Source organism: Streptomyces sp. NPDC001663 (assembly GCF_042893105.1).
Lineage (GTDB): Bacteria > Actinomycetota > Actinomycetes > Streptomycetales > Streptomycetaceae > Streptomyces.
In genome coordinates this window covers 111,602-169,272 of record NZ_JBIAUR010000017.1, presented here as the reverse complement: position 1 = coordinate 169,272, position 57,671 = coordinate 111,602, and the positions used below count along the sequence as shown (strand labels likewise).

Here is a 57,671-nt window from a genome sequence, read left to right as displayed (position 1 = left end):
CCCGCAGCGCCGCCACGTCCTCGTCCGTCAGCGCGCCGCGCGAGCGCAGATACGCCTCCAGCCGGTCGACCGGATCGGCCGCCCGCCACTGCTCGACCTCGTCGTCCTCCCGGTAGCGGGTGGCGTCGTCGGCGTTGGTGTGTGCGTCCATGCGGTAGGTGTGCGCCTCGACCAGGACGGGACCGTGTCCGGCGCGGGCGTGCTCGACGGCCGCGGTCAGCACCGCCAGCACCGCGACCAGGTCATTGCCGTCGACCTGCTCGGAGCGCACGCCGTAGCCGATGCCCTTGTACGCCAGCGCGGGCGCCGCGGTCTGCCGGGCCAGCGGCACGGAGATCGCGTACTGGTTGTTCTGCACGAAGAAGACCACCGGCGCGCGGAAGACGGCCGCGAAGTTCAGCGCCTCGTGGAAGTCGCCCTCGCTGGTCGCGCCGTCGCCGACGAGGGCCATCGCCACGCCGTCCTCGCCCTTGCGGCGCAGCGACTCGGCCATGCCGGTCGCGTGCAGCACCTGGGTGGCCAGCGGGGTGCACTGCGGGGCGGTACGGGTGGCGGCGGGGTCGTAGCCGCAGTGCCAGTCGCCGCGCAGCAGCGTCAGCACCTCGACCGGATCGATGTCCCGGGTCACCAGGGCGACGGAGTCGCGGTAGGTCGGGAACAGCCAGTCGTCCGGGCGCAGCGCGAGCACGGCGCCGACCTGGCAGGCCTCCTGGCCCCGGCTGGACGGATACACCGCGAGGCGGCCCTGCTTGGTGAGGGCGGTCGCCTGGGTGTCGAACCGGCGGCCCAGGACCATCCGCCGCCAGGCCTCGCGCAGGGCCTCGACCGGGGGCTCGGGGTACTCGATCGGCGGCTTGGCGACCGGGGTGCCGTCCTCGGCCACGAACCGCACCGGCGTCAGCGACGGCAGGAGGCCCTGGACCGTCTGGCGGAGGCTCTTCACGGACATGGAGGGCACTCGCTTTCTCTGGACACTTGACAGGAGAATGGTGGCCATCGCGGAATATGTGTTCAATAGCTCGACCGAATCGGCGATGAACTGCCGAATCCTGAGGTCCGGGAGGACAAAGTGTCCGAGGAATTCTCGCCGCCGGGGGCGGTGGCCGGACGAACTGCCGTCCCGCTCGACGACATCGACCGCCAGATCCTGAGCCGGCTCCTGCAGGACGGCCGGATCTCGGTCCGGGCACTCGCCGAGCAGGTGCACATCTCCCGGGCCAACGCCTACACGCGCATCGGCCGGCTCGTGGCCGAGGACGTCATCACCGGCTTCACCGCGCAGCTCAACGCCCAGCGGGCGGGCCTGGGCACCAGCGCCTACGTCACGATGGGCATCGAGCAGAACGCCTGGCGGGACATCTCGCGCGAGCTGCGCGAGATCCCGTACGTGGAGCATGTCGCCCTCGTCACCGGCGACTTCGACGTCCTGGTCCTCGTGCGCGCCCCGGACAACCTCGCCCTGCGCCAGGTGGTGCTGGAGAAGATCCAGGGCATCCCAGGGGTGCGCTCCACCCGCACCTGGCTCGTCTTCGACGAGGTGCGGGGGCGCGGGGCCACCTGGACGGACTGAGGACCGGCGCGGTCATACGTCGATCAGCGCGCCGGTGGCCTCGAGCCGGGCCGGTGGCGGTGCGGACGCCGGCGGTGGTGCGTGCCGTCGGGCGCGGACCACGCTGAACCGTCCGGTGATGAAGTGGGCGCCCGCGCCCGGCAGTTCTGCCAGCGCCGAGGACGGGTCGGCGGGCAGGTCGTCGAGGTTCTCCACGAGATGTACCCCGGCGTCCAGCGCCGCCGTCTCGGCCGCCGCAAGGACCAGCGGGTCGGTGGAGTGCACCGCGGCGTACAGCGCGCCGTGCCGCGCCACCGTACGGCGTAGGAGAGCGAGGCTGTGCGAGGTCGAGTCGGTGCCCACCAGGAAGGACACCGGCCCGGGCCACTCGCGCGTGTAGACCCGCTCGTCCGCGGCGCGCAGCCGCACCAGCAGCGGGCTGCGCAGGTCGGCGTACGGGTGGTCGGGGTGGGCCACGGGCCCGGAGGAGTGCAGGACCGGCCCGTACCGGGCGGCCTCCGTAAGGGCGCTGCGCACCTCGTCGGCGGTGATCGCGCCCAACACCCGTGCCGCGCGGGCGGGATGGGCCAGCAGCCGGTCCACGGCGTCGCCGAGGTCGGCCCCGAGGTCCCGCAGGGTCTTGTGCCCCTCGTCGGTGAGGAAGCCGCGCTCCGGCACCAGGATGTTCTGCGGGGTGGTGCGCACCGTGCCGTTGCACCGGCACGAGGAGAGGGCGAGGCCGCGCACCAGGCCCCGGTAGTTGTCGGTGGAGTCCACGACCACGGTGTTCAGTCCGGTCCGGTTGGTGAACACGGCGGCCTGGCGGGCGTGTTGCTCCAGCCAGTCGGCGAAACGGGCGGAGCCGGTGTAGTCGACGATGCGCACCGCCGGGTCCGTGGCCAGCCGCCGGTGCACCTGCCGCTCCGGTTCCGCCACCGCAAGCGTCACGAGGTCGGGGGAGTGACCGGCCTCCGCCAGCACCTGCCGGGCGACCCGCACCGTGATCGCCAGCGGCAGCACCGAGCGCGGGTGCGGGGCCACCACCACCGGGTTGCCGGTCACCAGGCTGGCGAACAGGCCCGGATACCCGTTCCACAGCGGGAAGTCGGGGCAGCCCACGAGCAGCGACACCCCGCGGGGCACCAGCGTGCAGGTGCCCCGCAGGGCACGCGGCTGCCCACCCCGTTCGGCGCTCTGCCAGTGCAGGTCGGCCGGGACCCGTTCCGACTCGGTGAAGGCCTGGGCCACCGCCTCCAGGGCGCGGTCCTGGGCGGGCGGCCCGGCCGCGCGGAAGGCCGCCTGGAGGGGCTGGCCGGTGGTGTGGTGCACCGCGAGGGCCAGTTCGTGGCTGCGCGTGTTGAGCCGGCGCAGGATCTCCACGGCGAGCCCGGCCCGCTGGTAGGGCCCGGCGGCCCGCCAGCCCGCCGCCGCCCGCCCGGCCGCCGCGACCAGCTCCGCGGGATCGCAGCGCGGGTAGTCGATGGCCAGAGCGAGGCCGTACGGGGACAACTCCGTGTGCACGCGGCCGAGTTCGCCGGGTTGCCCCAGCTCGAAGGGCCGCCCCAGCAGCGAGCGGAACACCTTGCCCGCGGTGCGGGTCGACCGCATGCCCGCGTCGGCCGCGTCCTGGCCGGTCGCCTCGGTGAAGGGGCGATGGCACGCACCGGCGGCGATCGCGCGAACAACGCTGTGCAGCAGCTCGCGGTGCCGTTCGTAGGGACCGGGGCGCATGGCCGTCAGCCTCTCCGACTCGCGGCGAGCGCGAGGAGGGCGTCGTTCTCCTCCGGCAGCCCGATCGTCACCCGGACGCCCTCGCCGGGGAACGGGCGGACCACGACCTTCCCGTCGGCGCAGTGCCCCGCGAAGGCGGCGCTGTCCGCACCGAGCGGCAGCCAGACGAAGTTGGACTGGGATTCGGGTACTTCGTGGCCCAGCGCCTGCAACTGCTTGGTGACACGGTCGCGTTCGCCGATGGTGAGGGCGGCCCGCCGGGCGACCTCCGCACCCTCGCCGAGGGCGATCACGGCCGCCCGCTGGGCCAGGGCGCTGACGCTGAACGGCACCTGCGTCCGGCGCACATGTGCGGCGATCCCGGGCGGCGCGACGCAGTAGCCGACCCGCAGCCCCGCCAGTCCGTACGCCTTGGAGAAGGTCCGCAGCACCGCCACGTTCGGCCGGTCGCCGAGCAGGGCGAGGCCGTCGGGGACCCGGTCGGGATTGGCGTACTCCCGGTAGGCCTCGTCGACGACGATCAGCACGTCCCGCGGCACCCGGTCCGCGAAGTCGGTCAGGGCCCGCGCGCCGACCGCCGTGGACGTCGGGTTGTTCGGGTTGCACACGAAGACCAGCCGGGTCCGGGCGGTGACCGCCGCGGCCATCGCGTCGAGGTCGAGGGCGTGGTCGCGCAGCGGCACCTTCACCGCCGTACCGCCCGCCACGGCGGTCAGGATCGGGTACGCCTCGAACGACCGCCAGCCGAAGACCACTTCGTCACCGGGCCCGACCACGGTGTGCAGCAACTGCCCGCACACCTCCGAGGAACCGGCGCCCACCGCGATCCGGTCCGGCTCGACCCCGTGATGCGCCGCCAGGGCCTCGACCAGCGAGGCAGCGTGCAGATCGGGGTACCGCGAGACGCCGCCGGCGGCCTCCGCGAGGGCCGCGGCCACCCCAGGCAGCAGGCCGTACGGCGATTCGTTGCTGGCCAGCACGACGGCTCCGGGCAGTTTGCGGCCCGGGACGTAGGCGGGCAGCTGGGACAGGAACGCACGGACACGCACCATGCTGGTCTCGCTTCTGCAGCGCTGGGGCCCGAGGCCTGGCCGTCGGGCACTTGACAGGCAAATCGTGAAGAGCGGACGACAACCGCTCAACTGTTTGGGAAATTCGGCTACGAATCGCCGAAATCGAGGCGCCTTATCGGCAAACCGTCTCTCGGCGGCCCCTGCGGGACCTTTGGTGCGAGACGGACGGCACGCGCCCTGCCGGGCACCGCATCCCCTCCTTGATCACGGGACGGACACAGCGGCCCCTCGAGGCCCCCGTCCCGGGCGAGCCGCCAGCAGACTGCTCGCCGCCCGCGCCACGCGATGTCCGCGGCCCGCCCCGTTCCGATCGAGGGAGACCATGCACAGCACCCAGACCCGCCTGCGCGGCACAGTCATGACGGCCTGCGCGGCGGCTCTCGCGCTGCTCGCGGCCGGCTGCTCGCAGGCGTCCGCGGGCACGCAGACCGGAGGCTGCCGCGACGACGGCCACTGGACGGGACGGCAACAGGCGGCGTGGCTGCGGACCGCGGTGACCATCACCGCCGACGGGACCCAACCGTCGTACAAGGACGCGTCGGTCGTCGTCCGCCCACCCCGCACGGGCGATGTCCGGGTGCTGTGCCAACCCCTCGCCGTACAGGTCGAGTTCTGGACCCTCACGGCCACGACATCGGGGACGGAGATGTCGTCCGTCATGCGCTACCGGTTGTCCACGGACGGCAGCAGGACGCGAACCGTCGGCTTCCCCGCTGGCCTTCCCGGCGGACAGTACGGCACCTGCACCCGGGTCCTTGTGGCGGCGTACGTGGGCGTGCCTTTGACCAACCGTCAACTACCGCGGATGACACGGAACTTGGGCGCCGCCGACGACACCGACGTGCGGTTCGCGACGGAACGGATCGGCGTGCACCGGCTGCTCCCGACGGGGGATTCCGCGCAGTGCGACGCGGATCGGCCGACCCCGAGCCCCGCCCGCACGGGGGCGACGGACTGGGACATTTACCATCCGTGACCCGGTCACGGCCGGGTGGTCGGCCGCAACCATGGTCACGTGCGCGGCGTGTGATCCGGTGGGACGGCTTTCGCCCGTCCCCCGAAGGCAGGGCGAGGGGGGTCGATGACGCAGGAGCAGACGGAGGACGCGACAGCGCGGACGAGACCGGGCACGAGGCAGGGCAGGACAGCGAAAGCCCACGTGGTGCGCTGGGTGTTCCGCCTCGTCATGGCGGTTCTGATCGTGATGCTCGCCGTACGCACCTACGAGGAGACGGCCGTCGCGTACGCACGGTCGCACGGGACGCTGCGCACGGCCGAGGCCACCGTCACCAAGCTGACGTCCCACACGACGAGAGGGCGGGACGGCGGAGGCCAGGACGGCGGCAACGGCGACATCGTCATCACCACCACGTACACCATCGAACTGCGCGTCGGCGATCGGACGAAGACCCTGACCGACGTCCCGGACCAGTCCGCGTACCGCCTCCGGGAGGGACAGCGGGTCGAGGCGAGCCTGTGGCGCGGGCGGGTCGTGGAGATCGACGGACGTGACGTGTGGCTGGGCTGGCACCCCAGTTGGTGGGACGGCACGCTGTATGCGACGTATCCGTTGATCATGGGGTACGTCATCGCCCTCGCCGTGAACGCCGCCGGGTACCTGGCCGGGCTCCGCGGCCGGGTGCGGCTGGCGCAGGAGCACCGGATCGGGCCCTTGGGATGCGGGCTGGTCGCGGGGACGGCGGCGATCCTCGTACTGCTCGCGACCGCGGCTCTGGGGCACCCCCTCGTGTTCTGGCCGCTCATTCCCATCGGTGCCGGAACCGTGGCCGCGCTCGTGGCACTGCAGGGGAAGCTCCGGTGGGCCCGGATCCTCTCCGCCGCGGACACACCCGGCGGGACCGCTCTGTAATGATCATGCGAACTCGGTGGGGAATGGAGACACGCGGTGCCCGCATGGGACGAGACGACGCTGCTGGTGGGCAGATCCGAGGAAACGGCCCGGCTCGACTCGGTGATCGACCGTCTCGGGCAGGACGGCGTTCCCGCGGTCGTCGACATCGCCGCGGACGCCGGCATGGGCAAGAGCCGACTGCTGAGCGAGCTCTGCGCGCGGGCGCGGCAGCGTGGGCTCACCGTGTTGCGCGGCAGGGCCACGGAGTACGAACAGCACACTCCCTTCCAGACCTTCACGGACGCCTTCGCCGACGTCGACCACGCCTTCCTCGACTCGGATGCCGTGCCCGAAGCGGCGGCACCCGTGCTGCGCGGCGCCGACAGCGCGCAGGGCGCCGCCTCGGGCATCGCGAACCGCGATCGATTCGGCCTCTATCGGGCCGTGGCGCACGTACTGACCGGGCTCGGTGAGCGGAGCGGGCTGGTGCTGGCCCTGGACGACCTGCACTGGGCCGATCCCGCGTCCCTGGAGCTGCTGGACCACCTGATCCGGCACCCGGTGCGCGGCCGGGTGCTGCTGGTCGTGGCCCGGCGGGCACGGCAGACACCCCACTCGCTCGCCGCCGCTCTGACCCGCGGCGTCGACAGCGCGGCCGTACTGCCCATGGCGCTGCGGCCGCTGCCGGAGCAGGACGCCATCGAGGCGCTGGCCTGCGACCTGCCGCCCGGCGACGCGAGGGAGATCCATCGAGCCAGCGAGGGCAACCCGCTCTACTTCCACTGCCTGCTGCACGCCTACCGGCACGGCGCGTCCTCGCCCGGCACCGCCCTCCGGGCCCACGACGACACCGTGTCCGGTGTGCCGAGCGGACTGGGGTCGCTGCTCCTGGACGAACTGGCCGCGCTGAGTGAGGCTCAGCGCCGCACCGTCGAAGCAGTGGCTGTCCTCGGCGACCACGCCACGCCCGCGCTGCTGAGCCGGACGACCGGCCCCCTTACGGCCGAGGAACTCGACGCCTGCATCAGCGCGTTGGCGCGGCGCGATCTGCTGCGCAGGGGGTCCGACGGCCGCTGGACCCTGCGCCACCCGCTGCTGCGGGCACTGGTCTACGAGAACACCGCCGCCTCGCGCCGCGCCGAGATCCATCGCGGCGCGGCACAGGAACTGGCACGGGCGGGGGCCTCCGCGGCCGAGCGGGCCCATCACGTCGAGAGATCTCTGGCCGGCTGGGATCCGGTGGCGGCGGCCGTGCTGAGCGAGGCGGCCGCCCAGTTCGCCCACACGGCGCCCGCGACCGCCGCCCATCTGCTGGACGTCGTCCTGCGGCTCATGCCGGACACACCCGTATTCGCAAGACAGCGCGGGGAGTTGACGCTGGCGCGGGCCAGAGCCCTCGGTGTGGGCGGCAGCCTGCGGGAGAGCCGCGATCTGCTGCACACACTCATCAGCAGCTCCGGGCCGGCCGACGCCTCGCTGCGCGGGGACGCGACAGCGCTGTGCGCCATGATGGAACGTCACCTCGGCCACTCCCCGGAGGCGATCGCCCTCCTGCAGCGGGAACTGGTCCGCAGTCCCGGCCCCGAGCCCCGGCAGGCGGTCTCCCTGGGACTCGCGCTGGGCATGGCCGCCCTGAACACCGTCTCCTATCCCGACGTACGCGACGACATCGAGCGGACGCGCGCGGTGGCCCGCTCCCACGGCGACCTCATGGGAGAGATGGGAGCCCTGGCGCTGGGGTCGCTGGGCGAGGCGTACGAAGGCGAGACCCTGGCGGCCCGCCGGTTCGCCGATGCCGCCGCCGGGCTGGTGGACGGCCTGACCGACCCCGGTCTCACGGAACTGTGCGAGTCGCTGGTCTGGCTGGCCTGGGCGGAAGCCCTGCTGGAGCGCTACGCCGACGCGGAACGCCACGCCGAGCGGGGTCTGGACATCGCCCGCCGCAGCGGTCAGGTCCACGTCCTGCCCCACCTGCTGAGCAGCAGGGCCTTCGTGCACCTCAACACCTGCCGGCTGCCGTCCGCCCTGGAGTCGGCCGAGGAGGCGGAATCCGTCGCCCGAGCCATCGGCAGCAGCGATCTGCTGGCCTTCACCCTGACCTTCAAGGCGCTGATCCTTCTCCTGCGCCGCCCCCTCGGTGACACCAGCGCCCTGACCACCGCCGAGGAGGCCGTGGCCACGGCCGGCCGCAGCGGCCACTGGTGGGCGTCGCTGGCCCGATGCGTGCTCGGCCACACGGCCCTTGTCAGCGGCGACCCGTACCGGGCACAGGACTCCATCCTGCAGGCCGGCGGTCCCGAACTCCTGGGCCTGCAGCCCTCCATACGCCCCGGCCAGCTGGACACCCTCGTCGGCACCGCCCTCGCGCTCGGCGACGTCGAGCAGGCCGCGCGCTGGGCCGCACGAGCCGCCGAGGAAGCCGACCGGATGGGACTGCACGGCCAGCGCGGGGCGGCACTGCGCGCCGAGGCCGCGCTCGCCCAGCACCGCGGAGACGCCCGCGCGGCCACGGACCTCTTCGAGCGCGCCGCGCAGGCCTACGCACCCTCCGGCGCCGCGGTCTGGGAGGCGTACTCCCTGCTGCTGGCCAGTATCCAGGCGCAGGCCGCGGGCGAGGGGCAGCGGGCCGCCGCGATGTGGGAACGGGCCCGCCGTATCGCCGACACCGGCGGCGCACGCCTGCTGTCCGACCTCGCCGCGCTCGTGCGCCCCCAGCCCGAGGAACCCTCGCGGACACCCACGGAACTCGACCAACTGACCACCCGCGAAAGGGAGATCGCCGAACTCGTCGCCGAAGGACTGAGCAACCAGGCCATCGCGACCAAGCTCTACCTCAGCCGCCGTACGGTCGAGACCCACCTGTCGGCCATCTACCGCAAGACCTCCGTGTCGTCCCGCTCGGCACTGGCGGGCCTCATGACGCGTGCCGCCCTCGACCGGCCGACCTGAGGTGACTCAGTCTCAGGCCGTGGCATCCCGGTAGTCGCCGAGACAGCGGAACGCGCCCCCGCTCGCCCGGAACAGATACATCGCGTCCGCGTAGCGGTAGGTGGACGAGTCGTAGCGCAGCCGCTTGGTGATCCCCCGGTAGTCGGTCTCGCGCAACTGGCCCACGATCGCGCCCCGTTGGGCCCCCGAGGCGCCCAGGGCCGTCATGGCGCGGGCGACGAAGAGCGTCGCGTCGTAGGCCTCGGCGGCATACCAGGGCGGCGCGGTATCGAAGCGCGCTCGGTAGGCGGCGGCGAACGACTTCGCGGCCGCCACCCGCGTCGGATCGAGGAAATCGGCAGCGAACACCCACCCCTCGGCGGCATCCCCCGCCGAGCTGAGGAAACGGGGGTCGAGCGCGCGCCGGCCGGCCAGCCGCGCACCCGAGTAGCCGGCGGAGCGCAGCGCCCGGGCCAGCCGCGCGGCCCGGGCGTACCCGCCGCCGAAGACCACCGCGTCCGCCCCCGCGTCCGTGACCGACTTCGCGAGGGCACGGAAGTCTTCAGCCGAGCCGTCATCGGCGGCCAGGGTGCGCCGGATCGTGGTGCGCTGCGCACTCCGTACGGCGTCGTCGATGCCGGCGCACAGCCGCCAGCTGAAGTCGCCCTCGGCGGCGTCGTCGATCAGCACCGTCTTTCGGGCCTCGGCGGTGCGGACGAGGTAGGTGGCGACCGGCGCCGCCAGGGTGGCGTCATCGGGGCGGGTGGCCGCGTACACGCGGTACTTGGTGGGGCTCACCTCGTCGAGTCCGACCGACACGGTGACCATCGGGAGCCGCGCCTGCTGGTAGAGGCCGAGGACGGCCTTCGCGCAGGCGTCGGTGGTCGGCCCGATCACGGCGCGGACCCGGTCGTCGGCCGCCAGCCGCCGGGCGATCTGCCGTGCCCGGGCCGTGCCGCCCGCGTCGTCGTGCACCTGGAGCGCCAGGTCGAAGCCGCGGCCGGTACGGGAGTTGAGGTGGTCGACGGCGAGCCGGACGCCGTTCTCCTGGGCGCGGCCCGTCGTGCGACCGCTGCCGCTCAGGTCGGCGTGCAGGGCAACCACCAGGCGGGGGCGCCGGGTTCGGCCCGCCGGGGGCGTGGTGCTGCCGGGGCGGTTCGCCGTCCACCAGGCCGCCGTACCGCCGGCCGCCAGGACTCCGGCGGCCGAGCCCAGTATCAGCAAGCGGCGGCGCGTGGCGCCTGCCGGGCCGACGGCTGTCGTGTCACCGGGCGCTGCGTCGGCCACCGTTGCAGCGGTGATCTCGGTCGCCTCGACGGCCGGCAGCGCGAGCACCGCGGCCGAACGGCGCGCGATCAGCCGGGTCAGGGGCTCCGGCAACCAGCCCCCGCCCTCGCCCGCACCGTCCAAGGCCTGCCGTACGTCGGCCACTGCCGGCCGGGCGCCGGGCTCCTTCGCCAGGCACCCCCGCAGCAGCGGCAGCAACGCCTCCGGGACGCCGTCCAGGACCGGCTCGTCATGGACCGTGCGCACCAGCGACTCGGCCGCGGAGCCCCATCCGAACGGGCGCGCGCCCGTCACCGCGTAGGCCAGCAGACAGCCGAGCGAGAAGACGTCACTCGCCGGACCGATCTCCCGGCCCCTCCCCTGGGCCTGTTCGGGGGAGAGGAAGCCGGGGGAGCCGACCACCATCCCACTGGCGGTGAGCGCGGTGTCCTCCGGCATCCGCGCGATACCGAAGTCGATCATCCGGGGACCGTCGACCGCGAGCAGCACATTGCCGGGCTTGACGTCCCGGTGCACCAGTCCCGCCCCGTGCACCGCCTCCAGCGCCTCGGCCAGCCGCGCGCCCAAGACGCGGACACTCTCGTACGGCAGCCGGCCGCACTCCTCGACCGCCTCCGCGAGCGAGGGTCCCGGCACGAACGCGGTGGCCAGCCACGGCGATTCGGCGTCCGGGTCCGCGTCGAGCAGCGGCACCACCCAGGGGTTGGCGACCCGGCCCGCCGTCTCCACCTCACGGCGGAACCGGGCCCGGAATCCCGCGTCGTCGGCGTGCGCCGCGCGGATCACCTTCACCGCGGCGAGCGCGCCTCCGGGAGAGCGGGCCAGATACACCACACCCATGCCGCCCGCGCCCAGCCGGCGCAGCAGCCGATAGCCCGCGATCCTGGCCGGGTCGGCGCCGCGCAACGGCTCCATCAGCGCCCCAACGGGCGGACGCCGGGGGTGAATTGCCCCATCAGGTCGACACCTGGAAGGGCGCCACGCCCTGGTACGCGAACCGGCCGCCGTCCACCTTCCACAGGTAGACCCCGCTGCCGTCGACGACCAGGGCCCCGGTCGTCTTGTTGAACGCCAGGTTCCGGGAGATCCCCTTGTACGTGGCCGAGCGCAGCGCCGTCGTCAGGTTCTGCCGGGTACGACGCCCGGCGGTCAGCGAACGCAGAGTGCGTACGGCGAGCTGCGCCACGTCGTACGTCTCGACGGCGTACCGCTCCGGCTCCGCGTCGAAACGCTTGCGGTAGGCGGCCCTGAACGTCTTCGCCTCGGGCGCCACCGTGGCGTCCATGACCGGGGCGACGATCACCCAGCCGTCGGCCGCGTCCCCGGCGGCGGACAGGAACCGGGCGTCGAGCACCCCCTGAGCGGCGGTCCTGGCCCCCGGGAAGTCACGGCCGCTCAGTTCCCGGGCCAGCAGCGCGGCCCGGTTGTGGTAGCCGGCGAACACCACCGAGTCCGCGCCCCCGTCGAGCAGCGCGTCCAGCGTCGGCCCGAAATCGGTGCGCAGGGCGCTGACCACCTTCGGCACGGCCGGCTGCCGTGCCTTGCGCAGGATGTTGGCGAGGGTGCTGCTGATCTCCCAGGCGTAGGCGTCCGCCGCCCGGTCGTCGACGATCCCGACCGAGCGCGACTTCGCCGTGCCGCGCAGATACGCGTCGAGGTAGAACGGCAGAATCGTGTCCGTCACCCGGGCGTGCAGGAACGACCGGCTGCCCATCACCCCCAGCGCGGTGCCGCCGGGCGACACCGCGATCAGGGGCAGCGAGGCCGCGTCGTACGTCGCCAGCGAGGCCAGCGCGGTGGCGTCCGTGGTGGGACCGATCACGGCCAGCACGGAACGGTCGGCGACGAGCTTCTTGGCCGCGGCGACCGACCGGGCCGGATCGCCGCCGTCGTCCACCGTCTTCACGGCGAGCACGAAGGGGCTGCCGGGACGGGCGTTGAACTCGTCGACCGCGAGCCGCAGCCCCCGCTCCTGGGCCCGGCCGACCGCCTTCTGATCGCCGCTCAGGTCGGCGTGCAGCCCGAGGGTGTGCACGGGATAACTGGAATTCGGGGCGGCCTTGTCGTTCTCGCCGTCCCCGGCGAGCGCCGCCCACGCGGCAAGTCCGCCCCCGGCCGCGACGACCGCCGCGCCTCCGCTCAGGAGCAGGAAACGGCGTCTGCCGACGGCACGGGGCGCCGACTGTGAAGCATCCGTCTCCGTCGGAGCGGTGCCGGCGGACGCGGGGTCGACCTCGGTGTCGTCGATGGAGGGCAGCGCGAGCCCGGCGGCCGACCGCTCCGCGATCAGCAGGACCAACGACTCGGGCAGCCAGGCCTCTTCGTCGGGGGCCGACTCGTCCTCGGATTCTGGAGGACGTACGACCCTCAAGGCCTCCCGGGGGTCGGAAGGCGAAGCGGGCGAGGTGGCCGTGAGGGCCTCGGACAGCGTCTCGGCCGTGGGCCGCAGCTCCGGGTCCTTCTCCAGACAGCTGCTCACCACCTCGGCGAGCGCCGCCGGCACACCCTCCAGATCCGGCGCGTCGTGCACCGTCCGGTACAGCAGTGCGTCGATGGACCCGGTGCCGAACGGCAGGCGGCCGGTCGCCGCGAAGGCCAGCACACAGCCCAGGGAGAAGACGTCTCCGGCCGGCCCCGGATCCCCCGCCCCGCGCGCCTGTTCCGGCGGCAGGAACCCCGGCGTGCCGACCACCACACCGGTCGAGGTGAGCGACGTGTCCTCGGGATCCCGGGCCACACCGAAGTCGATCAGCCGTGGTCCGTCCAGCGCCAGCAGCACATTGCCGGGCTTGACGTCCCGGTGCACAAGCCCGGCCGCGTGCAGCTCACCCAGCGCCTGGGCGAGCCGCGCCCCCAGCACCCGCAGGCTCGACACCGGCAGCGGCCCGTGCGCGGCGAGTGCCTCGGCGAGCGAGGGACCAGGGACGAACGTGGTCGCCAGCCACGGCTGCGCCGCCTCGGGATCCGCGTCCACCAGCGACGCCACCCACGGGCTGGTCATCCGACGGGCCGTGTCCGCCTCGCGCCGGAACCGCTCCCGGAAATCGGTGTCCTCGGCGTACTCGGCCTGAATCACCTTCAGCGCGACCAGACTTCCGCCCGCCGAGCGCGCCAGGTACACCACGCCCATGCCGCCGGCGCCCAGCCGTCCGAGCAGCCGGTAGCCCGCCAGCCTGGCGGGATCTGAAGTACGCAGCGGCTCCATCACTTCTCCTTCAGCCGCTGCTCGATGCGCGTCAGCATCTGAGCCAGGGCCTTGCTGCCCATTTGGTTGATTTCCGGTTCGGTGTAGCCGGTGCCGGCCGTCACGGAGACGGCCACGACGACCGTGCCCAGCCGGGCGACCATCCACCGGTACGGCTGTGCGGAACCGCCGTTCTCCGCGTAAGTGCCGGCCTCCAGTACGGAGTCGTCGGCGTACTCCTGCTCACGGGCGCCGAAGGGCGTGCCGAGCGACATCAGACCCGTGATCCGTTCCTCGGACCGGGGCCGCTGTTCCGGGCAGCGCAGCACCTCCTCGAGGGTGGTGCTCAGCTGTTCGTCGGCGCCGAGGGCGGAGGCGTGCACGGTGGCCACGGCCGTCACCTTGACCGCGCCCTTGCCCTGGCCGGCCGGCAGCCGGCTGTAGCGGGACGTGCTCGCCAGCACCCCGCGAGGCAGCTTCTCCCGCTCCCACCGGCAGTCCTCGTTCAGCACGGCCCAGGTGCCCGGGGCGCTCTCGGCCGGAGTCCGGGCGACGTAACCCCGCCCCCAGTCGTCCGGGGCGAGCACGACGGACGCGGCCAGCCGACGCCCGTCCTTCGCGGTCCGCGGGACGAGGGAGGCATCGGGTGTGAAGACGGAAGCGGCGGCGGACGAGTTGCCCGACGGCGTCGCCCCGGCACTCGGCGAAGCACCGGCCGAAACGCCCGGCGAAGCACTGACCGCGGGTGAACCGCTCGCCCGGGAAGCCCCGTTGTCCGCCCCCTGTGCCGAACACCCGGCCAGCAGACTCCCCGCCACCCACAAGGTCACCCAACTGCCCCGGATTCCACGGGAGTTGCTCGTCACTCAGTCCCCTCAAAACCGTTCACGCCGTCCGAGGTCTCGAACGTAGACGGCCGGGAGGAAGGGAACCTCAGTGGAACCACGTATCCGGCTACGTATTTCGCGTCAGCGGCCGGAAGACAGCCGCGGCCAGCACCAACGCGCCCGCGGACCCGCACAGCAACCGCTCGAAGAAGACCACCGGGATACGTCCGTCGGGAAGCAGCGCGGAGGCGACGGCGCCCAGTGCCGTCATGCCGGCCACCGATGCCCAGAACAGCGCAGGCCGCGCCACGACCGGCGGAGGCGGGCCGTGCCAGCGCCCGAGCAGACCGCGACGCCCGATGTGGACGGTCGCCCAGACCCAGCCGACGATTCCGATCACCGTGGAGGCGATGTGCAGGGCGACCCACCACGGTATGCCGGGCACCATGGGCCTGCCCAACACGGCGAAGCCCAGCGACGTCCCGGCCAGACCGTCGTGGGTCACGTCGTCCCAGAGCCGATGGGTGACCGCACCGAGCCACGCCGAGATCACCGTGACGTACCAGCGATGGCGCACCCGCCCCAGGACCCCGTACTCACGCCACCAGCCCGGCAGATGCGCGGCGACGACCGGGGCCGACCGCCGGATCAGCACAGCGGCGACGACACTCAACGGCACACCCCACAGGACGAGTCCGGCCCAGGTGTGCCCGTACGTCGGCAAGGGCGCGCCCACCGCGTAGGGCAGGTCCGGCGCGGTGGACCCGACCACCAGCGCGACGCCGTCGAACCAGTCGGGCCGGCGGATCTTCAGCGGCATCACGGCGGCGGCGTGAGACGGAAAAGTCAGCGGCACTGTTCGTCACCTGGCGCGTTCCTTGGACACCGTTTCGGGTGACCCTTCCACGCGGTACTGCCCGGAGGCGTCAGAGAAACCACGTAGCCGAATACGTAGGTTCAGCGGTCCGCACCGTGCCTGGGCCAGGACTCCTTGATGGCATGTGCCATCGTCCGGGCCGGCTCCGGACAACTTCAGTGCTGCGGTCTTGGTTCACAACAGAACGTGACCGGTGGAAGCCCCTGCTGCCGGTGAGTGGTGGAGGGCACTACACGTGCGGCCCGTCGACAGTGCGGGTGGGTTCCTTTTCCGCTGACCCGGATTCGTACGCTTCTGCTGGTTCGACTGCCACCTGGGTGATCAACCCGCTGGACGGTGTGCTGCTGCGGCCCCATATGGACCCGGCTCGGCTTTACGGGTGTTGCAGACTGGACGGACTCAACAGGCCGAACTTGTTGTGCGCCCACTGCGGCAGTGAGGTCGGCATCGAGATCTCCGATTGCTGGACCGAGTACGACATCCGACTGTTGCGCTCAGCGGTGCGTGGGAGTCCTTACAGCCGATCGACGAGTCGCGACATCAGCACGACTGCAGGACACGTTTCCGCAGGAGTTGGAAGCCTGCACTGACGGCACCGCGATGTCCGCGATCGACGGGAACGACGGCTCCTTGAGCCAGCGCATCCTCTTCCACGGCCAGGCCCTTCAGCCCAACCGCCTTGCCCACGGCTCACTTTCGGGCTACTTCGGGAGCCGCCCCGGGATGCTCAGTCGTCACTCACAGCGGCCCCTCCGCGTCCGGCAGGGGCTGGGCGAAGCGCCGCGGAGTGTGTCCGTGCGCGACCGATGTCGTGCTTGTCTAGTGGGCCGCCTGGTGACGACGGCAGCGGATGGCGCTGACAATCCCGCGAAGCTGGTGGAGGGTTGGGCCTCAGAACCGAGCCCGGTCAGCGCATGCCTGGAGCATCGTCGTCGTGCTCCCGACCATGAGAAGCCGCCTCCGGCCGGAAACCGTAATGTTCCAGCCGTTTGCGCTCAAAGACGACGAGGAGACCGAACAGGACTCCCGACACCAGTGCGACGAGTACGACCCCCCAGTCCAGCCGGCCGAGGGTCAGCGCACACATGCCACCGGCGAACACCGCGCCCGCGACCCCGAAGGGCACGGGGTGCCGGGTGGCCCGCATGCGGGCATCCGTGGGTCGCGTGGCTCCGCCGACGTGAGCGTCGAGCGCCCAGAACATCCGCTTGAGCCGACTCACCTTTTCCCCTCACGTCCCACGCCCACCCGGAGTCGAATCCGGGGCCGGACGACCCTACCGCCGCCCCGGTTCGTCGGCTACCGCCGAAACCAGTTATGTCCTCTTCGCCGCTTCGCGACGGTGCCTCCTACGAACCTCAACCCCACGTGGCCAGCTGAGGAGTTCAACCAATCAGTCATCTGGAGCTTCTCCAGCCAGTGCGACAGCACCAGTGCCTCGTCGCTCGTGAGCTTGATCGTGACCCGGCTGGTCCTCCGGAGCACGCGCCCACCACGTTGGGGGCCTGTGAGCAGGCGCTTGCCGCGGTAGTTGAGGGTACGGGAGACCTTCCTCCCGGCGCATGCACTGGTGAGTGCCTGTTTTCCCTTCCCCGGATGCGTCACTACACAGAGGAGTTCTGCTTCGCGGTGACGTTGCAGCAGGGCGAGGGTGGGGCCGGTCGAAATGTTGTCCCGGAACCCTGGTCACAGGCTACGGGCAACCATTCGTCCCGGACCCGCGTCGGGCGGGAGGCAGAGGAGCGGGGGCGTGGTGGCGGGCGCATTCGGACGGGCGGGGCGGTCGTCAGGACCGTGGCCGCTGCCGGCAGACGTGTCGGCGGATGATGGGCGACACTGACGCCAACAATCGACGGTGTCACCGAGGGGGAGACGTACGGCCATGACCGCGCCGAAGCCCCAGGCTTCCCACCCGGCCCCGCCGACCCGTATGCGGCCCTGGCGGTTCGTGGTGTGGTTCGGCACGGTCAGTCTGCTTGCGGACTTCGTGTATGAGGGCGCCCGTTCGATCACCGGACCGCTGCTGGCCTCGCTGGGTGCGTCGGCGCTGGTGGTGGGTGTGGTGACGGGCGCGGGCGAGGCGGCGGCGCTCGGACTGCGGCTGGTCTCGGGCCCGTTGGCGGACCGTACCCGCCGCTTCTGGGGGCTGGCGATCGCCGGGTACGCGCTGACGGTGATCTCCGTGCCCCTGCTGGGCACGGTCGGTGTGCTCTGGGCGGCCTGCGCGCTGGTGATCGCCGAACGGGTCGGCAAGGCGGTGCGCTCACCCGCCAAGGACACCCTGCTGTCGCACGCCACCGCCGCGACCGGCCGCGGGCGCGGTTTCGCCGTGCACGAGGCGATGGACCAGGTCGGCGCACTGATCGGGCCGCTCGTCGTGGCCGGCATGCTCGCGCTCACCGGCGGCGACTACGGGCCGGCACTCGGGGTGCTGGCCGTCCCGGGTGTCGCGGTGCTGGGTCTGCTGGTGTGGCTGCGGGCGCGGGTGCCCGACCCGGAGGCCTATGAGCGGGAGACGACCCCTTCTGCGAACGCACCCGCGCCGGAGGGCCGGCTGCCGCGCGCGTTTTGGACGTATGCCGCGTTCACCGCGGCCACCACGGCCGGCTTCACCACCTTCGGTGTGCTCTCCTACCACCTCGTCGAACGTCACCTGATGACAGCGGCCTGGGTGCCGGTGCTGTACGCCGCCGCCATGGCCGTCGACGCCCTCGCCGCGCTGGCGACGGGCTGGCTGTACGACCGTGTCGGGCCGCGGGTGTTGGTCGCCCTGCCGGTGCTGACCGCTGCCGTCCCGATGCTGGCGTTCACGAACACGGTGCCGGTGGCCGTGATCGGCTCCCTGGTGTGGGGCGCCGCCATGGGCATCCAGGAGTCGACACTGCGGGCGACGGTCGCCGACCTGGTGCCACCGGGCCGGCGAGCGACGGCGTACGGCGTCTTCGCGGGGGTGGTCGGCGGCGCGAGCCTGGTGGGCGGGGCGCTGACCGGCGCCCTGTACGGGGTGTCGATCCCGGCCCTGATCGCGGTGGTTGTGGCCATCCAGGTGCCGGCCCTTGTCCTGCTGGCATTCAGTGAGACGGCACGCTCGCGTTAGCGCGGGGACTGAACCGCGTACCACCGATCCGCCGGGTCATCGACCTCCGCGCGGGACGACCAGCCCGCTGTCGTACGCCAGGATGACGGCCTGGACCCGATCACGGAGGCCGTACTTCTCCAGGATGTGGGCGATGTGTGTCTTGACCGTGGTCTCGCCCACCCCGAGCTCGAGGGCGATCTCCGCGTTCGACAGGCCGCGGGTGAGCGCGCGCAGTACGTCGAGTTCGCGGCCGGTGAGAGCGTCGAGCCGGGCCGGCACGGGTGCGTCCGCGGGCGCGCCCAGGTGTGCGAACCGGTCGAGGAGCCGGTGGGTGACGCGCGGTGAGAGCACGGCGTCGCCGTCGGCGACGGTGCGGATGGCGCCGACCAGGGAGTCGGCGGGGCCGTCCTTGACGAGGAAGCCGCTGGCTCCGGCGCGCAGGGCGTCGACCACGTGGGCGTCGAGGTCGAAGGTCGTCAGGATGACGATCCTGCTGGGCGAGCCCGACCGCACGATGCGGCGTGTGGCCTCGACGCCGTCCATGCCCGGCATGCGGATGTCCATCAGGACGACGTCGGGGGACAGGGCCTCGGTGCGCTCGACGGCCTCGTCGCCGTCCGCCGCCTCGCCCACGACGGTGATGTCCGGCTCTGCTTCGAGGATGAGCCGGAATCCCGTCCGGATCATGGGCTGGTCATCGACCAGCAGGACGCGGATGACCTGCATACGGGGTGTGCCCTTCGTGCCGGGTTTCGGAGGTGGGGAGCGGGATGACGGCGTGCACGCAGTAGCCGCCGCCGGGCCGGGTGCCGGTGTGCAGGGAGCCGCCGACCGCGCCGACCCGCTCGCGCATGCCGACCAGGCCGTGCCCGGTGCCGTGCGCCGCGACCGGCGGCCGCACCGGCTCGCCCTCGGCCGCCGGTCCGTCGTCGCACAGCCGTACGGTGAGCCGCTCGCGCTCCGGTTCCCAGGCGAGGCTCAGCGCGGTCCGGGTGTGGCCGGCGTGCTTGAGGGTGTTGGTGAGGGCTTCCTGTACGACCCGGTACACGGTCAGGTGTGACCCGGCGGGCAGTTCGGCGGGCGTACCGCTGGTGCTGAAGTCGACCCGGAGCCCGGCCGCGCGCACGGAGTCCACGAGTGCGGGCAGGGCCTCGATGGTGGGCTGCGGCGGTTGCTTGCTGGGGTCGTCCTCCGCTTCCTCGTCGGTGCGCAGTACGTCGAGCAGGCGGCGCAGTTCGGTGACGGTGGCCCGTCCGGTCTCCTCGATGGCGCCGTGCAGTTCGTGGGCCTTGTGCGCGTCGCGGTCCTGGACCCGGTCGGCGGCGATGGTCTGCACGACCATCAGGCTGACGTTGTGCGCGACGATGTCGTGCAGTTCGCGGGCGATCCGGGCCCGCTCCTCCATGACCGCCGCCCGCGCGTCGGCGGCCTGCTCCCGCTCCAGGGCCGCGGCCCGCTCCAGCGCCTGGTCCCGGATGGCCGCGCGCGCCCGGGTCAGCCGGCCCAGCGCCCACGCGGCGACCAGCAGCACCGCCTCGGTCAGCAGCGCGGCGATCCGGTGCCCGGCCGGGGCGAGCACCGCCTCGGTCACGGCCGCCGCCGGGATGAGCACCGACCCGACCAGCGCCGCGGTCCTCGGCGTACTGCGGGTGGCGGTCAGGAAGAGGGCCGTGGCCACGGCCAGGTAGGTCGGCCCGATGGACGTGCCGTCGGGCCCGGACAGCGCGGGAAAGTAGTGCAGCCCCTGGAGCGCGCCCGCGGCCGCCGACACCACCAGCAGGGCGGGCAGCGGGAACAGCCGGTGCAGAGCCAGCGGAAGCGTGGTCAGCAGGACGAGTACGACCCACAGAGCGTCCGGCGTGCGCAGTTCGGGACCGTCGGGCGGCATCGCCAGGGGCAGCGCCAGGCACCCGGCGGTGAGCACCAGGGCGAGGGCCGTGTCGGTGACGGCCCGGGGCACGTGGCGTCCCGCCAGCGACTCGATCCGGTCCATGCCGTCACGTTAGCCGGATCGCCAACCCTCGTGATCTCACCTGGGGTTGAAACGGCCCGTCCGCTCTCCTCCGTGAAGCCTCCTCCGGAAGGAGGAGACGCCGGACCACCTCGCCCGACCGGCCGAGACGCCGGTTCGACTGCGTGGCCGAGGCCAAGTCCCCGTTTCGCCGGTGCACTTGAGGCATCACTCACGGACGGTCGCACGAGGAGTCACGGTGCTCGCAAGCCGGTACGCGGTCCAACTCACGGACCTGACGAAGCAGTACGGGGAGGGGCCGGATGCCGTCCTCGCCCTCGACAAGGTCAGCGCGGGCATCGAGTCCGGCACCTTCACGGCGGTGATGGGACCCTCGGGCTCCGGCAAGAGCACCTTCCTGCACTGCGCGGCCGGCCTGGACCGGCCCACGGCGGGCGAGGTGCGCCTCGGGGACCAGGACCTCTCGAAACTCAGGGAACAGCGGCTGACGGAACTGCGGCGCACGCGGATCGGTTTCGTCTTCCAGGCCTTCAATCTCCTCCCGTCCCTGACCGTCGAGCAGAACATCCTGCTGCCGCTGCGACTGGCCGGACGGCAGCCCGAGGAGACCTGGCTGCGCCACATCGTCACCGCCGTCGACCTCGGCCGGCGGCTGACCCGCTACCCCGCACAGCTCTCCGGCGGCCAGCAGCAGCGCGTGGCGATCGCCCGCGCCCTGGTCACCCGGCCCGAGGTGATCTTCGCCGACGAGCCCACCGGCGCTCTCGACCCGGAGACCGCCCGGGACATCCTGGTCCTGCTGCGCCAGGCCGTGACCGATCTGCACCAGACGGTGGTGATGGTCACCCATGACCCGGTGGCCGCCGCCCACACCGACCAGGTGCTCTTCCTCAGCGGCGGACGCATGGTCGACGGCATGGTCGGCCCGAGCGCGGACCGGGTCGCCGAGGTCATGTCCGGCCTGCGGAGGGCGGTGTGATGCTCACCCTCGCCCTGCAGACCCTCAAGGCCCGCAAAGGCGGCTTCGCCGGCACCTTCGTCGCCCTGCTGCTGGGCGCCGCCGTGCTCTGCGCCTCCGGCATCCTCCTGGAGTCGGGCATCCGGGCGGGCTCCTCGGCCGAGCGGTACGCGGCGGCCGACGCGATCGTCACCGGCCGACAGGACGTCACACTGACCCTGAAGGACCTGGACGGCTCCACTCTGAAGGAAACCCAGCCGCTGCCCGAACGCGCACCTCTCAACTCATCGACGGCCGACCGGATCCGGCAGATCGACGGCGTCCGCACGGTCATCGAGGACGACGGCGCGACGGTACGCCTGGCAACGGCCGAGGGACAGCCCGTACCCGGCCGCCACGGCACCGCACCCGAGGCCCACAACTGGTCGGGCCTCGGACTCGGCGACTTCCGGCTGACCACGGGCCATGCGCCGCACACGGCCGGGGAGGTGGTCCTGGACTCCGAACTCGCCGGACGCGCGGGAGCTCGCCCCGGCGACGAACTCCGGCTGATGACCACCTCCGCGCCCCGCACCTACACCGTCGCCGGCCTCGTCGCCCTGAAGGACGGCCGGGCACCCCGCCACTCCGTGCTGTTCCTGTCCGACGCGGGCCTGCGCCAACTTGCCCCCACCGCCTACGCGTTCGGCGTCCTGGCCACCCCGGACACCTCACCCGGACGGCTCGCCGACGCCATCCGCTCCGCGCTCGACGACGACCGTCTCGCCGTACAGACGGGAGAGGGGCGCGGCCGGGCGGAGTTCCTCGACGTCGTCGTCAGCGGATCCAACCTCGTGGTGCTGGCGGCCGCCGTCGGCGGCAACGTCCTGCTCATCGCCGTCTTCGTCCTCTACGCCACCACCTCGCTGTCCGTCCGGCACCGCCGCCGGGAGATCGCCCTGCTGCGTGCGATCGGCACCACGCCGGGCCAGGTGCGGCGCATGCTGGCGGCGGAGGCAGCGGCCACGGGACTCGTGGCCGGACTGCTGGGCTGCCCGCTCGGACTGGTCCTGGTGTACTGGCTGCGCGGCCGGTTCGCCGGGCACGGCATCGTGCCGCCCGACTTCCAACTCGCCCTCAGTCCGCTGCCGTTCCTTGGTGCGGTCCTGGCGACCGTGCTGACCGCGCTCGCCGCCGTCCTGACCGCGGCCCTGCGCGCGACCCGGATCCGGCCGACGGAGGCCCTCGGCGAGGCGGCCGTGGAGCCTTCCGGACTGAGCCGCGGACGCAGGATCACCGGTGGTGTGCTGCTGGCGCTAGCGGCCGGAGTCTTCGTCACCGGCCTCGCCCAGCACGCCGACTTCTTCACCTTGGTCGGCCTCGCCAACTCCCTTGTCCTCCTCCTGGTGATCACCACCGCGGTCCTCGGCCCGATGCTCGCCCGGGCGGCCGTACGCCTGCTCGCCCCGCTGCTCGACCGCACCGGCGTCACCGGCTACCTCGCCGCGGCCAACACCCGTGCAAACGTGGGCCGTTTGGCCGGGGCGATCACCCCGCTCGTGCTCGCCGTGTCCTTCGCGTCGACCGTCGTCTTCACCCAGACCACCGCCCTGCGGGAGTCCTCCGCCCAGGTGCGCTCGGGCCTCGTCGCCGACCATGTGCTCACCGCACCGAACGGCGTGTCCCCCGATCTGGCCGCGAAAGTGGGGGAGTTGAAGCAGGTCGAGTCGGCCACCGGACTGGTGAAGTCCAAGGTCGTCGCCGCGGGCGAGATGATGGGCGCCCAGGAGGCCGTCTCGCTCGGCGCCCAGGGAGTGGACCCCGACGCACTCGGCGCCACCCTCGATCTGCACACCGACAAGGGCGACTTGAAGGAGCTGTCACCCGGCACCGTGGCCCTCAGCACCACCGCGGCCTCCTGGCTCGGCCTCGGCGTCGGCGACACCGCACGGCTCCACCTCGGCGACGGCACCCCGTTCCGCGGCAAGGTGATCGCCGTCTACAGCCGCGGCTTCGCCGACGTCACTATGGACCACGATCTCCTGCTCGCCCACACCACCCAGAAGGCCGACGCGTCGGTCCTCGTCCGCGCCGCCCCCTCGGCGCACGGCCTTGCCCGGGCCCTGTCCCAGGTCGCCGCCGCCTACCCGGGCACGGTGGTCCGCGACGGCCTGGCCGTCGACGACCAGCTGGCGGAACAACGCGCGAACGCCTGGGTCAACTACCTCGTCGTCGGCGTGATCATCGCCTACACCGCGATCACCGTCGTCAACTCCCTCGCGATGACCACCGCGGCCCGCCGCCGGGAGTTCGCGCTGCTACGACTGTCCGGCACCGCGCGGGGCCAGGTCACCGCCATGATGCGCAGGGAGAGCGCCGTCGTCGTACTGGCCGGGGTGGGGCTGGGCACGCTGCTGGCCGTGTTCCCGCTGATCCTCGTCGCCCTGGCGCTGGGCGGGGCACCGTGGCCCGCCGTGCCCGCTCTCGGCTATCTGGCGATCGCGGGCGCCCTGGCGGCCCTGGCCACCGCGGGCACGATGGTGCCGGCACGGCTGCTGCTGCGGATCCGTCCGGTCGAGGCGATCGGGGTCAGGGAGTGAAGCCAGCGGTGTCCGGGCGGCGTCGGCTATTCGCTGTCATGGCGTCTGTGGAGTTCCTCGATCGCCGCTTGGTACGGCGGACGCTCGTATTCCAGGATCTCCGGCAGCTCGTCGAAGGTCACCGCGCCACGGGGTATCGCCTTCGTGCGGGACGACACCGCCGGCGGCGCGGCCTACCAGGTCTACCGGGCCCGGGTGGGGGCGTATCGCTTCAACGCCGGGTGATACGTCAGGGCAGCAGGACGATCTTGCCGTGGGTGTGCCGCTGCTCCAGTTCCGCGAAGGCGTCGGCGACGCGGTCGAGCGGGTAGGTGGCAGCGATCGGGATCTCGACGGCACCCGAGGCGACCAAGTCGACCAGCTCCACCAGGATCTCGCGGGCGGTCGCGCTGTGGCGGCCGTCGGTCCTGGCGCCGATCTCCGCGGCGCGTTCCATGGCGACGGTCGTCTGGATGCGGTCCGGCTTGATGCCGAGCGCGACCGCGAGGTCGAGGTACTCGGGTCCGTAGAGGTCGATGAACGCGTCGATTCCGCCTGCTCCCGCCGCCTGTTCGAGCCGTTCGCGCAGGCCGTCTCCGTACGGCACCGGGATGACGCCGTGCTTCTCCAGCCACTCGGCGTTGTCCGTTGAGGCGATGCCGAGCACGCGTACGCCCCGGTGGGTGAGCAGCTGCACGAGGAAGGAGCCGACCCCGCCCGCGGCGGCGGACACCGCGACCGTCTCCCCGGGCCGGGCGGCGACGGCGCGGGCGGCCGCGTAGGCCGTGGCGCCGACCATGTGCAGGGAGCCCGCCGCCTCCCAGCTCACCCGGGGCGGCTTGGCCACCAGCCGCTCCGCCATGACGGCAAGGTGCGTCGCGTGCGCGCCCGCTGCCGGTGTCCAGCCCAACACCTCGTCCCCGACACCGAGTTGGCCGACCTCGGCACCGACGGCCACGACGACTCCGGCGAGGTCGCTGCCCTGGCCGGAGGGGAAGTCCACGGGGAACAGATGCCGGATCACCCCGGAGCGGATCGTCGCGTCGAAGGGGTTGATGCCGGCGGCACGGACCTCGACGACGACTTCTCCCGGCCCCGGCCCCGGCTCGGGCGTCGGGACATCTGCGACGTACAGCACGCCACGGTCGCCGTACTGGTCGAAACGGACTGCCTGCGTTGTTCGGGTCATGTCTGCTCCGCAAATGTGATTCAAATTTGAAACGCATCACTGACGGTAGACTGCGAGTTCCAATTTGAACAACCGAGAAGGTGGTGGCGTGGGTCACACGCGATGGCTGAACGATGAGGAGAAGCGCGCCTGGACGGCCTTCACCACCGCGCACGCGCTGCTGTTCCGGCAACTGGAGCAGCGACTCAAGCGCGATGTCGGCCTGTCCGGTCTGCAGTACGAGATCCTCGCCCGGCTGAGCGGCGCCCCGAGCCGGGAGATGCGGATGGCCGAGCTGGCCGGCGCCCTGGTCAACTCCAAGAGCGGGCTGACCTATCAGATCGGGCAGCTGGAGAAGTCCGGCCTGGTGCGCCGCCGTTCCTGCCCGAGCGACGAGCGCGCGGTCTACGCCGTACTCACCGACGAAGGCATGGCCCTGCTCGAACAGGCGGCGCCCGGCCATGTGGAGACGGTGCGCGAACTGCTCTTCGACGCGCTCACGCCCGACCAGGTGCGGGCCCTCGCCGACGGCCTTGGCGAGGCGAGCCGCCGTATGGCCGAAGGGGCTGTCGAAGCCCGATGATCTTCGATGACCGGGGAGGTCGCCGTGCACGGAGCGGTGTGAGGGGTCTCAGGCCACTGCCGGACGGAGCAAGCCCCACAGCCCAAGAGCCGACTCACGGGGCCCAGCCGTCGGCCCCCGGGGCACTTGGTGTCAGAGAGTGTGTCACTCCCGTTGAGGCCAACGAGGGCCTTGTACCGGTCAAGGGCAGCACGGTTGTTCATGAACTTGCCGAGGCTGAGCGGGTTCATCGGCCGACGCGGTCCGCGATATGACATTGACTGCTCAGTCTGTGCGGTGACTGCTGGAGGCCACCGCTGCTGCGGCTCCCGCAGGCCCTGCCGTATTCGAGCGACTACGGCAACTGCTGTGCTCCGTTGCTCAGTTCGATCCGGCCTCGCGGACGTGGTGGAGGTAGGTCGGCGTGCTTGATGTCCGGGCGCTCGGTGTTTTGCGGCGTTTTGTATGAGGTCTCGGAGCGTTTTGGAACCGAGGCGGGTGTTCGGGCGATCGCCGATGTTGCCGCGCTGCTGCGGGAGGAGGTCGACTCCTGGATCGCGGGCGCCCATGCGCTGCACCGGGCCACGTCGAGGCACGACCCGGGCCTTTGTGATGAGCGAACTGCTGAGCCGCTTTCAGGCGCATCCATGCGTCCTGCTCCTGCTCCCGCGATGCTTGTATTCTCAGCTCACGCTGACAAGGAAATCGGCGATGCGTTTGGTTCCACCTGTCTGCACATAGCGAAGATGGGGGCACCATATTGTGTTGATGGATCCTTTGGAGGCCAGTTCACAGTTCTTTAGGTCTGATTCTTCCCCTCTGGTGAAGTCGGTAACGGAGAATCGGCAGACTGGGTCGTTCACGGCGCTCCCCGCCCCTTGTAGATCGTATGAAAGACACAAACTTTCATGTCTGATTCCATCCGGGAAGTAGGGCTTGATTGAATAGTTTGGAAGCAGTTGCGGGATGAGGCCGGAATTGACGAACTGAGGATCGCCGAGTACCCCAACTCCCGCGATCTTGTCCAGTACATCCTTGGGTGCATCCTTCAGGTATTGATGAATTACCCATGCGCCCTGTGAGAATCCGACGAGAACATACATTTCGGTGCCGTGGCACGCGCTTATCCTGCTGGTGAGTTGCTTCCTTAGTGCAGCAGCTCCGGCAACTACCTCCGGCCGTTCCCTTTTGAGCCTCTCTTTCATGTATTCCAAGGGCCCAAATTTGGGAAACTCCGTCCTTGGGTATGTGATGGCTTCGCCGTCGACTGACACATCAGGGTCAGCTTCGTTCATGCTTTTTAGGTATTGTTCGTAGGTGCTTTGGACTGTACTTCCCCAGTCGTTCGAGCCCCCTTCGCCCAGGCCGTGCCCGCCAAAGAAAAAGAGATCTCGGCATTGTTCGGGTACTTGCTGTCCGGTGCTGGCGCTAGCGGTAGCCTGAGGCGTTGCCGTGCCGCAGAAGAGAACCGCTACTCCGAAGCCAGTGGCCAGCTTCCTGAGGATCATGAATCCACCTTGGGCAGGAGTGATCAACTCGCCTTTGATGGCTGCAGAACCGTGGCCCCGATCAGGCCAGCCCTGGCTTCAGGAATCTGTCGGGTTTCAGGACCACATGGCCCTGACGTAAATCAACAGAAAGGTGCGTCTGGAGCGTTGGCCCAGAAGGATAGGAAGGACCAAGTCTGGGCTCCGATGAGCCCGTCGACGACGATATCGGCACATTGCTGGAAGTCCTCTGTTGCGGACTCCGTGAGCTGGCCAAAGTCTCCGTCCTCGTCCAGGCCGGCACCGATGGCCTGATTTAGGTAGCACTGGGCTTGCTGGACGGCCCGCCCGGAGGACCCCTGGTGAAGCTTTGGGCGACTCTTGGTGTAGTTGCATATGTCGTCCGGCCCCTGGGCCACGAGGGTTGTTGGATGCTTCAACTTGTGTGCCGTCTGGGCGCTGACCACGACGGCGGTTGCAGAAGTGCCGTGGGATGCCGCGACAGCCGGCGCTCCTGCAAAGGCAATTGGAAGGGCCAGGGCCGCTGCGGTGGTGAAAGCACGTCGCATCCTCATCACCTCCAAGGAGGGTGCCCTCTCCTCATCATGCGCTTCGCTCACCCCGGTTGCATCTCGAGGACGACTGCCTGAGGATGCCGAACGATCCCTGAAAAGTACCCGTGCCGCCACTGAGTGACGGCGCGGTGGTGGGATGTGAGTCTCTCGGCGTGCAGGATGCCGCAGGCTGGTGGGCTGTTTGCCGAACCTTTATAAGGGCACGTCAGAAAGCGGTGCGCTGGCATCCCGACCGACTCCGGCTACGCCCAACTGCAAGCCACTACCGGACCAGTAACCAGATCAACCTCCAGAACCAGCTCGGGTACGCCGAACAGGGCACCCTGAGCAACTCGAGTTCAGTCGGCGCACAGTGAGAGTTCCTGTCCACCCGCCGGCGAACACGCATCGGCGGGTCCCGGCACTCCGGGGCCCGCCGACCCTTCATCCGGTCATCCGCGGATCAGCTGCAGGAAGCCCGCCAGCGGTGGGAACGGAGCTTGACGTCGAGGTTCGCCCAGGTGCCACCGTGCTGCTCGATGCAGTAGCCGGGATAGCCGTAGTTGGCACCTTCGTAGAGGATGACGTAGTTGTACGAGGACGACGTGCCGCTGTTCTTGGCCGACCCGACGACCTGGTTGTCGGCCCACGAACACTGGACGGAACCGCTGTACCAGTCGCTGTCGGCGTTGCTCCACGTGCACCGGCTGCCCGTGCCGTTGTCGCCGGTCCAGATGCACAGATTGCCGCTCGGGCAGTCCCACGCCGCCTGCGCCGAGGCACTCGCGGCGTTCGGTGCGATCAGACCCAGGGCGGCCGTGGCGAAGGTGAGCGACGCCGCGACGAGGGCCCTGCGGCCCCGGCGGGGTGTGCGGCTGGACTTCCGGTCGTGCTCCTGCTCGTACGAGGACATCCCGTGCCCTTTCTCGTGGAGGGTGTGCCAACTGGCTCACGGCTGGCGGGAATTCATGTTTCCGGCCCGGCAACGGCACTGTCATGCTCATGCGAGTGCACTGACACTTCGCAGGTCGACAACGGTGGACCACGGAGAAACGGATGCTCCGCTTTCATTTCACGTCCGAGGACCTCACCAAGGTCACAGTGGCGACCGAGCCGCATGCGCTCTGGGAGATCGCGGTCAGTCTGCACCGGCTCCAGACCCGCGAAGGCCGCTGGGCCTACGCGCCCTGGTTCCGTACCGCGCGTGACTCGTTGCGCGAGGCCGGGCTCGAACGGACGGTGAAGACCTTCCTGTTGCCGCTCTTCCCGCGCGCCAGCTACTTCCCCGACTTCCTGACGCCACCGGAGGGCACCCAAGGACTGGACGCCGGGCTGGAGGCCGTTGTGGCGACACCGTACGAGCGGGTCGTGCGGGAGGTCGACACGCTCACCCGGGCCGTCGGCGCCCCGGCCTGGGCACACCGGCTCACCGAGCGGGACATGCGCGAACAACTCGTGGGCGCCCTGCGCGCCTACTACGGTGCCGTGATCGCCCCTCACGAGGAGAGCATCCAGGAGCGTCTGCACGCCGAGCGGGCCCGGCACGCCCACACCCTGTTCCACGCCGGGACGGATGGCATGCTCACCGGACTGGGCCCCACGATCCGCTGGCGGCCACCGGTCCTGGAGATCGATCCGTATCCGGACCACCGCGACGTCCACCTGGACGGGCGGGGGCTGCTCCTGATCCCCTCGCACTTCTGCTGGCACGCGCCCATCGCCCTGGCCGACCCCGGGCTCCCGCCCGTGCTTCTCTACTCCCTCCACCACCTGCCGGCGACAGCCCCGCACGCCGACTCCCCACCGCTGAGCGTGCTGCTCGGCCCCACCCGCGCCGCCATCCTGCGAGCCAGCGCGACCGGCTCCACCACCACCGAGGCCGCCCGCCGGGCCGGCGTGACACCTACGACGGCAAGCCATCACACCGCCGTACTGCGCGACGCCGGCCTGATCACCAGCCACCGCCACGCCAACACGGTCCTGCACACCCTGACCCCACTCGGAGCCGCCCTGCTGCGAACGGAGCCGGGTGGCCGCTGAGCCCCGTGCAGTGGCGGCGCAATTCGGTGGCAGACCCAGCGGTGCCTGGGGCAGGCTCACATGCATGGTCTCAGTGGTGCAGAACGTGGCGATCGACTGTGCGGATGCCTATGAACTGGCCCGATTCTGGAGCGAGGTGCTCGATTGTCCACTGCATCCGGAGGACAAGCCGGGTGCCCCGGAGACCGAGGTGATGCTGCCGGAGGGGCCGCTGCTGCACTTCAACCAGGTGCCGGAACCGAAGACGGTCAAGAACAGGATCCACCTGTGCCTGCGCCCGGAGACCTCGCGCGAGGAGGAGGTCGAGAGGCTCCTCGGCCTCGGTGCCACGCTGGTCACCGATCGCCGCCAAAGCGACGGCGCGGGCTGGGCCGTCCTCGCGGACCCTGAGGGCAACGAATTCTGTGTTCTCCGCAGCGCGGCCGAGCGGGCTGCGATGTCGTCCTGAGGCCCTGGTCGCCGTAGTGCCCCTGCTTCTGTCACCCTCCGTCAAGAGCCTGTCGCCTGCTGCCTAACCGCCGGCAGTGCCGTCCCCGACGATCGAGCCAGACACGATCCGAGGGGAAGGCAGATGAGCGCAACAGCGGCGACCGGTACGACCCAGGTGCGGGGTGCGTGTCCGCACGACTGCCCCGACACCTGTGCGATGAGGATCACCGTCACCGACGGCAGGGCCGTGAACCTGACCGGTGACCGCGAACACCCGTACACCCGCGGGGGTTTGTGCGTGAAGGTCGACAACTACCTGGACCGGGTGTACAGCCCGGACCGCGTGCTGTACCCGATGCGGCGCACGGGCCCGAAGGGCAGCGGCCGCTTCGAGCGGATCAGCTGGGACCAGGCCCTCGACGAGATCGCGGCCCGGTTCCGGGGGATCGCGGCCGAGTTCGGGCCCGAGGCGATCATGCCGTGCAGCTACCTCGGCACGCAGGGGATCCTCAACGGCCTCAACGTCGGCGACCCCTTCTTCGCCAAGCTGGGCGCCACCATCGCGGAGCGCACGTACTGCGACTCCGGTTCGTGCACGGCGTACACCATGACGATCGGCGACTGCGCGGGCGTGGACCCGGAGAGCCTGGTCCACTCGAAGTTCATCCTCATCTGGGCCTGCAACGTGATGAGCACGAACCTGCATCTGTGGCCGTTCATCGCCGAGGCCCGCAAACGCGGCGCGACCGTCGTCGTGGTGGACCCGGTCAAGACCCGCACCGCCAGAGCGGCCGACTGGCACATCCCGATCCGGCCCGGCACCGACGGCGCCCTCGCGCTGGCGATGATGAACGTGATCATCGGGGAGGGGCTGACCGACGGCGAGTACGTCGCCGACTACACCGTCGGATACGAGGAGTTGGCCGAGCGGGTACGGCAGTACACGCCCGAGTGGGCCGCGGAGGAGACCGGCGTTCCGGCCGACGACATCCGCCGGCTGGCCCGCGAGTACGCCGCCGCGCAGCCGTCCGTCATCCGGATCGGCGTGGCGGTCGAGCGGCATGCGGGCGGCGGCCAGACCGTGCGGGCGCTGGCCTGTCTGCCCGCGCTGGTCGGTGCCTGGCGCAAGCCCGGCGGCGGGATCCTGCAGCTGCCGCTGTGGGCGTTCCCCGTCAACTGGGGCGCGATGATGCACCCGGAGATGCTCGAACCCGGCAAGCGGGTCGTCAACCAATACCTGCTCGGGCAGGCACTGACCGGCGGCCTCGACCTGGACCCGCCCATCAAGGCGCTGATGGTCTACAACTCCAACCCGGTGGTCGTGTGCCCGGACCAGGACAGGCTGATCGAAGGCCTGCGGCGCGAGGACCTGTTCACCGTGGTCAGCGAGCAGTTCATGACCGACACCGCCCAGTTCGCCGACATCGTGCTGCCCGCCACCACCCAGCTGGAACAGGACGACATCATGTTCTCCTGGGGGCACCTCTACGTCACCTACAACCACCGCGCAATCGAACCGCTCGGCGAGGCGGTGCCCAACACCGAGCTGTTCCGGCGGCTGGCGGCCCGCATGGGCTTCACCGAGCCGGTGTTCCGCCGCACCGACGAGGAGATGATCGCCGAGGCGTTCGACTGGTCGGCGCCCGCCATGCAGGGCGTCACCCTCGCCTCGCTGAAGGAGAAGGGCTGGCAGCGGCTGAGCGTGCCGCCCGCGGACCAGTACGCCCCGTACGCGTCAGGCAACTTCCCCACACCGTCGGGCAAGGTGGAGCTCAAGTCCTCCATCGCGGAGACCGTCGGCAACTTCGTGGTCCCGCTGTTCCGGCAGGGCTCCAATGACCACCAACCCGGCACACCGGTCGACCCGTTGCCGCACTACATCGCGCCGCGCGAGTCGGCCCGCGCGAACCCCGCCCTGGCCGCACGACACCCGCTCAGCCTGATCACCCCGAAGCCGCACGCCTACCTCAACTCCAGCAGCGCCAACCTGCCGTTCCACCAACGCGTACAGGGCGAGCCCACCGTCCTCATCCACCCCGACGACGCCGCCGAACGCTCCATCGCCAACGGCGACGACGTACGGATCTTCAACGACCGCGGCTCCTTCGTGGTGAAGGCGAAGGTGGACAGGTCCGTCCTGGCGGGCGTGGCCGTGTCGGCGTACGGCGGCTGGCGCATGCACACCAAGTCGCTGTCCACGATGGCCTCTTTGAACCCGACCGTCTTCGCCGACCTGGGCAACGCGCCCACGTTCTCCGACACCCTCGTCCAGATCGAAAGGGCCTGACCCATGGCGTACGTCATCACCGACGCCTGCGCCGACATCCTCGACCAGGCCTGCGTCGAGGAGTGTCCGGTGGACTGCATCTACCAGGGGGACCGGATGATGTACATCCACCCCGACGAATGCGTCGACTGCGGTAAGTGCATGACCGCCTGCCCCAGCGAGGCGATCCACTGGGAACACCGCATCCCTGTGGAACTGGCCCAATTCACCACGGCCGCCGTCGAGTTCTTCGAGGAGCACGAGGACGCGGCCGGCGGTGCGGCGGCGCGCGGACCGATCGGCGTCGACCACGCCCTGCTGCGGAACAGGCGTGGCGGCGATGGGAGTTGAGTACGGCTGTGACAGTGACCTGCTGATCGTCGGCGCCGGACCGGTCGGCCTCTACGCGGCCTACTACGCCGGGTTCCGCGGCCTGTCCGTCACGGTGGTGGACGCGCTCGAACAACCCGGCGGGCAGATGGCGGCGCTGTACCCCGAGAAGCAGGTCTACGACGTCGCCGGATTCCCCGCGGTGAGGGCGCAGGATCTCGTCGATGCCCTGGTCGAGCAGGCGTCGCAGGCGAAGCCCCGCTACCTGCTCGGCCACATCGCGCAGACCATCGAGGACACCGCGGACGGCGTCGCCGTCATCACCCATCGCGGCACCCTGGTGACGGCGAAGGCCGTTCTGGTCACCGGCGGAATCGGCAGCTTCACGCCCCGCCCGCTGCCCGCGGACTCCGAGTACGAGAACCGCGGCCTGCGCTACTTCGTGCCGAAGCCGGCCGAACTCACCGGCGCCGACGTGGTGGTCGTCGGCGGCGGGGACTCCGCGGTGGACTGGGCGCTGGCGCTCGAACCGCTCGCCCGCTCGGTCGCGCTGGTCCACCGCCGGCCGCAGTTCCGGGCCCACGAGCACAGCGTACGGATGCTGCGCACATCATCGGTGCGGCTGTACACCCCGCACGAGATACGGCACATCGATGGCGAACTCCGCGTCGAGCACGTCGAGTTGAGCAACCTCGACACCGGCGCGAGCGAGCGGCTGCGGGCGGACGCGGTGGTGGCCGCGCTCGGCTTCGTCGCCAACCTCGGCCCGCTCACCAGGTGGGGGCTCGAGATGCGGGGCCGGCACATCGCGGTCGACCGGACCATGCGCACCAGCCGCCCGCGGGTGTACGCCGCGGGCGACATCGCCGACTACGAGGGCAAGGTCGCGCTGATCTCGGTCGGTCTGGGCGAGGCCGCACTCGCGGTCAACCACCTCGCCCCCGTGGTCGATCCGACGCTGGCCACCGTGCCGGGTCACTCCAGCGACGGCCTGTGACGGTGCCTTACGCCCGGGCCCGGGACCGGTAGGCGGTCGGCGAGGTGCCGTAAGCCTCCCGGAACGCCCGGCTGAACACGGCGAGATCGGTGAACCCCCAGCGGACACAGATCTCGGTGAGGGTCGCTTCGCCGCCGCGGCGGGTCAGCAGGTCGCGCCGGCAGCGCTCCAGCCGCTGCCGGCGGATCACCTGGGACACCGTCTGTCCCCGGCCGGCGAACATCCGCTGGAGTTGGCGTGTCGACACGAAGTGCGCCTGCGCGACGCGTTCCGGGGACAGGTCCGGATCACCGAGGTTGTCCGCGATGTAGGTGTCGATCTGCCGCAGCAGACCGGCGTGCCGGTCGGCGCCGCCGCCGGAGCCGTGTACCTCGGTCGCGATGGTCGCCACCAGGTCGCCGATCTCGTCGGCGATCCGGATGGCGCCCCCGTCGCTCACGGTCGGCTTCTCGACGAGCAGGTCGGTCAGCATCCTGCTCAGTACTCCGGTGATGCCGCTGCCGCCGTCCAGCGTCCGGCAGGTCAGCAGGGCCGACTCGCTGTCGCTGAGCCGGATCGTGTCGCGGGGCCAGGTGAAGACGGCGAGCTCCCAGTACGGGGTGTCGGCGGCCGAGCGGAGCCACCACTGAAACGGCCGCTCCGTCTCGTAGACGACGAAGTCGCCGGGGCGGAGCAGCGCTTCGTGCCCGTCCTGCGCGGCACGCGCCGCACCGCGGCGGACCAGGCAGACCTGGAGGTAGCGGTCGCCGTCGCGGCGCAGCAGTTCCGTCGTGCGCAGGATGTCCTGGTCCACCGAGCGCACCCCAGACACCCGGAGATGGCCGAGAAAGTCGCTGCGCACGGCACCGTCGAAGATGCCGCCGTCCCGTTCGACGTCCACGTCCAGGCTGACGAAATGGTCCCGGAGCAGGTCACGCCAGGCCTCTCGCCGATCGGTGTTCGCCTCGCTCGGCCTCGTCGTCATGGCCCACCTCGCTCGTATGCCGTACCTACTCGGTCCGGCGTTGTACGAGTACTCGTCGTTGCGCGAGTACGGGTTGGTGCATGAGTACTCGTCCTCCAGAGTGTTGGCCATGTCCGGAGGCGGATCGTTTTCGCCGTGTAAACGGCCGGAAAACCCGGACGTTGGGGTACGTCCCTCGTCGCCGCTGGTCAAATGCCTGTCGCGGGAAGTCCGGTACGGCGGGCCGAGGCCGATGAAGATATACGCCAGTGCCGGTCCGGAAGGCAAGGGAACGCATCGTGACAGCCGCCGTGAATGATCAGATCCACTGCCATGCGGAATCCGACGAGGAGAGCACGACGAGCCGGCCCGTCACCGACCGCCGCGACCGTGCGCTGCGCGACCTGCGGATCTCCCTCACCGACCGGTGCAACCTCCGCTGCCGGTATTGCATGCCGCGTGAGCACTTCGGCCCGGGACACCGCTACCTGGACTCCGCCGACCTGCTGACCTTCGACGAAATCGCCCGCCTGGCGCGGGTGTTCGCCTCCCTGGGGGTACGAAAGATCCGGCTCACCGGGGGAGAGCCCCTCCTGCGACGCGGCGTCGCGGACATCGTGGCGCTGCTCGCCGCGATCCCCCGGCTCGACCTCGCGATGACGACCAACGGGCTGCTCCTGCCGACGCTGGCACCGCGCCTCGCGGCGGCCGGGCTGCGCCGGGTGACCGTCAGCCTGGACTCGCTCGACGACGCCGTGTTCCGGGCGGTCGCCGACACCTCGGTCCCGGTGCGCCGGGTGCTCGACGGCATCGACGCCGCCGCCCGAGCGGGCCTCACCCCCGTCAAGGTCAACATGGTGGTGAAGCGCGGAGTCAACGACGACTGCGTGCTGCCGATGGTCGAACGGTTCCGCGGCAGCGGCCACATCCTCCGCTTCATCGAGTACATGGACGTGGGGGCGACGAACGAATGGCGGCTCGGCGAGGTGCTGCCCGCCGCCGAGATCGTGCGCCTGATCGACGAACGGCACCCGCTCGAACCCCTCGGCGCGACCACCGCCGGAGAGGTGGCCACCCGCTACCGCCTCCGGGACGGCACCGGCGAGATCGGCGTCATCGGCTCGGTGACCCGGCCGTTCTGCGGCGACTGCACACGAGCGCGCCTGTCCGCGGACGGGAAGCTGCACACCTGCCTGTTCTCGTCCGGCGGCACCGACCTGCGGGCGCTGCTACGGGCGGGCGCCTCCGATGCGGAACTGGGCTCGGCGGTCCGCGCGATCTGGGGTGCCCGAGACGACCGCTACTCGGAGCTGCGAGGGCGCCGTACTCGATCGCGTGACGATCGGGTGGAGATGTCGTACATCGGCGGATGACCATGAGTGACGGATTCGCTGCAGCCGGCGCGGGCACTCGCGTCGCAGACGTGATGGTCTCCTGCCCCAAGACCTGGGCCCGGACGCCGAGATGGGAATCCGGCCGAAGTCCCGCGTTCGGGCGCAGGTGTCCGCGTTGCTGGCTAGCGTGACCGTCGTCTGTCTGCCGTACGAGGAAAGGACTGCTGGTGCCCGAGCTGGAAACGGGAGTTCGACCGTGATCCGGGAAGGGGGCGTTCGTGAGGACCGGGTCCGTGAAGCGGGCTGAACGTGTTGCCGTCATCGGAGTGGGCGTCCTCGGTGCCAACGTGGGCTGGAACCTGTCCCGGCACGGCGCCGAGGTGGTCTTCATCGACGCAGGCCGGCCGGGCGAAGGCGTCACCAACTGGTCCTTCTCGTGGGTCAACGCCAGCAACAAGACCGTGCGCAAGTCCTACTTCGACCTGAACGTCGCGGGCATGGCGGCATACCGTGAGCTTGCCGGGACCATCGGGCCGGACTCGTGGTGGTATCCCAGCGGCCACCTGCGCTGGGCAGACGATCCCGCAGCGCAGACGAAGATCCTGGAGACCGCCGAACTGCTGGCCGGCTGGGACTACCGGGTCGAGGAGTACACGGGGGCCGAGGTGCGCCGGCGCCTCGAACCTGCTCTCACGATGCCCGGCGAGGTTCCGGTCCTGTTCTACCCCGACGAAGCCTGGGTGCACGGACGTCATCTCGTCGGCCGCCTGGTCGGCCAGGCCGTCGCATCCGGCGCCGAGCTCCGGTCCGGCACCGCGGTCCGTGACATCGGCACCGGTGCCGACCGGAGCATCCGGACAGTTGCTCTGTCCGACGGGAGCTCTCTCGACGTCGACATCGTCGTGAACGCGGCAGGCCCCAGCGCCTCCCACATCGCCGGGCTCGTCGCACGGCACCTGCCGATGCGCCGGGAACCCGGCGTCGTCACCCGGATCGGCTGTGCTCAGCTTCCGATCCACCGGGCCATGCACGCGCCTCACATCGAGATCCGCCCTGACGGGGAGGATTCGGTGGTCCTCCACAGCCGCGAGATCGACGCACTCATCGACACAGGCGAAGAGCCGGCCCAACTCGCACGGCTGCTCCACGAATCGGCGCGGCACGTCGTTCCGGCGCTCGGCACCTCCCGTATCGCACAGACACGGGTGGTCGACCGCCCCATCCCGGCCGACGGATTCCCCTCGGTGGGAGCGGTGCCGTCCGTGCCGGGCTACTACGAGGCCGTTTCCCACAGCGGCATCACGCTCGGGGCGGTGATCGGCCGGCTGCTCGCTTCGGAGATCCTCAGCGGGAAGAGAGACGAGATGCTCGCGGACTTCCGCCCGGAGCGCTTCCTCCCGTGACAGCGCGATCTTCAGAACTTCATGACGTCGAATCGTCAGCGGCGAATGGCGCGCGGTGACTCGCCGGGGGCGTCGACGTGGTTCTCGCACTCGCGGCGGGCGGCCTTGGACGCGCGTCACCGCTGTCCGCGCCGAGGCCCGCGAGCAGGCGCAGCCCGTCCTCGGTGGGGCTGCCGGGGGCCGCGGACAGCACCAGCAGCTCCCTGCCCGACTCGTCCGGTAGCGCGAAGTTCTCCTGGTGCAGTTCCAGCAGCCCGACCAGCGGGTGCCGGTAGGCCTTACGCCCATGGGTGCGGGCGCGCACGTCCGCGCGGGCCCAGAGGCGGCGGAAGCGCTCGCTGCCCATCGCCAACTCGCCGATGAGCGAGGCCAGTCGGGGGTCATCGGGGTATTTGCCCGCGGCCAGGCGCAGGTGCCCGACCACGTCGAGGGTGCACTTCTCCCAGTCCGCGTAGAGGCCGCGCTCGGCCTCCTCGAGGAAGATGTGCCGGGCGGTGTTCAGGCCCGGCATCGGCCGGCCGTAGAGGAGCCCGGCGAGGTGGTTCCCGGCGAGCACATCCATGCGGTGGTCCATGATCAGCGCGGGTGCGTCGGCCACCAGGCCGAGGACGCGCAGCAGCTCCGGCCGGACCCGCCCGCCCGGCGCCTTCGCGCGGCGGCGGCGCTGCCGGGCGAGCCGGTAGAGGTGCCCGCGTTCGGTCTCGTCGAGGCCGAGGACGCGGGCGAGCGCGTCGAGGACCTGCTCGGAGGGCTGGGTCGCACGGCCCTGCTCCAGGCGTACGTAGTAGTCGACGCTGACTCCGGACAGGTGCGCGACCTCTTCGCGGCGCAGCCCTTCGACCCGGCGACGGCTGTCGGTGGGGATGTCGACGGTCGCCGGGTCGACCCGGGAACGCCGGGTCCGCAGGAAGCCCGCAAGATCGTCCATGCCCTCCAGTATGGCCTCGGTGGCGCCCGTGAAGGTGGTCCTGGCATTACCAGGAAGTCCAGGCCGACGGAAGAGGCGTCCCTGAACGCCGGGCGCCGCGGGACCCAGGATCGAAGGCACCCGATCCGAAGGAGTTCCCATGAAGACGCTGATCGTCCACGCCCACCCGGAGCCGAGGTCGCTCAACAGCTCGCTGAAGGACCTCGCGGTGTCCACCTTGCAGACCGCCGGGCACGAGGTGCGGGTGAGCGATCTGTACGCGATGAACTGGAAGGCGGTCGTGGACGCCGCGGACTACGGCCCGGACGCCTCAAGTCCGCTGAAGGTCGCCCTGGACTCGGGCCGGGCCTTCGACGCCGGGACGCTCACCCCGGACGTCCTCGCCGAGCAGGAGAAGCTGCTGTGGGCCGACACGGTCATCTTCCAGTTCCCGCTGTGGTGGTACACGATGCCCGCGATCCTCAAGGGCTGGGTGGACCGGGTGTTCACCTACCACTTCGCGTACGGCGTCGGCGAACACAGCGACACCAGGTACGGCGAGCGCTTCGGCGAAGGCACCCTCGCGGGCAGGAAGGCCCTGCTGTCGGTGACCGCCGGCGGCCCGGAGTCGCACTACGCCGCCCGCGGGATCAACGGCCCCATCGACGATCTGCTGTTCCCGATCCACCACGGCATCCTCTACTACCCGGGCATCGAGGTGCTCCCGCCGTTCGTGCTGTACGGCGCCGACCGGATGACCCGCGAGGACTACCCGGACATCGCCAAGGCCTGGGAACAGCGCCTGCTCACGCTGGAGTCGACCGAGCCGATCGCGTTCCGGCGGCAGAACTTCGGCGACTACGAGATCCCCTCCCTGCACCTCAAGGACGGGCTGGAGCCCACGGGCCGCACGGGTTTCGGGCTGCACGTACGCGGCTGACCGCCGGCGATGGACTCACCGCCCAGGTACGCGACGCCGGGGTACGTGGATGGATTCAGACGTGCAGGGTGGGCCGGTAGATGAGCTCTTGGATGTTGCCGTCGAGTGTCCTGTGCTCGATGAGCTCGAGGTCGAAGTCGGCCGCACCCTGGAAGATCGGGTCCAGCCCGGTCCGACCGGTGATCACAGGGAACAGCGTCACCTGGACGCGGTCGACCAGACCGGCGGCCATCAGTGCCCGGTTCATCGACAGGCTGCCGTGCGAGCGCAACGGCACCTTGGACTCCTCCTTGAGCCGGGCGACGACGTCGACGGCGTCGCCGCTCGCGACGGTCGCGTCCGGCCAGTCGAGGGGTCCTTCCAGCGTGGTCGACACCACCGTCGCCGGCAGGTTCCTCATCCGTGTGACCCATGGGTCACGCACGTCGGACTCCTCGGTGCTCGCGGCCAGCATCTGGGCGAAAGCCCGATACGTGTTGGCCCCGAAGACCATCCGCTGCTCCTCGCGGTACAGCGCGAGGCGGTGGTCGAGGAGCTCCGGGCCTTGCTTGCCCCAGTAGCCGGTCCAGTCGCCGCCGGCGGCGCCGAAGCCGTCGAGGCTGGAAAAGACGTCGAAGGTGTAGGTGGCGGTCATGATGCTCTCCTCGAGTGCGGTTGATCGTGTGTTGGCGATGCAGACCGGCAGCCACGGCGAGACTCATCGGTCCTGGACCAAGAAGTCTGCGATGGCTCGTTGATATCCCGTGGTAGGTCACGGTGGAACGCTCATACGCTTCTCGGGTGTCCGAAGCCCTGACCGCGGAACGCGTCGGTGAGTTGTTCGACGAGCTGCTGCCTGCGCACGGCCCGGTGCGTGCCGTCTCGCGGTTCGCCGAGGGCTCGGTCACCGGCGCGTACCGCATCGAGTTCGCCCGCGCCGACTCGGCGCCGGCCGTGCTGAAGATCTACGGGGCCGACAGCCTGCCGTACGCGGCCAAGGAAGCACGGGCCCTGAGCTTCCTGACCGACCACGGCATCGACATCTCGCCGCGCGTGCTGGCGTTCAGCCGGTCCGCCCCGGCGCTCGACGGCCGCCCGTGTGTCGTCTCCTCGCTGCGCCCGGGCCGCACACTCACGGCACTCGACGAGGAGCTCACCCCTGCGCAGCACCACGAGGTCTACCGGCAGCTGGGCCAGGTGCTCGGGCGACTGCACGCCGTCCCCGCCCACGGTTATGGCTACGTCAACGGCGAGATCCGCGACCCGCTGCCGGACAACCGTGCGCACATGGCCCGCACCTTCGAACGAGAGCTGCGCCGGTTCCGTCACCACGGCGGCGATCCGGCTCTGGCCGACCGGCTCGCCGCCCACGTCGCCGAGCACGCCTCGGCGTTCGCCGCATGCCCCCGGCCCGCCTACTGCCACGGCGACGTGCACGAGCCCAACCTCCTGGTACAGCTCGCCCACGACGGCACCTGTTCGCTGACCGGCCTGCTCGACCCGGCCAACCTGCACGCGGCAGACCCGCTGATGGACTTCGTGCGCCTGGACGCGTTCTCCATGAACGGGGACGCAACGAAAATCGCCGGGCTGTTGTCCGGGTACGGCGTGTCCGCAGCCGGACAGCAGCCCGGCCAGTGGCCAGAGGCCTGGCGCTCGCGCCTGCCGCTCTACCGCATCGCGCTCGCCCTCGAGCTGTACAACTGGTTCACGATCACCGGTCAGACATCCCTCCTGCCCGCCCTCGACCGTGGCTTGCGCCGACTCCTGGGCGAGCCTGGCCCATGACCGATGAGTTCGCCAGGCACGCTTGGTGCACGACCGGTGAGAGGAGAGAGCGACGTGGCCGACTACGCACTGACCCTCAACGACTCGGAGGTCGAGCGCTACCGGATCATGGCGGATTCCGCCGAGCGGCGGGAGCGTGAGCTATGGGGCGCCGCCGGAGCGGTCCCCGGTGCGCGGATCGCCGACGTGGGCTGCGGGCCCGGTGCGATCGCGGTTCGGCTGGCGGCCATCGCCGCCCCGGACGGCGCCGTATGGGCGGTCGACCGGGACGGCGACGCGCTCGCCGTCGCCTCGGCGCTCGCCGCACGCTCCGGCGTACCGGTGCACACCTCCGTCGGTTCCGCCGACGCCACCGGGCTGGCCGCCGGCACCTTCGACCTGGTGATGCTCCGGCACGTCCTGGCCCACAACGGCGGCCGTGAGCAGGCGATCGTCGACCACCTCGCCGCCCTGGCCAAGCCCGACGGCGGCGCGGTGTACCTGGTCGACATCGACGCGAGCTCCTCCCGGCTGCGCGGCGCCGGTCCCGTGTTCGACGAGATGGACGAGCGCTACCGCGAACTGCACCGCCGCCGCGGCAACGACCTGACCGTCGGCACCCGGCTCGACGAACTGCTCACCGCGGCCGGCCTGGAGATCATCGCCTTCGAGGGCCACATCACCGTCCTGACACCGCCGCCCGGCATGCGCGGCCCCGTCTGGGCCGCCCGCGACGCGCTGATCGCCGAGGGCCTCGCGACCCCCGACGACATCGCCCGCTGGGACGGCGCCTTCCAGCGCGCCGAGCACGCCCGCAGCGAAGTCCGCTTCTTCGCCGCCAACTTCGTCGCCGTCGGCCGACGAACCTGACAGCAGCATTACTCCCCGGGCGGGACCGGCAGGGTGGCTCCGAGGGAGACAGGCGTGCCGAAGTTCAGTGTCCCGTCCGCGTTCCACGTGAACTTCAGCGCCCTGGTGCGGCGGTTCATGGCGCAGCCGCCGCTCGCCGAGTTCCTGGACGACCGCAGTCCGCGAGAACGACGAGGTGCGCGAGGTCGTGCAGCTCTTCCTCGACGGCGAGGCGAAGGGCGACACAGCGGAGCTCAAGCAAGCCCATCGCCCGCACGACGCCACGCTCAGTCCGACCGACCTGGTCGGCGGCAGTGGTCATGGTGTCCGTCCCCGCGCTCGGCATGACACGCTGTGTCTTCAACCGTGCGAACGCAGGAGGTCACCATGACTGCCGATTCTTCACCGCAGGACGGCCCGGAGCCGGCTGACGCCGAGCGCTCTCCTCTGGCGCCCGACGAGGAGGGCCAGTACGACCTCAAGCGCAAGTTCCGTGAGGCCCTCGCGCGCAAGCGCGGTGAGCAGACGGAGGGCGCCGCGCACACGGACGCGTCGAAGATCCGTGGCGCGCACGGCCCGGCCGCGAGCCAGCGGACGTTTCGGCGTAAGAGCGGGGGCTGATCACCAGCTTGTGATGCCGGGTGCGGGGCGTGGGCGCGTGGGTGGCGCCGGCGGCCCGCACCGGCCTCGCTCCACGCCGGTACGCCCATCGCCGTGCGCCGCCGCAGCGGCCGCACCAGCGCGCCCCCTGCCTTTCTCAGGACGCCTCCACGGCCGCCTTGATGCGTTGGCCGAACGCGGGCGCGTCCTTGCGTGCCGCACTCAGTGCGAAGCCCACCAGCAGCTTTCCGATGCCGTGGCCTTCGAGGACGTTGAAGATCCTCACCCTGGTCGTGCCCGGACCGGTGGACTCCAGGTCGTAGCCCCCCTCGTCCGCCGTGACGATGTTCTTCGAGATCTCCGCCCAGCGGATTCGGTGGGGAGCCTCGAACTCGGTGATCCGGAACTTCCGGCCCGTCTTCATGCCGGCGTCCTTGACCGTGCTCGTGAAGACCGTGCCCACGGCCGTCGACCCCTCCGGAGTCTTCGTGATCGCCTGGACCCTCGGGCTGAACTTGGGGTCGTTCGTGCCGTCGGAGAGAAAGGCGAAGACCTCCTCGATGGGGCGGTTGATCTCGGCTGTCGCCTCAAACTGACCGGTCACGGTTCCTCCTGTGCTGCGGTCGCTGGAGTTCCGGCTGAGTGCACGCTGCCTTGCCGAGCATCTTCAGCGTATCGGCGCGACTCCACCCGTGCCCCTCATGGGCGCCGGCCAGAGGATGAAGTCGGCGAACGCGCGGCGAGCGGGGTGGGGCCCGACCTCGTCCAGGGCCGCGCGCACGGCGTGCAGGTGGGCCGGGGTCATTTCGAGTGGGGGTTCGTCCGGCTGGTACGTGGTGCGGATCGGGTAGTCGACACCGGGCTCGCGTGTCATCTCGATGTGGCAGCCCAGAACGTGGGTGACCGGACGGTGGTCGGCGAATGCGATCAGCCGGTCGATGGTCCGTGAGAAGGCCGACCAGTCCTCGATGTACAGCCGTCCGCGGTAGACGGTGTCTCCCGTCAGCAGGAACCCGGTCCACGGGTCGTAGAAGGTGATCGCCGCAGCGTCATGGCCCGGAGTCGCGAGCGCTTCCAGCACCCGGCCCCCGAGGTCGAGGGGTCGCACCGCCTCCGGGTCGCTGGCGAACCCGAAGTAGGCCCAGGCCGCATCCCGGTCGCCGTCCACCACGATCGTGTCCGGCCGGCCCAGGAACTGGCCGTCGCCCGCGACGTGATCGCCGTGCGAGTGCGTGTGGAGGACGAGAAGGCCATAGGAGTCGCGGGGGTTATTGGCCAGCCACGTCGCGACAAGGCCGTCGACGGTCCGGCGGACCGGAAAGAACTCCGGTGACGCCGTGGCACCCGTGTCGATCAGGACCGCCTGGCGCTCCCCGAACAACAAGTACAGGAACGGAGCCTCGTAGTTGATCGCCTTGTTCTGCCTCAGCAACACCGTGTGCTCGTCGTACCAGTGCACCTGAAGATCGGGGTCGGTGTTGTGCTTGGCCGACGGCGACCCGTGAATCCAGTCGACGCCCAGTGGCTCCGCGCTGAGCTTCCGGACCCCGAGCTCACCCGCACCGGACACGCTGCCTCCTGAAGTGCGTCGTCTTGGCGGGCCGGGTACGGCGCACATCTCGTCCGGGAAGACACGCGCTCGCGTCTCCATCGGGGACGCTATCAGCGCACATCGAGTACGGGCGAGCAGCTGCCCGCCAGGGGATCAGGGTGCCGTGAACAGCGTCGGGAAGCGGGGCGCGAGCCAGGGCTTGCGTCCCCAGGCGAGCACCTGTCCGCGCCCGATGGCCCGCCACGGGTTGCGCCGGCCCAGCGCTATGAGGAGGAAGGTCACGGGTTCGATCAGGATGGTGCAGTCCGGACGTTCCAGCGGCGTCGGGCTCACGTGCACGGCGCCGTCGCCCAGGCCGACGCCGAACGCCGCGCCGCCCCGCAGACGGACGACATAGCGGGCGGCCAGATCGGCGGTGGCGGCCGCGTCGACGACGCGCGGCATGACCGAGAGCATGAACGGCATGCACAGCCCGACCCGGTCGCGGTCGATCATGTGCGGGCGGTGCAGCGCGCGAGCGAGGTCGTGGCCGTGGCCGTGGCCCAGCATGTGCGTCAGCAGGTAGGAGGCGAGCACGTGCCGGTCCATGGGGCCCAGAGGCGTGACGAGGGCCGGGTCGGCGGTGCTCTCGTCGTTCGCGGCCCGGTCCATGGCGTCGAGGAACAGGTCGGCCTGCTCCGTGATCATCGACGCCAGCGGCTGCGCCCCGCGCTCCGCGAACGCGTCGAGGGCCTGGGCGTTGGCCGCGGCCAGACTCTGCGGCGTGCCGTCTCCGTAGGGGCGTTCGTGCCCGGCTGCGAGGTCGGCCATCAGCTCGTTGGCCAGTGCCAGATGGGCGGCCGCCTCACCGAGCGTCCACTGCGAATCCGGTACGGGAACCGTCGTGTCGGACGCGCTCTCCAACAGCGTGGCGATGTCCCCGGCGGTCTCACGTATCGCTCGTGCGAGCCCTTCGGGCAGAGGCCCGCGGATGTCCTGCTGCGCCGTAGGCTGCACGTTTTCTGTTCCCTCCCGCCCGACGCGCCCCTCGCGTGTCCGGCGCGCCGTACCCAATCAGACGCGAGGACGCACGACAAGCCCTCGCGCTCCGGGCTCTTCCAGGACGGCGAGCAGGGGACGAACGCCACGGGCGCACCCGGAGCGCCAAGCCCCGGATGCGCCCGCTGAGGCACCGGCCCTGCGGTCACAGACCGTCGCGGACCATCGCGGCGACGATCTGGACGTGGCGGTCGGCCGCCGTGTTGGAGAACTCGTTCTCGTAGTTCAGGCCGTAGGGCCAGAAGTGGCCGCCACCGGTGGACAGCGTGGCGCCCGAGCCGTCGAACTGCCTGACCAGCGCGGTGGCCTGCGCGCCGTGCCAAGTCCCGCCGCCGGCCAGGGTGTTTCAGCTGGCGTTGGTGCCGACGCCGATGGTGTGGGCCATCTCGTGCAGGGCGGTCCGCTCGGTCATGTAGCTGCGGTTGCTGCCGAAGCGGATGGTGCCGTTGTTGCTGCCGTCGGCGGTGCCCACGCTGGGGTCGTAGCGGACGGTGATGCTCTTGCCGAGGTCGCTGAGGTTGTTGTACCGGGCGACCGCGGCGTTCATCGCCTTGGTGATCAGGTCGTACGCCGACTGCTGGTCCTGGGTGGGATTGCTCGCCCGCTCCAGGGTCCAGGTGATGGTGGCCGCCGCCACCTGCTCCTGCGGCGCCGGTGCCGTCTGCGGGGCGGCCTGGGCGATGCCCGGGCCCGCCAGCAGGGCGGCCGCCAGCGCGGCGGCGACCACTGTCCTTCGTGAACTCATGTGGGCGTCCTCCTGTGGGGGTAGGAGTTCATCCGGTTCGGCTCACCGGGTGCGGTTGCCGATGGTGACGGTGCCCAAGAGCCTCGGGCTGGTGGCGTTGTCGTAGACGACCTGGCCGCCGGACTTCTTCCAGATCCTGATGCGGAAGGTGTCCGGAGATTCGGTGGCGGTGACGCGGAAGGCGTAGCCGCCGGTGCCGTTGACCGTGCCGGAGCCCTGGTAGACCGCCTGGGAACCGGTGACCACGAGCCAGTCGGAGCCGGTGGAGCGGAACTGCAGCTTGGCCGCGCCGAGTTCGAGGGAGGCCTGGCCGGTGGGGGCGGTGGCTCCCTTCGGGTAGAACGCCGTGAAGAAGAAGGCGGCCTTGCCCGTCAGGTCCGGCTTGGCGGGGTAGGCGCCGGCGGGGGAGGTGAAGACGCCGGTGCCGAGCGCGGGGCCGGCGGAGCGGTCGTAGGCGATCAGTTCGGGGAGGGTCTTGGTGTCCGTGGCGCCGTCGTCGTCGGTGACGGTGATCACCGGGTGGCGGATGCCGGCCTTGGCGTAGGTGTGTTCGGCCCGGCAGCCGGCGGCGGTCACGGTGCCGGGCTGTGGGTCGCCGCCGTCCTTCCAGTCGACCTTGCAGGTGTGGGTGTCGTTCGCACCCGGGTCGGTGAACTCGGCGGTGACGACCGTGCGTTGGCCGACCGACACGGCGGACCGCGGTCCCTCGGCGGAGGTGATGACCGGTGCCGCGTTGGCCACCTTGACGGTCGCCGTGTCGCTGCTGCGTCCGCCGGTCAGGGTGAGCGTGTAGGTGCCGTTGTCGGTGCAGGTGATCGTGGTCTTCGCCGCACCGGGGTCGGCGACGGTGCAGGGCGCTCCCTCCTCGACCGTCCAACTCGGGCTGCCCGCACCGGAGATGGTGCCGTTCAGCGCGATCGCGTCGCCCTCCGTCCCGCTGACGTCGTCGCCGGCGTGCACGATGGTCACCGGGTCGATGCTCGTCAGCGTGGGCGCGACCTTCTTGATCAGGCCGTCGGAGTCGAACTCCAGCTTGTCGATGGTGGTTTCGCGGTGCGTGCCGTCACCGCCGGGGACGGCGAAGCGGTGGTAGGCGATGTACCAGTCGTCGGTGTTCGGGACGTGGACGACGCTGTGGTGGCCGGTGCCCTTGATGCCCAGGGAGAGGTCCTTCGAGAGGATCACGCCCTGCTTGGTCCACGGGCCCGTGGGAGAGGGGCCGGTGGCGTAGGCGACGCGGTAGTTCTCGTCGCGGGTGTCGTTCTCCGACCACATGAAGTAGTAGGTGCCCTTGCGCTTGATGACGAAGGAGCCCTCGTTGTAGCCGCTGGGGGTGATGTCCTTGACCTTCGAGGTGTCGAGGGAGGTCATGTCGTCGTTCAACGGGGCCACGTACGCATGCCCGTTGCCCCAGTAGAGATACGACTGCCCGTCGTCGTCCGTGAACACCGCCGGGTCGATCATCTGGCCGCTCAACTGGCCCGCCTTCAGCAGCGGTTGACCGAGCGCGTCCTTGAACGGGCCGGTCGGCGAGTCCGAGACCGCGACACCGATGTTGGCGTCCGCGCAGAAGTAGAAGTAGTACTTGCCGTCCTTCTCGGCGATCGTCGGCGCCCACGCCCTGCTGTCCGCCCAGGAGACGTCGGGACCGAGGTCGAGGATGACGCCGTGGTCCTTCCAGTGCACCAGGTCGGTGGAGGAGTACGCCTTGAACTGCGTGCCGCTCCAGCCGTCGAAGCCGTCGGTGGTCGGGTAGATGTAGAAGGTGTCGCCGAAGCGGACGATGTTCGGGTCGGCGTTCAGCCCCGGCAGGACCGGGCTCTTCATGACGAGCGCGGCGACCGTCCAGGTGCGCTTCTTGCCGTCGGACCCGGTCACTTCGTACGTCACCGGCTTGCTGAAGTCCTGGACACTGCCCGAGGCCGGGCTGATCGCCGCTCCGTGGGCGAGGGTGAACTCCGGTGCCAGGGCGGTGAGACCGGCACCTTCCTTCATCGGCAGCGTGATCTTGCTGTCGGCGTTGTCGACGATCGCGTCCACCTTCAGCCCGGACTCCGTCGCCTTCGCGATGCCCGCCGTGTTGCCGCTGAGCTCCATGACCTCCGCGGCCGACAGGGCCCGGTCGTAGATGCGGAAGTCGTCGACCTCGCCGCCGAAGTAGGGGTCGGCCGAGTACAGCGAGCGGCCGATGTAGCCGCTGTAGTCCTTGTTCGCGTCGTACAGCTCGGACGGCTTGATGGTGGTCGTCGTGCGGGCCGCCTCGACGCCGTCGACGTAGAGGACCATCGTGCCGCTCGAGCCGTCGAGGGTGACGGTCACGTGCCGCCACTCGCCGGGCGTGAGCTGCGAGCCGGCCGTCAGCTTCGACTCCGCCGACCAACTCGCCTTCGTGATCGCCGAGTAGAGGCTGGAGCCGCCGTTGGAGGGCGTGGCGAACAGGTACTTGTTGCTGTCGGGTCCGAGCCCGAACAGCCACTGGAAGCTGTCGCCGCCCTTCCACTTCGCATACGTCGACACGGTCACGCTGTCGGCGTTCTTCAGCACGCCGTTCGGGATCTTCACGTAGGGGGAGGTGGCGGAGTCGCCGGACATCTTGAAGGAGCCGTCGTGCACGCCGGTGCCGAAGTCGGGCGTACGGACATAGGTGCCGTGGTAGCCGTGGCCGCTGGAGTCGACCGCGATGTTGCCGGACGTCTCGTCGAAGTCGTAGTCCAGCAGCAGATCGGCCGGGACGTCGGCTCCCTCCTCCGACACGGTGACCTGGGCCTGTACCGGGATAGCGGCGCCGTCCGGCAGGCTGCCGGTCACCGTGAAGGTGCCGGGCTGCGCGTACTTGGACTCCGGTACGTCGTCCCAGCTGACGGCGACCGGACGCTTGACGCCGTCGGCGTACGTGGCGATCACCGTGGCGGGCAGGACCGGCGCCTGACCGGTCTTGGTCTTCACCGTCACGTCCTGGACGCTCTCCACCAACTGGTCGGGCTGGTAGGCACGCAGCAGCCGGTCGTACTCGGCCTGGGTGACCGGCAGGACGGTGCCGTGGCGCGGCTTGGACGGGAGGTCGTAGTCGGTGACCGGGGTCCAGTTGCCGGAGTCCAGGTCGGTCGTCTCGAACGGGATGTAGCCGCGGCCACCGAACTCGTCGAGGAAGGCGTACCACTTCTCCTCGGTGTTCGACTTGAAAACCAACGGCCCCTCGGCGGCGCTCATCGCGCCCTTGCCGATGCCCTCCGCGACCGCGGTCCAGGACGGGTTGAGGATCGAGTCGCTCTTCTCCTCGAAGATGAACTTGCTGTTGGGCGTGGAGGAGGTGTTGTTCCGCTCGTCCTTCGAGAGGCGGTAGTACGTGCCGTTGTTCTGGATCATCGTGGAGTCGATGACCGAGTAGCCGCGGTCGATCCAGACCTTGGGCTCGCTGAAGGTGTAGAAGTCGCGGGTGGTCGCGTACATCATGCGGTTGTACGTGTCGCCGGAGTGGTCGGCGTTGTCGTACAGCTTCGAGGCCCAGAAGACGACGTACTCGCCGCGCCGGGCGTCGTAGAAGGCCTCCGGCGCCCAGGTGTTGCCCGCGCTGTCGGGGGAGATCTTGACCAGGCGCTGGTTGGTCCAGTGCACCAGGTCGGTGGACTCCCAGACCATGATGGACTTGCTGCCGGTGCGCTGGGCGGCGTCCCAGTCGCCGTTGCCGTAGATCCTCAGGTCGGTGGCGATCTGGTAGAACTTGTCGCCCTCGGGGGAGCGGATGATGAACGGGTCGCGCAGCCCCTTCTCGCCGAGCGTGGAGGTCAGGACCGGCTTGCCGTCGTTCAACTCCCGCCATTTCAGGGGGTCGTTGCCCTTGCTGAGCGCGGAGTAGAGCTGCTCTCCGTCCGCGGTGCCCTCGCCGGTGAAGTAGCTGAACATATAGCCCTTGAGGGCTTGTTTCGCGGGGAGTTCGGGGACCTTCGCGGTGAAGGTGCGGGTCGCCTTCGCCTCGCCCTTGGTGACGGTGGCGGTCAACTCGACGGTGGTGGCGCCGTCGCCGTGCGCGGGGCGGTGGACGATGCCGTCGGCGGAGACGACGTCGGGCTGGGCGGAGGACCAGGTGACATCGGTGCCGTAGGAGCCGGTCGCCGGGAGGGTCAAGTTGCCGCGTACGTCGTCGAGGTTGTGGACGGCGAGGGCCTGGGCGGCCTGCTCGGTCGCCGTCTGGTCGTCGAAGTCGGGTGGGACCGTGACCTCGAAGGTCTTGGTGTCGGTCACGGTGCCCTTCTTCAGGGTCGCCGTGAGCGTGGCATGCGCGTTCGGTGCGCCGGCGGCTGGGCGGGTGACCTTGCCGGAGTCGGACACGCCGGCGGTGTTGTCGCTGGCCCAGCTGATCGAAGAGCCGCCCGCCGTCCCGGTCTTGGGCAGGTCGAGGTCGGCCGTGACCGCGCTGGTGTCGCCGAGGCTCAGTGCGGCCTTGTCGTCGGCGACGCCCTGCGTGTCGACGGGAAGGGCGAGTTGCTCGACCTCGGAGGCGTCCAGGGCCCGGTCGTAGATCCGGAAGTCGCGGATACGGCCCTTGAGGAGCTTGTCGCCGGAGTAGACCGACTTGCCTATGTAGTTGGCGGTGGTGGTGCCGGAGCCGATGGAGCCTGGGGTGATGCTGACGGAGGTGTTGCGGCCGACCTCGACGCCGTCCTCGTACAGGACACCGGTGGTGCCGGTCTGGGTGTAGGTGAGGTGCTTCCAGACCCCGCGGGTCAGGTTGTGCGAGTCGCCGGGCTTGGTGGTCTGCTCCGTCGACCAGTTGCCGGTCGCGATCGAGGTGCGCAGGGAGTTGCCAGTGGTGAAGAGGTAGCCGTTGCCGTTGCTGCCGCTGGAGTTGCCGAAGCCGTAGATGAAGTACGGGGTGGTCTGGGCGGAGTCGAGCAGTACGTCCGTCGAGACGGTGATCGAGTCCATGCCCTTCATGACGTTGTCCGGCACCTTGATGTAGGTGTCGGAACCGTTGAAGGCGAGCCCCTGCCCGGCGGCCGACCAGTCGGCGGTGCCGCTCACCGTGCCGTCCCGGCCGTTGCCGGAGGCGTCGGTGACGGTGCTGCCTGAGTCCGCGTCGAGCTTGTACCAGAGGGCAAGTCCGTCGGTGACGTCCGCGGAGCCGGCCGCCTGCGCGGGCAGCACGGGTGCGGCGAGGCCGAGGAACAGCGACACGGCGGTGAGGGCGGCGAGGCGACCCGCCCGGCGTCTCGCGCGGGTGCGCGGACGTGCGATGTACGTCATGTGGGGTTCCCTGCGGAGGCATGGCTGACGGGGGGACAGGGCAAGGCAACGGGGCACGGCAAGGGAGAGCGAGCCGACAACGGGCGCCTTGGCCAAGGGCGCCTGGTCGTTGCGGCTGTGTGACGTCGTGTTGCGAGAGTGTCAATCGGGGTGTGGTGCAGCGTCAAGAGGTTTCGAACGATGTCCGACAGGCCGAACGTATTGCTTGCCTGGCCTCCAACAGCCGGAGTTCCGCGCGATGTTGGAGGCCTTACCGTGGGGTGACGGCATCGAACCGGGCGGGATCAGCGGTGGACGAAGACGAGTGGCTGCGGCGGCACGGGTTGCACCCTGACCCCCGGGGGCTTGACGAAGTGCGCCAACTGCTGTGGGAGCAGACCGAGTTCGAGCGTCACGCCCAGGGCCGAGGCGACACGGAACTGATGAAGCTGTGCTGCGTCCAGCTCTTCAATGCCGCCGTCCTCGACGACGTTCCGCTCATCTGGCAGGCCAAGTCGGCCGGCATGGACGCCGACGCCTCGATCGACATCCAGCTGCTGTGCGGATGCGGGCTGACCGCCACCAAGGCCCGTCTGTCGTCCGACCCGTCGGAAACGGGCAAGGCCGCGCTCAGCCGCCTGCTCGCCTGCGAAGCGGCAGGCGACTTCGACGACTTCTCCGTCGCCCGGCAGGCCGCCTTCTACGCCTCCTACTATGCGTAGCCGCGCAGCGTCGACGCGCGGCTGTCAGTGCTCGGTGGCAGGCTGAAGGCGTACGGGATGTGTGAAAGGGGGCAGACCCGTGATCACCACTGACTTCGCTCCTGGTTCTCCCTGCTGGCTCGACCTCGGTGCTCCCGACGTCCAGGCGGCCGCGGCCTTCTACGGCGCCGTGCTCGGCTGGGACTTCGAGTCCATGGGGGAGGGGATGGAAGGGGGGATGTTCCGGAAGGACGGCAAGATAGTCGCCGGGCTGGGCAAGCTCACCGAGGAGGGTGCGCGGTCCGCCTGGATGATCTACTTCTGCGTCGACGACGCCGGCGCCACGACCCAGGCCGTGGAGCGCGCGGGCGGCACGGTGCGGGTGGCTCCGAGGGACTTCGGCGACGACGGTCAGATGGCGCAGTACAGCGACCCGCTGGGCGGTCAGTTCGCCGTCTGGCGGCCCGGGAAGATCACCGGATTCGAGCTGGCGGACCAGCCCGGCTCGCTGTCCTGGACCGAGCTGTACACGACCGATGCCGCGGCCGCGAAGGAGTTCTACGGCGGCGTCTTCGGCTGGCAGTTCGGCGACATGGAGCTGCCGGGCGGCGGGGGAACGTACACCCTCATCACCCCGGCCGGGCTCCCCGAGGACCGTATGCACGGCGGCCTCATGCAGCTCGCCCCCAAGGACCTCTCCCTTGCGGACGGACGGCCGTACTGGCATCCGGTCTTCGCGGTCACCGACTGCGACGCCGCCGTCGCCAAGGTCACCGAGAACGGCGGCAGTGTGCAGATGGGGCCGGCGGACGCGGAGGGCGTGGGCAGGCTGGCCGTCTGCCTCGACCCGTCGAGCGCGGACTTCGTGGTGCTCACTCCGGCCGAGGGCTGAACCCGGCGCGGAACTGAGAGCGGAGCTTCCTGGCGTCAGTGCCAGCCGAAGCGCCGGTCCACCACGGCCGCGAACTCCTCCAGCGTCAGCAGCGCGTCCCCGTTCTGGTCGGCGGCGTCGAACAGGGCGGAGGAGGAGTCGGCGTCTCCCAGGGCCCAGAACGGCAGATCTCCGGCGGCGGCGAGCGTCGGGCCCTTCGTCCGCAGGGCGATGATCACCTCGTCGCGGGTCAGGGTCCCGTTGTGGTCGAGGTCGAGCGCCTCGAACAACTTGCGGGCCTTTTCACTCATCGTGTCCCCCTTGTTCCTTTCAGCGGCGGACAGGTCGACCTGCCTCGCTCGCGAACTCATGAACGAAAACGCCTCTCCCGTCACCCTGGTTCCCTACAAGGCCCGGGCGACCAGAAGGGCGACGTCGTCGTGGTCGTCGGGATGGCGCAGGCCGTAGAGCAGGAGGTCGCAGGTTTCCTCCAGGGGGCGGTGGGGTTCGTCGAGGAAGCTGAGCAGGACGTTCAGGCGGTCGTCGATGGAGTGGTGCCGGGTCTCGACGAGGCCGTCGGTGTAGAGAACCAGCAGGTCGCCGGGGTCGAGGCGGGTCGTGATGGTCTCGAAGGGGATGCCGCCGACGCCGAGCGGGGCGCACGGCGGCAGGTCGAGCAGCTCGGGGGCGCGGTCCGGGCCGGACAGCGCGGGCGGCATGTGGCCCGCGTTGGCGATGCGGCACAGCCTCGTGCGCGGGTCGTACACCGCGTAGAGGCAGGTGACGATGTAGTGCTCGAGGTCGCAGGTGATCTTGTCGAGGTGCTGGAGCACATCGCCGGGTTCGAGGTCGAGGTCCGCGTAGGCGCAGGTGGCGGTGCGCAGGCGGCCCATGGTGGCGGCCGCGTCGATGCCGTTGCCCATGACGTCCCCGACGACCAGGGCGGTCTTTTCGTCGTCGAGGGGGATGACGTCGTACCAGTCGCCGCCGACCTCGCTGGTGGCCTGCGCGGGCTGGTAGCGGGAGGCGAGTTCGAGGCCCGCGTGGCTCGGCGGGTGGTCGGGCAGCAGGCTGCGCTGCAGGGTGAGGGAGGTGTTGCGCACGCTCTGGAACCAGCGGGCGTTGTCGATGGCCACGGCCGCGCGGCCGGCCAGCTCGCTCGCGAGGATGACGTCGTCCTGGTCGAAGGGGAGCGGGTTGCGGGTGCGCTTGAGGTCGAGGGCGCCAAGCACCTCGCCGTGGGCGATCAGCGGCACGGCGAGATACGAGTGGACGCCGGCCCGGGCCAGCAGCGAGCCGGCCTCGGCGTCCCGGGCGATGCGGGGCAGATCGTCCTCGCCGACGTGCCGCACCAGGACCGGCCGCCCGGTGTGGACGCAGAGCGTGACCAGGCGGTCGCCGTCGTAGGCGGCGAGGCCGCCGGGAGGATCGGCGGCGCGCAGGGCCACGGTCGGATGGGCCGCCTTGAGCGCGAGGGCGCGGAAGAGCTCGGGGCCGTTGTCCGGTCTGCGTGAGCGGCGGCAGGCCAGGGCGGAGTCGAGGACGTCCACGGCGACCAGGTCGGCCAGCTGGGGGACCGCGATCTCGGCCAGCTCACGGGCGGTCTCCTCCACCTCAAGCGTGGTGCCGACCCGCACGGAGGCGTCGGCGATCAGGGCCAGGCGGCGCCGGGCCCGGTCGGCCTCGGCGGCCGCCCGGTGCCGTTCGGTGACGTCGACGACCGAGGCGGCGGCGCCCAGGACCCGCCCGCCGGGGTCCTCGAGGCGGTAGAAGGACAACGACCAGGCGTGCTCGTGCTCGGGGTCGGCCGGCGGTCGGCCCACGTGGTACTGGTCCAGCAGCGGGGTGCCGGTGGTCAGCACCTGACGCAGTGCGGACTCGATGGTGTCGACGTCGGGGAGGGGCAGGGTCTCCCGGAGGCCGCGGCCCACGTGGTCCTCGGCGGGGATGCCGTCGATGCGCTCCAGCGCCGGGTTGACCAGCAGGTACCGCAGGTCGGGGTCGAGGAGCGCCAGGCCGATCGGCGACTGGTAGATCAGCCGGTCGCACAGCGCCAGGTCCGTCTCGACGCGCTGGAGCAGGGAGTGGTCGGCCGCGATGCCCAGGGCGTAGACGTCCCCGAGATCGTCCTGGAGGCGCATGTTGCGGAACTCCATCACCCGGGTGCTGCCGTCCTTGTGCCGGATGGGGAAGGCGCCGGCCCAGCTGCGGCCGGTCTCCAGCACCTCGGTGAACAGCCTGACCACCGCCTTCAGGTGCTCGGGGTGGATGAACAGCCGCGCCGCGTACTTGCCGAGCGCCTCCTGCGCCGTGTACCCGAACAGCTCCTCGGCCTGCGGCGTCCAGAACACGATGCGCCCGTCCGCGTCGACGACCGTCGCGGCCACGCTCAGGACGTCCAGCAGCCCGGTCGGCGGGGACGACTCCAAGCCCTGCGCATCACCTTCGGGCCGGAAGGACTCACCACCCTCGGACCGGAAGGATTCGCGACCGTCGGGCCGGACGGATCGGGCACCTTCGGGCCGCGACGACTCGGGACCTTTGGGCCGCGACGACTCTGGACCTTCGGGCTGGAAGGACTCGTCACCTTCCGGCTGGGAGGATTCGGCTGTCATCCCGGAACCACCTCCACCGTTCCGCGGGATCCGGCTACCCCTGCCGACGTCTGCGCACACCGGGTTCCGACCAGCGGTACTTCCATGCTCCCTCCGGTCCGGGGAGGGCGGAAGCGCTGCGGGACTCGGCCGGGCGCCCGCCGGTCCCGTGCGCATCGGCCGGACAAGCAGGAACATGGTCGTGTACGGCACCGACCCGGATGGCAGCCATGGATCCTGCGCGAGAAAAGCCCGAGGGGCCCACGCCCGCGGGACCGCGCGATCTCCTCGACGCGTCCACGGACGCGGCGGCGATCGTGACCGCGCAGGGCGTCGTGGCCGGCTGGACCCGCGGCGCCGAGGCCCTGCTCGGCTGGCCGGCGTCCGAAGTGGTCGGCGGCCCCGCCGCGCGGCTGGTGGCGCTGCCCGGGGACCCGGCGCGGGTGGTCGGCGTGGCGGAGCGGTGCCGCGCCGGAATGGGCTGGAACGGCCTGATACCCGTACGACACCGTGACGGCCGCACTCTCGACGTCGACCTGCGCGTCTCCGCGTCCTTCCGGATGGGCCGTGACGAGTGCTTCCTGCTGTCGGCGCGGGAGCAGCGGCGGCAGTGGACCGTCGGCCAGTCCGTGCTCGACGGGTTCCTGACCCGCTCCCCGGTCGGCATGGCGGTGATGGACCTCGAGCTGCGCTACGTGTGGCTGAACGACACCCTGGAACGGTTCGGCGGTGTGCCCCGTGAACAGCGGCTGGGGCGCCGGCTGAGCGAGCTGCTGCCCGGGCTGCAGGCGGCCACCATCGAGGGACTGATGCGCAAGGTCCTGCTGACCCGGGACCCGGTCACCGACTACGAGTACCTGGGGTGGAGCTGGGCGGATCCGCACCGCCAGCACGCCTACTCCACGTCCTTCTTCCCCCTGGTGGACGGCGGCGACGCCGTCACCGGGGTCTGCTACATGGTCCAGGACGTCACCGAGCGCTGGACCGCCCGGCGGCTCCTGATGCTGGTCAACGAGGCCGGGGCGTGCGTCGGCACCACCCTGGACGTGATGCAGACGGCCCAGGAACTCGCCGACTTCGCCGTTCCGCGGTTCGCGGACTTCGTCCTCGTAGACCTCCTGGAGCCGGTTCTCAGTACCGAGGGGCACGGTGCGTGGCTGACGGACGCCGGACCGGCTCCCGCACGGCCGGTGATGCGCCGTGCCGGAATGAGTTCGGTGCGGGAGGGCTGCCCGGAGGCCGTGGCACGGATCGGGGACAGTGTGGACTTCCTCCCGCCGACGCACGACGTGAACCTGCTCATCGACGGTGAGCCCGTCCTCATGCCCGTCCTCGATCCCTCCGACAACGTGTGGATCGCCGAACAGCCCGAGCGAGCGGAACGGATCCGGGAGTTCGGACTGCACTCCCTCATCGCCGTGCCGATGCGGGCCCGCAACACCGCCCTGGGCCTCACCACGTTCATACGGTCGCTCAATCCCGTCCCGTTCCAGCCCGACGACGTCCTGCTGGCCCGGGAGCTGGTGGCGCGGGCCACGCTGTGCGTCGACAACGCCCGCCGCTACACCCGCGAACACACGGCGGCCGTCACCCTGCAGCGCAGCCTGCTGCCGCAGGCCATCACGGGCGGGACGGCGCTGGAGGTGGCCTCCGCGTATCTGCCGGCGGACCCGACGGGCGGGGTGGGCGGCGACTGGTTCGACGTGATCCCGCTGTCCGGGGCCCGGGTCGGTCTCGTCGTCGGCGACGTGGTGGGGCACGGCATCACCGCCGCGGCGACCATGGGCCGGCTGCGCACCGCGGTGCAGACCCTCGCCGACATGGAGCTGCCGCCCGACGAACTGCTGGCCCACCTCGACGACCTCGTGCTGCGGCTGAGCGCCGAGAAGACCGACGACGAGGCGGCCCGGCGCAGCACGACCGCCTTCCTCGGGGCGACCTGCCTGTACGCCGTCTACGACCCGGTCACCGGGCGGTGCACCATGGCCCGGGCCGGACATCCGCCGCCGGTCGTCGTCGCCCCCGACGGGACCGTGTCCTTCCCGGAGCCCCCGGCCGGGCCGCCGCTCGGTCTGGGCGGGATGGCGTTCGAGTGCGCCGAGATCGAGCTCGCCGAGAACAGCCTGATCGGCCTCTACACCGACGGCCTCATCGGGGGCACCGACGACGACATGGAGCTGGGCATGTCCCGGCTCGGCGAGGTGCTGGCCGGGTCCGAGGCCGATCTCACCGCCCTGTGCACCTCCGCCGTACGGCAACTCGTGCCCGGACCGCAGCCCGACGACATCGCCCTCCTTCTGGCGCGCACCCGCGCCCTGGGCGCCGACCAGGTCGCCTCCTGGGACGTGCCCGTGGACCCGTCCGCGGTGGCCGACATCCGGGCCCGGGCCACCCGCCAGGTGGAGGCCTGGGGGCTGGAGGAACTGGCCATGACGACGGAGCTCGTCGTGAGCGAGCTGGTCACCAACGCGATCCGCTACGCCGAACCGCCCATTCGCCTACGACTACTCCGCGACG

45 protein-coding genes, 1 pseudogene and 1 riboswitch (2 of these 47 running past the window's edge) are annotated in these 57,671 nt (G+C 70.7%); of the genes and pseudogenes, 22 read left to right on the top strand and 24 right to left on the bottom strand.

The window, feature by feature from the left end; translation table 11 throughout:
- Window positions 1-949: the 5' portion of a pyruvate dehydrogenase (acetyl-transferring) E1 component subunit alpha gene (pdhA, locus tag ACFY1L_RS42455; protein WP_388837498.1), read on the bottom strand. Its footprint begins 173 nt before the window's first position; 949 of the gene's 1,122 nt are visible here — the first part of the coding sequence; its start codon is at window positions 947-949; its stop codon lies off the left edge, out of view.
- Window positions 950-1,069: 120 nt separating this feature from the next.
- Between pdhA and ACFY1L_RS42450 the strand changes: the two genes are divergently transcribed.
- Window positions 1,070-1,570 carry an Lrp/AsnC family transcriptional regulator gene (locus ACFY1L_RS42450; protein WP_388837495.1) on the top strand — a complete coding sequence of 167 codons (501 nt, stop codon included), beginning with the start codon at window positions 1,070-1,072 and terminating at the stop codon, window positions 1,568-1,570.
- Between the two features lie 12 nt (window positions 1,571-1,582).
- Here ACFY1L_RS42450 and ACFY1L_RS42445 read toward each other — a convergent pair whose 3' ends face one another.
- On the bottom strand, window positions 1,583-3,280 hold the full coding sequence (locus ACFY1L_RS42445; RefSeq protein WP_388837491.1) for an aldehyde dehydrogenase family protein: 1,698 nt from the start codon (window positions 3,278-3,280) through the stop codon (window positions 1,583-1,585).
- Between the two features lie 5 nt (window positions 3,281-3,285).
- Complete coding sequence (gene hisC, locus ACFY1L_RS42440; RefSeq protein WP_388837487.1) at window positions 3,286-4,332, bottom strand: histidinol-phosphate transaminase; 1,047 nt, start codon at window positions 4,330-4,332, stop codon at window positions 3,286-3,288.
- 343 nt (window positions 4,333-4,675) lie between these two features.
- On the opposite strand from hisC, the gene ACFY1L_RS42435 reads away from it, so the two are divergent.
- The 3 genes from ACFY1L_RS42435 to ACFY1L_RS42425 all read left to right on the top strand — a co-directional run bounded on the left by ACFY1L_RS42435 (window position 4,676) and on the right by ACFY1L_RS42425 (window position 9,154).
- Window positions 4,676-5,329 carry a hypothetical protein gene (locus ACFY1L_RS42435; RefSeq protein ID WP_388837484.1) on the top strand — a complete coding sequence of 218 codons (654 nt, stop codon included), beginning with the start codon at window positions 4,676-4,678 and terminating at the stop codon, window positions 5,327-5,329.
- A gap of 105 nt (window positions 5,330-5,434) precedes the next feature.
- Entirely contained in the window at window positions 5,435-6,223 is a 789-nt protein-coding gene (locus tag ACFY1L_RS42430) for a hypothetical protein (protein ID WP_388837481.1), read from the top strand.
- Between the two features lie 36 nt (window positions 6,224-6,259).
- Entirely contained in the window at window positions 6,260-9,154 is a 2,895-nt protein-coding gene (locus ACFY1L_RS42425; RefSeq protein WP_388837479.1) for an AAA family ATPase, read from the top strand.
- Window positions 9,155-9,166: 12 nt separating this feature from the next.
- Here ACFY1L_RS42425 and ACFY1L_RS42420 read toward each other — a convergent pair whose 3' ends face one another.
- The 5 genes from ACFY1L_RS42420 to ACFY1L_RS42400 form a co-directional block, all read right to left on the bottom strand.
- Entirely contained in the window at window positions 9,167-11,335 is a 2,169-nt protein-coding gene (locus tag ACFY1L_RS42420) for a bifunctional serine/threonine-protein kinase/ABC transporter substrate-binding protein (RefSeq protein ID WP_388837477.1), read from the bottom strand.
- A 40-nt stretch (window positions 11,336-11,375) separates the two neighbouring features.
- A complete protein-coding gene (locus tag ACFY1L_RS42415; RefSeq protein ID WP_388837474.1) occupies window positions 11,376-13,625 on the bottom strand; it encodes a bifunctional serine/threonine-protein kinase/ABC transporter substrate-binding protein in 2,250 nt (749 codons plus the stop codon).
- Window positions 13,625-14,470: a hypothetical protein gene (locus ACFY1L_RS42410; protein WP_388837471.1), complete on the bottom strand. Its 846-nt coding sequence runs from the start codon at window positions 14,468-14,470 to the stop codon at window positions 13,625-13,627. Before ACFY1L_RS42410 ends, ACFY1L_RS42415 begins: the two co-directional genes overlap by 1 nt.
- Before the next feature lie 88 nt (window positions 14,471-14,558).
- Entirely contained in the window at window positions 14,559-15,287 is a 729-nt protein-coding gene (locus tag ACFY1L_RS42405; RefSeq protein WP_388837468.1) for a DUF4184 family protein, read from the bottom strand.
- Window positions 15,288-16,215: 928 nt separating this feature from the next.
- Window positions 16,216-16,530, bottom strand: a complete 315-nt coding sequence (locus ACFY1L_RS42400; protein ID WP_388837465.1) for a hypothetical protein — start codon at window positions 16,528-16,530, stop codon at window positions 16,216-16,218.
- Between the two features lie 660 nt (window positions 16,531-17,190).
- On the opposite strand from ACFY1L_RS42400, the gene ACFY1L_RS42395 reads away from it, so the two are divergent.
- Window positions 17,191-18,405, top strand: coding sequence for an MFS transporter (locus tag ACFY1L_RS42395; RefSeq protein WP_388837462.1), 1,215 nt, complete (start codon window positions 17,191-17,193; stop codon window positions 18,403-18,405).
- A 36-nt stretch (window positions 18,406-18,441) separates the two neighbouring features.
- On the opposite strand, the gene ACFY1L_RS42390 is transcribed toward ACFY1L_RS42395, so the two are convergent.
- Together ACFY1L_RS42390 and ACFY1L_RS42385 are read right to left on the bottom strand one after the other, a co-directional pair.
- On the bottom strand, window positions 18,442-19,113 hold the full coding sequence (locus tag ACFY1L_RS42390; protein WP_388837459.1) for a response regulator: 672 nt from the start codon (window positions 19,111-19,113) through the stop codon (window positions 18,442-18,444).
- Complete coding sequence (locus tag ACFY1L_RS42385; protein WP_388837456.1) at window positions 19,082-20,380, bottom strand: sensor histidine kinase; 1,299 nt, start codon at window positions 20,378-20,380, stop codon at window positions 19,082-19,084. The genes ACFY1L_RS42390 and ACFY1L_RS42385 overlap by 32 nt, the downstream gene beginning before the upstream one ends.
- A gap of 217 nt (window positions 20,381-20,597) precedes the next feature.
- Here ACFY1L_RS42385 and ACFY1L_RS42380 point away from each other — a divergent pair, with 217 nt between their 5' ends.
- Together ACFY1L_RS42380 and ACFY1L_RS42375 are read left to right on the top strand one after the other, a co-directional pair.
- Window positions 20,598-21,338, top strand: coding sequence for an ABC transporter ATP-binding protein (locus ACFY1L_RS42380; protein ID WP_388837453.1), 741 nt, complete (start codon window positions 20,598-20,600; stop codon window positions 21,336-21,338).
- Window positions 21,338-23,896: an FtsX-like permease family protein gene (locus tag ACFY1L_RS42375; RefSeq protein WP_388837450.1), complete on the top strand. Its 2,559-nt coding sequence runs from the start codon at window positions 21,338-21,340 to the stop codon at window positions 23,894-23,896. The genes ACFY1L_RS42380 and ACFY1L_RS42375 overlap by 1 nt, the downstream gene beginning before the upstream one ends.
- 229 nt (window positions 23,897-24,125) lie before the next feature.
- Here ACFY1L_RS42375 and ACFY1L_RS42370 read toward each other — a convergent pair whose 3' ends face one another.
- Window positions 24,126-25,064: an NADP-dependent oxidoreductase gene (locus tag ACFY1L_RS42370; protein ID WP_388837447.1), complete on the bottom strand. Its 939-nt coding sequence runs from the start codon at window positions 25,062-25,064 to the stop codon at window positions 24,126-24,128.
- Between the two features lie 88 nt (window positions 25,065-25,152).
- On the opposite strand from ACFY1L_RS42370, the gene ACFY1L_RS42365 reads away from it, so the two are divergent.
- Window positions 25,153-25,626: a MarR family winged helix-turn-helix transcriptional regulator gene (locus tag ACFY1L_RS42365; RefSeq protein WP_388837444.1), complete on the top strand. Its 474-nt coding sequence runs from the start codon at window positions 25,153-25,155 to the stop codon at window positions 25,624-25,626.
- 662 nt (window positions 25,627-26,288) lie between these two features.
- Here the strand turns inward: ACFY1L_RS42365 and ACFY1L_RS42360 are convergent.
- The 3 genes from ACFY1L_RS42360 to ACFY1L_RS42350 form a co-directional block, all read right to left on the bottom strand.
- Window positions 26,289-27,113, bottom strand: a complete 825-nt coding sequence (locus ACFY1L_RS42360) for a cutinase family protein (protein ID WP_388837441.1) — start codon at window positions 27,111-27,113, stop codon at window positions 26,289-26,291.
- 122 nt (window positions 27,114-27,235) lie between these two features.
- Window positions 27,236-27,661 (bottom strand): peptidoglycan-binding protein, encoded by a 426-nt coding sequence (locus tag ACFY1L_RS42355; RefSeq protein WP_388837780.1) that lies wholly within the window; start codon window positions 27,659-27,661, stop codon window positions 27,236-27,238.
- 448 nt (window positions 27,662-28,109) lie between these two features.
- Window positions 28,110-28,559, bottom strand: coding sequence for a peptidase inhibitor family I36 protein (locus ACFY1L_RS42350; protein WP_388837438.1), 450 nt, complete (start codon window positions 28,557-28,559; stop codon window positions 28,110-28,112).
- A gap of 143 nt (window positions 28,560-28,702) precedes the next feature.
- Here ACFY1L_RS42350 and ACFY1L_RS42345 point away from each other — a divergent pair, with 143 nt between their 5' ends.
- The 5 genes from ACFY1L_RS42345 to ACFY1L_RS42325 all read left to right on the top strand — a co-directional run bounded on the left by ACFY1L_RS42345 (window position 28,703) and on the right by ACFY1L_RS42325 (window position 33,708).
- On the top strand, window positions 28,703-29,686 hold the full coding sequence (locus ACFY1L_RS42345) for an ArsR/SmtB family transcription factor (RefSeq protein WP_388837435.1): 984 nt from the start codon (window positions 28,703-28,705) through the stop codon (window positions 29,684-29,686).
- Between the two features lie 64 nt (window positions 29,687-29,750).
- On the top strand, window positions 29,751-30,134 hold the full coding sequence (locus tag ACFY1L_RS42340; protein ID WP_388837432.1) for a VOC family protein: 384 nt from the start codon (window positions 29,751-29,753) through the stop codon (window positions 30,132-30,134).
- Between the two features lie 123 nt (window positions 30,135-30,257).
- Complete coding sequence (locus tag ACFY1L_RS42335) at window positions 30,258-32,402, top strand: molybdopterin-dependent oxidoreductase (protein WP_388837429.1); 2,145 nt, start codon at window positions 30,258-30,260, stop codon at window positions 32,400-32,402.
- Window positions 32,403-32,405: 3 nt separating this feature from the next.
- A complete protein-coding gene (gene fdxA, locus ACFY1L_RS42330; RefSeq protein WP_388837426.1) occupies window positions 32,406-32,732 on the top strand; it encodes a ferredoxin in 327 nt (108 codons plus the stop codon).
- Complete coding sequence (locus ACFY1L_RS42325; protein WP_388837423.1) at window positions 32,722-33,708, top strand: NAD(P)/FAD-dependent oxidoreductase; 987 nt, start codon at window positions 32,722-32,724, stop codon at window positions 33,706-33,708. The genes fdxA and ACFY1L_RS42325 overlap by 11 nt, the downstream gene beginning before the upstream one ends.
- Before the next feature lie 7 nt (window positions 33,709-33,715).
- On the opposite strand, the gene ACFY1L_RS42320 is transcribed toward ACFY1L_RS42325, so the two are convergent.
- Window positions 33,716-34,783, bottom strand: a complete 1,068-nt coding sequence (locus tag ACFY1L_RS42320) for a helix-turn-helix domain-containing protein (RefSeq protein WP_388837420.1) — start codon at window positions 34,781-34,783, stop codon at window positions 33,716-33,718.
- A 167-nt stretch (window positions 34,784-34,950) separates the two neighbouring features.
- Here ACFY1L_RS42320 and moaA point away from each other — a divergent pair, with 167 nt between their 5' ends.
- Complete coding sequence (gene moaA, locus ACFY1L_RS42315; RefSeq protein WP_388837417.1) at window positions 34,951-36,024, top strand: GTP 3',8-cyclase MoaA; 1,074 nt, start codon at window positions 34,951-34,953, stop codon at window positions 36,022-36,024.
- Between the two features lie 254 nt (window positions 36,025-36,278).
- Entirely contained in the window at window positions 36,279-37,388 is a 1,110-nt protein-coding gene (locus ACFY1L_RS42310) for an NAD(P)/FAD-dependent oxidoreductase (protein ID WP_388837414.1), read from the top strand.
- Window positions 37,389-37,407: 19 nt separating this feature from the next.
- Here ACFY1L_RS42310 and ACFY1L_RS42305 read toward each other — a convergent pair whose 3' ends face one another.
- Window positions 37,408-38,316, bottom strand: coding sequence for a helix-turn-helix transcriptional regulator (locus tag ACFY1L_RS42305; protein ID WP_388837411.1), 909 nt, complete (start codon window positions 38,314-38,316; stop codon window positions 37,408-37,410).
- Window positions 38,317-38,455: 139 nt separating this feature from the next.
- Here ACFY1L_RS42305 and ACFY1L_RS42300 point away from each other — a divergent pair, with 139 nt between their 5' ends.
- A complete protein-coding gene (locus tag ACFY1L_RS42300) occupies window positions 38,456-39,235 on the top strand; it encodes an NAD(P)H-dependent oxidoreductase (protein WP_388837408.1) in 780 nt (259 codons plus the stop codon).
- Window positions 39,236-39,290: 55 nt separating this feature from the next.
- On the opposite strand, the gene ACFY1L_RS42295 is transcribed toward ACFY1L_RS42300, so the two are convergent.
- Complete coding sequence (locus ACFY1L_RS42295; protein WP_388837405.1) at window positions 39,291-39,869, bottom strand: dihydrofolate reductase family protein; 579 nt, start codon at window positions 39,867-39,869, stop codon at window positions 39,291-39,293.
- Between the two features lie 146 nt (window positions 39,870-40,015).
- Here ACFY1L_RS42295 and ACFY1L_RS42290 point away from each other — a divergent pair, with 146 nt between their 5' ends.
- The 3 genes from ACFY1L_RS42290 (at window position 40,016) to ACFY1L_RS42280 (ending at window position 42,451) form a co-directional block, all read left to right on the top strand.
- A complete protein-coding gene (locus ACFY1L_RS42290) occupies window positions 40,016-41,002 on the top strand; it encodes a phosphotransferase family protein (protein WP_388837402.1) in 987 nt (328 codons plus the stop codon).
- Window positions 41,003-41,056: 54 nt separating this feature from the next.
- The gene (locus tag ACFY1L_RS42285; protein WP_388837399.1) at window positions 41,057-41,851 is read left to right on the top strand and encodes a class I SAM-dependent methyltransferase; all 795 of its coding nucleotides are present in this window, start codon (window positions 41,057-41,059) and stop codon (window positions 41,849-41,851) included.
- A 366-nt stretch (window positions 41,852-42,217) separates the two neighbouring features.
- Window positions 42,218-42,451, top strand: coding sequence for a DUF5302 domain-containing protein (locus ACFY1L_RS42280; RefSeq protein ID WP_388837397.1), 234 nt, complete (start codon window positions 42,218-42,220; stop codon window positions 42,449-42,451).
- A 136-nt stretch (window positions 42,452-42,587) separates the two neighbouring features.
- On the opposite strand, the gene ACFY1L_RS42275 is transcribed toward ACFY1L_RS42280, so the two are convergent.
- From ACFY1L_RS42275 to ACFY1L_RS42255, 5 genes and pseudogenes are all read right to left on the bottom strand, one after another.
- The gene (locus tag ACFY1L_RS42275; RefSeq protein ID WP_388837394.1) at window positions 42,588-43,034 is read right to left on the bottom strand and encodes an SRPBCC family protein; all 447 of its coding nucleotides are present in this window, start codon (window positions 43,032-43,034) and stop codon (window positions 42,588-42,590) included.
- A 63-nt stretch (window positions 43,035-43,097) separates the two neighbouring features.
- Window positions 43,098-44,000: an MBL fold metallo-hydrolase gene (locus tag ACFY1L_RS42270; protein WP_388837391.1), complete on the bottom strand. Its 903-nt coding sequence runs from the start codon at window positions 43,998-44,000 to the stop codon at window positions 43,098-43,100.
- Between the two features lie 12 nt (window positions 44,001-44,012).
- Window positions 44,013-44,081: riboswitch (guanidine-III (ykkC-III) riboswitch) on the bottom strand.
- A 54-nt stretch (window positions 44,082-44,135) separates the two neighbouring features.
- Window positions 44,136-44,978, bottom strand: a complete 843-nt coding sequence (locus ACFY1L_RS42265; RefSeq protein ID WP_388837388.1) for a maleylpyruvate isomerase family mycothiol-dependent enzyme — start codon at window positions 44,976-44,978, stop codon at window positions 44,136-44,138.
- 187 nt (window positions 44,979-45,165) lie between these two features.
- Window positions 45,166-45,765: pseudogene (locus ACFY1L_RS42260) on the bottom strand (hypothetical protein).
- Window positions 45,766-45,807: 42 nt separating this feature from the next.
- On the bottom strand, window positions 45,808-51,009 hold the full coding sequence (locus tag ACFY1L_RS42255) for a family 43 glycosylhydrolase (protein WP_388837385.1): 5,202 nt from the start codon (window positions 51,007-51,009) through the stop codon (window positions 45,808-45,810).
- 290 nt (window positions 51,010-51,299) lie between these two features.
- On the opposite strand from ACFY1L_RS42255, the gene ACFY1L_RS42250 reads away from it, so the two are divergent.
- Both ACFY1L_RS42250 and ACFY1L_RS42245 read left to right on the top strand, forming a co-directional pair.
- On the top strand, window positions 51,300-51,710 hold the full coding sequence (locus ACFY1L_RS42250; RefSeq protein WP_388837382.1) for a hypothetical protein: 411 nt from the start codon (window positions 51,300-51,302) through the stop codon (window positions 51,708-51,710).
- Between the two features lie 79 nt (window positions 51,711-51,789).
- The gene (locus ACFY1L_RS42245; RefSeq protein ID WP_388837379.1) at window positions 51,790-52,581 is read left to right on the top strand and encodes a VOC family protein; all 792 of its coding nucleotides are present in this window, start codon (window positions 51,790-51,792) and stop codon (window positions 52,579-52,581) included.
- A 35-nt stretch (window positions 52,582-52,616) separates the two neighbouring features.
- Here ACFY1L_RS42245 and ACFY1L_RS42240 read toward each other — a convergent pair whose 3' ends face one another.
- Together ACFY1L_RS42240 and ACFY1L_RS42235 are read right to left on the bottom strand one after the other, a co-directional pair.
- Window positions 52,617-52,871 carry an EF-hand domain-containing protein gene (locus ACFY1L_RS42240; protein WP_388837376.1) on the bottom strand — a complete coding sequence of 85 codons (255 nt, stop codon included), beginning with the start codon at window positions 52,869-52,871 and terminating at the stop codon, window positions 52,617-52,619.
- A 93-nt stretch (window positions 52,872-52,964) separates the two neighbouring features.
- The gene (locus ACFY1L_RS42235) at window positions 52,965-55,175 is read right to left on the bottom strand and encodes a SpoIIE family protein phosphatase (RefSeq protein ID WP_388837373.1); all 2,211 of its coding nucleotides are present in this window, start codon (window positions 55,173-55,175) and stop codon (window positions 52,965-52,967) included.
- 200 nt (window positions 55,176-55,375) lie between these two features.
- Between ACFY1L_RS42235 and ACFY1L_RS42230 the strand changes: the two genes are divergently transcribed.
- Window positions 55,376-57,671 carry the 5' portion of a SpoIIE family protein phosphatase gene (locus ACFY1L_RS42230; RefSeq protein ID WP_388837371.1) on the top strand. 176 nt of this gene lie beyond the right edge of the window, so only the first 2,296 of its 2,472 coding nucleotides appear in the window; the start codon lies at window positions 55,376-55,378; the stop codon falls past the right edge of the window.

Bases quoted from the DNA above. Each gene is read 5' to 3' on its own strand.
- ACFY1L_RS42435 (WP_388837484.1), top strand. From the start codon at position 4,676: ATGCACAGCACCCAGACCCGCCTGCGCGGCACAGTCATGACGGCCTGC.
- ACFY1L_RS42360 (WP_388837441.1), bottom strand. From the start codon at position 27,113: ATGATCCTCAGGAAGCTGGCCACTGGCTTCGGAGTAGCGGTTCTCTTC.
- ACFY1L_RS42445 (WP_388837491.1), bottom strand. From the start codon at position 3,280: ATGCGCCCCGGTCCCTACGAACGGCACCGCGAGCTGCTGCACAGCGTT.
- ACFY1L_RS42385 (WP_388837456.1), bottom strand. From the start codon at position 20,380: ATGGACCGGATCGAGTCGCTGGCGGGACGCCACGTGCCCCGGGCCGTC.
- ACFY1L_RS42430 (WP_388837481.1), top strand. From the start codon at position 5,435: ATGACGCAGGAGCAGACGGAGGACGCGACAGCGCGGACGAGACCGGGC.
- ACFY1L_RS42335 (WP_388837429.1), top strand. From the start codon at position 30,258: ATGAGCGCAACAGCGGCGACCGGTACGACCCAGGTGCGGGGTGCGTGT.
- ACFY1L_RS42345 (WP_388837435.1), top strand. From the start codon at position 28,703: ATGCTCCGCTTTCATTTCACGTCCGAGGACCTCACCAAGGTCACAGTG.
- ACFY1L_RS42325 (WP_388837423.1), top strand. From the start codon at position 32,722: ATGGGAGTTGAGTACGGCTGTGACAGTGACCTGCTGATCGTCGGCGCC.
- ACFY1L_RS42280 (WP_388837397.1), top strand. From the start codon at position 42,218: ATGACTGCCGATTCTTCACCGCAGGACGGCCCGGAGCCGGCTGACGCC.
- ACFY1L_RS42300 (WP_388837408.1), top strand. From the start codon at position 38,456: ATGAAGACGCTGATCGTCCACGCCCACCCGGAGCCGAGGTCGCTCAAC.
- ACFY1L_RS42235 (WP_388837373.1), bottom strand. From the start codon at position 55,175: ATGACAGCCGAATCCTCCCAGCCGGAAGGTGACGAGTCCTTCCAGCCC.
- hisC (WP_388837487.1), bottom strand. From the start codon at position 4,332: ATGGTGCGTGTCCGTGCGTTCCTGTCCCAGCTGCCCGCCTACGTCCCG.
- ACFY1L_RS42390 (WP_388837459.1), bottom strand. From the start codon at position 19,113: ATGCAGGTCATCCGCGTCCTGCTGGTCGATGACCAGCCCATGATCCGG.
- ACFY1L_RS42320 (WP_388837420.1), bottom strand. From the start codon at position 34,783: ATGGCCAACACTCTGGAGGACGAGTACTCATGCACCAACCCGTACTCG.
- ACFY1L_RS42415 (WP_388837474.1), bottom strand. From the start codon at position 13,625: ATGGAGCCGCTGCGTACTTCAGATCCCGCCAGGCTGGCGGGCTACCGG.
- ACFY1L_RS42240 (WP_388837376.1), bottom strand. From the start codon at position 52,871: ATGAGTGAAAAGGCCCGCAAGTTGTTCGAGGCGCTCGACCTCGACCAC.
- ACFY1L_RS42255 (WP_388837385.1), bottom strand. From the start codon at position 51,009: ATGACGTACATCGCACGTCCGCGCACCCGCGCGAGACGCCGGGCGGGT.
- ACFY1L_RS42340 (WP_388837432.1), top strand. From the start codon at position 29,751: ATGGTCTCAGTGGTGCAGAACGTGGCGATCGACTGTGCGGATGCCTAT.
- ACFY1L_RS42305 (WP_388837411.1), bottom strand. From the start codon at position 38,316: ATGGACGATCTTGCGGGCTTCCTGCGGACCCGGCGTTCCCGGGTCGAC.
- ACFY1L_RS42420 (WP_388837477.1), bottom strand. From the start codon at position 11,335: ATGGAGCCGTTGCGCGGCGCCGACCCGGCCAGGATCGCGGGCTATCGG.
- ACFY1L_RS42350 (WP_388837438.1), bottom strand. From the start codon at position 28,559: ATGTCCTCGTACGAGCAGGAGCACGACCGGAAGTCCAGCCGCACACCC.
- ACFY1L_RS42355 (WP_388837780.1), bottom strand. From the start codon at position 27,661: ATGCGACGTGCTTTCACCACCGCAGCGGCCCTGGCCCTTCCAATTGCC.
- ACFY1L_RS42370 (WP_388837447.1), bottom strand. From the start codon at position 25,064: ATGACCCGAACAACGCAGGCAGTCCGTTTCGACCAGTACGGCGACCGT.
- ACFY1L_RS42295 (WP_388837405.1), bottom strand. From the start codon at position 39,869: ATGACCGCCACCTACACCTTCGACGTCTTTTCCAGCCTCGACGGCTTC.
- fdxA (WP_388837426.1), top strand. From the start codon at position 32,406: ATGGCGTACGTCATCACCGACGCCTGCGCCGACATCCTCGACCAGGCC.
- ACFY1L_RS42395 (WP_388837462.1), top strand. From the start codon at position 17,191: ATGACCGCGCCGAAGCCCCAGGCTTCCCACCCGGCCCCGCCGACCCGT.
- ACFY1L_RS42375 (WP_388837450.1), top strand. From the start codon at position 21,338: ATGCTCACCCTCGCCCTGCAGACCCTCAAGGCCCGCAAAGGCGGCTTC.